At 70.5% G+C, this 51500-nt stretch carries 54 protein-coding genes, 1 pseudogene and 1 riboswitch (1 of these 56 cut by a window edge); of the genes and pseudogenes, 24 read left to right on the top strand and 31 right to left on the bottom strand.

Going from position 1 to position 51500, the window contains the following annotated elements:
- Positions 1 to 109: 109 nt before the first annotated feature.
- Positions 110 to 556 (bottom strand): cupin domain-containing protein, encoded by a 447-nt coding sequence (locus ACFYWY_RS17985; RefSeq protein WP_389186918.1) that lies wholly within the window; start codon positions 554 to 556, stop codon positions 110 to 112.
- Positions 557 to 585: 29 nt separating this feature from the next.
- Positions 586 to 1124 (bottom strand): annotated as a pseudogene (locus tag ACFYWY_RS17980) (SDR family oxidoreductase); the annotation flags it as partial.
- A 367-nt stretch (positions 1125 to 1491) separates the two neighbouring features.
- Between ACFYWY_RS17980 and ACFYWY_RS17975 the strand changes: the two are divergent.
- On the top strand, positions 1492 to 1992 hold the full coding sequence (locus ACFYWY_RS17975) for a DUF6083 domain-containing protein (protein ID WP_389186915.1): 501 nt from the start codon (positions 1492 to 1494) through the stop codon (positions 1990 to 1992).
- Positions 1993 to 2491: 499 nt separating this feature from the next.
- Here the strand turns inward: ACFYWY_RS17975 and ACFYWY_RS17970 are convergent, their stop codons facing one another.
- Together ACFYWY_RS17970 and ACFYWY_RS17965 are read right to left on the bottom strand one after the other, a co-directional pair.
- The gene (locus ACFYWY_RS17970; RefSeq protein ID WP_389186913.1) at positions 2492 to 2974 is read right to left on the bottom strand and encodes a hypothetical protein; all 483 of its coding nucleotides are present in this window, start codon (positions 2972 to 2974) and stop codon (positions 2492 to 2494) included.
- A 438-nt stretch (positions 2975 to 3412) separates the two neighbouring features.
- Entirely contained in the window at positions 3413 to 4255 is an 843-nt protein-coding gene (locus ACFYWY_RS17965) for a nuclease-related domain-containing protein (RefSeq protein ID WP_389186910.1), read from the bottom strand.
- A 130-nt stretch (positions 4256 to 4385) separates the two neighbouring features.
- Here ACFYWY_RS17965 and ACFYWY_RS17960 point away from each other — a divergent pair, with 130 nt between their 5' ends.
- The gene (locus tag ACFYWY_RS17960; protein WP_389186907.1) at positions 4386 to 4628 is read left to right on the top strand and encodes a hypothetical protein; all 243 of its coding nucleotides are present in this window, start codon (positions 4386 to 4388) and stop codon (positions 4626 to 4628) included.
- A 249-nt stretch (positions 4629 to 4877) separates the two neighbouring features.
- Here ACFYWY_RS17960 and ACFYWY_RS17955 read toward each other — a convergent pair whose 3' ends face one another.
- Entirely contained in the window at positions 4878 to 6275 is a 1398-nt protein-coding gene (locus ACFYWY_RS17955) for an NAD(P)/FAD-dependent oxidoreductase (protein ID WP_389186904.1), read from the bottom strand.
- A 239-nt stretch (positions 6276 to 6514) separates the two neighbouring features.
- Between ACFYWY_RS17955 and ACFYWY_RS17950 the strand changes: the two genes are divergently transcribed.
- Positions 6515 to 6988: a GNAT family N-acetyltransferase gene (locus tag ACFYWY_RS17950; RefSeq protein WP_389186967.1), complete on the top strand. Its 474-nt coding sequence runs from the start codon at positions 6515 to 6517 to the stop codon at positions 6986 to 6988.
- On the opposite strand, the gene ACFYWY_RS17945 is transcribed toward ACFYWY_RS17950, so the two are convergent.
- Positions 6985 to 7983: a zinc-binding dehydrogenase gene (locus tag ACFYWY_RS17945; protein ID WP_389186901.1), complete on the bottom strand. Its 999-nt coding sequence runs from the start codon at positions 7981 to 7983 to the stop codon at positions 6985 to 6987. The two genes, ACFYWY_RS17950 and ACFYWY_RS17945, sit on opposite strands and share 4 nt — an antisense overlap.
- A 140-nt stretch (positions 7984 to 8123) precedes the next feature.
- On the bottom strand, positions 8124 to 8621 hold the full coding sequence (locus ACFYWY_RS17940) for a hypothetical protein (protein WP_389186898.1): 498 nt from the start codon (positions 8619 to 8621) through the stop codon (positions 8124 to 8126).
- Between the two features lie 143 nt (positions 8622 to 8764).
- Between ACFYWY_RS17940 and ACFYWY_RS17935 the strand changes: the two genes are divergently transcribed.
- On the top strand, positions 8765 to 10186 hold the full coding sequence (locus ACFYWY_RS17935) for a M1 family metallopeptidase (RefSeq protein ID WP_389186895.1): 1422 nt from the start codon (positions 8765 to 8767) through the stop codon (positions 10184 to 10186).
- 154 nt (positions 10187 to 10340) lie between these two features.
- Here ACFYWY_RS17935 and ACFYWY_RS17930 read toward each other — a convergent pair whose 3' ends face one another.
- Positions 10341 to 10916, bottom strand: a complete 576-nt coding sequence (locus tag ACFYWY_RS17930; RefSeq protein ID WP_215094963.1) for a TerD family protein — start codon at positions 10914 to 10916, stop codon at positions 10341 to 10343.
- Positions 10917 to 11101: 185 nt separating this feature from the next.
- On the opposite strand from ACFYWY_RS17930, the gene arfB reads away from it, so the two are divergent.
- Complete coding sequence (gene arfB, locus ACFYWY_RS17925) at positions 11102 to 11530, top strand: alternative ribosome rescue aminoacyl-tRNA hydrolase ArfB (RefSeq protein WP_307662655.1); 429 nt, start codon at positions 11102 to 11104, stop codon at positions 11528 to 11530.
- A gap of 93 nt (positions 11531 to 11623) precedes the next feature.
- Here the strand turns inward: arfB and ACFYWY_RS17920 are convergent, their stop codons facing one another.
- On the bottom strand, positions 11624 to 12178 hold the full coding sequence (locus ACFYWY_RS17920; RefSeq protein ID WP_389186891.1) for a flavin reductase family protein: 555 nt from the start codon (positions 12176 to 12178) through the stop codon (positions 11624 to 11626).
- 317 nt (positions 12179 to 12495) lie between these two features.
- On the opposite strand from ACFYWY_RS17920, the gene cdgB reads away from it, so the two are divergent.
- Together cdgB and ACFYWY_RS17910 are read left to right on the top strand one after the other, a co-directional pair.
- Positions 12496 to 14136 (top strand): diguanylate cyclase CdgB, encoded by a 1641-nt coding sequence (cdgB, locus tag ACFYWY_RS17915; RefSeq protein WP_389186889.1) that lies wholly within the window; start codon positions 12496 to 12498, stop codon positions 14134 to 14136.
- Between the two features lie 88 nt (positions 14137 to 14224).
- Positions 14225 to 15187: a CBM35 domain-containing protein gene (locus ACFYWY_RS17910; RefSeq protein WP_389186886.1), complete on the top strand. Its 963-nt coding sequence runs from the start codon at positions 14225 to 14227 to the stop codon at positions 15185 to 15187.
- Here ACFYWY_RS17910 and ACFYWY_RS17905 read toward each other — a convergent pair whose 3' ends face one another.
- The 5 genes from ACFYWY_RS17905 to ACFYWY_RS17885 all read right to left on the bottom strand — a co-directional run bounded on the left by ACFYWY_RS17905 (position 15188) and on the right by ACFYWY_RS17885 (position 20359).
- Positions 15188 to 16039 carry a ketose-bisphosphate aldolase gene (locus ACFYWY_RS17905; protein WP_389186883.1) on the bottom strand — a complete coding sequence of 284 codons (852 nt, stop codon included), beginning with the start codon at positions 16037 to 16039 and terminating at the stop codon, positions 15188 to 15190.
- Positions 16040 to 16093: 54 nt separating this feature from the next.
- Positions 16094 to 17020, bottom strand: a complete 927-nt coding sequence (locus ACFYWY_RS17900; RefSeq protein ID WP_389186880.1) for a 1-phosphofructokinase family hexose kinase — start codon at positions 17018 to 17020, stop codon at positions 16094 to 16096.
- 115 nt (positions 17021 to 17135) lie between these two features.
- Positions 17136 to 18326: an N-acetylglucosamine-6-phosphate deacetylase gene (gene nagA, locus ACFYWY_RS17895; RefSeq protein ID WP_389186877.1), complete on the bottom strand. Its 1191-nt coding sequence runs from the start codon at positions 18324 to 18326 to the stop codon at positions 17136 to 17138.
- A complete protein-coding gene (locus ACFYWY_RS17890) occupies positions 18326 to 19264 on the bottom strand; it encodes an ROK family protein (RefSeq protein ID WP_389186874.1) in 939 nt (312 codons plus the stop codon). Before ACFYWY_RS17890 ends, nagA begins: the two co-directional genes overlap by 1 nt.
- A gap of 201 nt (positions 19265 to 19465) precedes the next feature.
- Positions 19466 to 20359, bottom strand: a complete 894-nt coding sequence (locus tag ACFYWY_RS17885; protein ID WP_389186871.1) for an SIS domain-containing protein — start codon at positions 20357 to 20359, stop codon at positions 19466 to 19468.
- Positions 20360 to 20659: 300 nt separating this feature from the next.
- Between ACFYWY_RS17885 and ACFYWY_RS17880 the strand changes: the two genes are divergently transcribed.
- The 3 genes from ACFYWY_RS17880 to otsB all read left to right on the top strand — a co-directional run bounded on the left by ACFYWY_RS17880 (position 20660) and on the right by otsB (position 23059).
- Positions 20660 to 21883: an extracellular solute-binding protein gene (locus tag ACFYWY_RS17880; protein WP_389186964.1), complete on the top strand. Its 1224-nt coding sequence runs from the start codon at positions 20660 to 20662 to the stop codon at positions 21881 to 21883.
- Between the two features lie 81 nt (positions 21884 to 21964).
- Entirely contained in the window at positions 21965 to 22201 is a 237-nt protein-coding gene (locus ACFYWY_RS17875) for a DUF3263 domain-containing protein (protein ID WP_389186868.1), read from the top strand.
- Between the two features lie 9 nt (positions 22202 to 22210).
- A complete protein-coding gene (otsB, locus tag ACFYWY_RS17870; protein ID WP_389186865.1) occupies positions 22211 to 23059 on the top strand; it encodes a trehalose-phosphatase in 849 nt (282 codons plus the stop codon).
- 45 nt (positions 23060 to 23104) lie between these two features.
- On the opposite strand, the gene ACFYWY_RS17865 is transcribed toward otsB, so the two are convergent.
- Together ACFYWY_RS17865 and ACFYWY_RS17860 are read right to left on the bottom strand one after the other, a co-directional pair.
- Positions 23105 to 24499, bottom strand: a complete 1395-nt coding sequence (locus tag ACFYWY_RS17865) for a trehalose-6-phosphate synthase (RefSeq protein WP_389186862.1) — start codon at positions 24497 to 24499, stop codon at positions 23105 to 23107.
- Between the two features lie 141 nt (positions 24500 to 24640).
- Positions 24641 to 25579, bottom strand: a complete 939-nt coding sequence (locus ACFYWY_RS17860) for a glucosyl-3-phosphoglycerate synthase (RefSeq protein WP_389186859.1) — start codon at positions 25577 to 25579, stop codon at positions 24641 to 24643.
- A 143-nt stretch (positions 25580 to 25722) separates the two neighbouring features.
- Positions 25723 to 25850: riboswitch (SAM riboswitch) on the top strand.
- A gap of 17 nt (positions 25851 to 25867) precedes the next feature.
- On the opposite strand from ACFYWY_RS17860, the gene thrC reads away from it, so the two are divergent.
- The 4 genes from thrC (at position 25868) to groL (ending at position 30066) form a co-directional block, all read left to right on the top strand.
- Positions 25868 to 27157 carry a threonine synthase gene (gene thrC, locus ACFYWY_RS17855; RefSeq protein ID WP_389186857.1) on the top strand — a complete coding sequence of 430 codons (1290 nt, stop codon included), beginning with the start codon at positions 25868 to 25870 and terminating at the stop codon, positions 27155 to 27157.
- A gap of 34 nt (positions 27158 to 27191) precedes the next feature.
- The gene (locus tag ACFYWY_RS17850) at positions 27192 to 27470 is read left to right on the top strand and encodes a MoaD/ThiS family protein (protein ID WP_389186854.1); all 279 of its coding nucleotides are present in this window, start codon (positions 27192 to 27194) and stop codon (positions 27468 to 27470) included.
- 409 nt (positions 27471 to 27879) lie between these two features.
- Positions 27880 to 28083: a cold-shock protein gene (locus ACFYWY_RS17845; RefSeq protein ID WP_005315736.1), complete on the top strand. Its 204-nt coding sequence runs from the start codon at positions 27880 to 27882 to the stop codon at positions 28081 to 28083.
- 360 nt (positions 28084 to 28443) lie between these two features.
- The gene (groL, locus tag ACFYWY_RS17840; RefSeq protein ID WP_389186851.1) at positions 28444 to 30066 is read left to right on the top strand and encodes a chaperonin GroEL; all 1623 of its coding nucleotides are present in this window, start codon (positions 28444 to 28446) and stop codon (positions 30064 to 30066) included.
- Between the two features lie 19 nt (positions 30067 to 30085).
- Here groL and ACFYWY_RS17835 read toward each other — a convergent pair whose 3' ends face one another.
- From ACFYWY_RS17835 to ACFYWY_RS17805, 7 genes are all read right to left on the bottom strand, one after another.
- A complete protein-coding gene (locus ACFYWY_RS17835) occupies positions 30086 to 30232 on the bottom strand; it encodes a hypothetical protein (protein WP_389186848.1) in 147 nt (48 codons plus the stop codon).
- 30 nt (positions 30233 to 30262) lie between these two features.
- Positions 30263 to 30355 (bottom strand): DUF397 domain-containing protein, encoded by a 93-nt coding sequence (locus tag ACFYWY_RS17830; RefSeq protein WP_389186845.1) that lies wholly within the window; start codon positions 30353 to 30355, stop codon positions 30263 to 30265.
- Positions 30356 to 30467: 112 nt separating this feature from the next.
- Positions 30468 to 30803, bottom strand: a complete 336-nt coding sequence (locus ACFYWY_RS17825) for a helix-turn-helix domain-containing protein (RefSeq protein ID WP_389186842.1) — start codon at positions 30801 to 30803, stop codon at positions 30468 to 30470.
- The gene (locus tag ACFYWY_RS17820; protein ID WP_389186839.1) at positions 30800 to 31159 is read right to left on the bottom strand and encodes a type II toxin-antitoxin system RelE/ParE family toxin; all 360 of its coding nucleotides are present in this window, start codon (positions 31157 to 31159) and stop codon (positions 30800 to 30802) included. The genes ACFYWY_RS17825 and ACFYWY_RS17820 overlap by 4 nt, the downstream gene beginning before the upstream one ends.
- Complete coding sequence (locus tag ACFYWY_RS17815; RefSeq protein WP_389186836.1) at positions 31131 to 32780, bottom strand: PTS transporter subunit EIIC; 1650 nt, start codon at positions 32778 to 32780, stop codon at positions 31131 to 31133. Before ACFYWY_RS17815 ends, ACFYWY_RS17820 begins: the two co-directional genes overlap by 29 nt.
- A gap of 31 nt (positions 32781 to 32811) precedes the next feature.
- Positions 32812 to 33750, bottom strand: a complete 939-nt coding sequence (murQ, locus tag ACFYWY_RS17810) for an N-acetylmuramic acid 6-phosphate etherase (RefSeq protein ID WP_389186833.1) — start codon at positions 33748 to 33750, stop codon at positions 32812 to 32814.
- A gap of 43 nt (positions 33751 to 33793) precedes the next feature.
- Positions 33794 to 34711 (bottom strand): MurR/RpiR family transcriptional regulator, encoded by a 918-nt coding sequence (locus ACFYWY_RS17805; RefSeq protein WP_389186830.1) that lies wholly within the window; start codon positions 34709 to 34711, stop codon positions 33794 to 33796.
- A gap of 79 nt (positions 34712 to 34790) precedes the next feature.
- Between ACFYWY_RS17805 and ACFYWY_RS17800 the strand changes: the two genes are divergently transcribed.
- The gene (locus ACFYWY_RS17800; protein WP_389186827.1) at positions 34791 to 35144 is read left to right on the top strand and encodes a hypothetical protein; all 354 of its coding nucleotides are present in this window, start codon (positions 34791 to 34793) and stop codon (positions 35142 to 35144) included.
- Positions 35141 to 35416, top strand: a complete 276-nt coding sequence (locus tag ACFYWY_RS17795) for a DUF4031 domain-containing protein (protein ID WP_389186824.1) — start codon at positions 35141 to 35143, stop codon at positions 35414 to 35416. Before ACFYWY_RS17800 ends, ACFYWY_RS17795 begins: the two co-directional genes overlap by 4 nt.
- Positions 35417 to 35560: 144 nt before the next feature.
- Here ACFYWY_RS17795 and ACFYWY_RS17790 read toward each other — a convergent pair whose 3' ends face one another.
- Positions 35561 to 36208, bottom strand: a complete 648-nt coding sequence (locus tag ACFYWY_RS17790; protein WP_389186820.1) for a hypothetical protein — start codon at positions 36206 to 36208, stop codon at positions 35561 to 35563.
- Between the two features lie 145 nt (positions 36209 to 36353).
- Here ACFYWY_RS17790 and ACFYWY_RS17785 point away from each other — a divergent pair, with 145 nt between their 5' ends.
- Both ACFYWY_RS17785 and ACFYWY_RS17780 read left to right on the top strand, forming a co-directional pair.
- Positions 36354 to 37040, top strand: coding sequence for a copper homeostasis protein CutC (locus tag ACFYWY_RS17785; protein WP_389186817.1), 687 nt, complete (start codon positions 36354 to 36356; stop codon positions 37038 to 37040).
- Between the two features lie 336 nt (positions 37041 to 37376).
- Complete coding sequence (locus tag ACFYWY_RS17780) at positions 37377 to 38012, top strand: hypothetical protein (RefSeq protein ID WP_389186814.1); 636 nt, start codon at positions 37377 to 37379, stop codon at positions 38010 to 38012.
- A gap of 159 nt (positions 38013 to 38171) precedes the next feature.
- On the opposite strand, the gene ACFYWY_RS17775 is transcribed toward ACFYWY_RS17780, so the two are convergent.
- Entirely contained in the window at positions 38172 to 40127 is a 1956-nt protein-coding gene (locus ACFYWY_RS17775; protein WP_389186811.1) for a HelD family protein, read from the bottom strand.
- Positions 40128 to 40511: 384 nt separating this feature from the next.
- Here ACFYWY_RS17775 and ACFYWY_RS17770 point away from each other — a divergent pair, with 384 nt between their 5' ends.
- Entirely contained in the window at positions 40512 to 40706 is a 195-nt protein-coding gene (locus ACFYWY_RS17770; RefSeq protein WP_389186808.1) for a hypothetical protein, read from the top strand.
- 36 nt (positions 40707 to 40742) lie between these two features.
- Positions 40743 to 41957 (top strand): glycosyltransferase 87 family protein, encoded by a 1215-nt coding sequence (locus tag ACFYWY_RS17765; protein ID WP_389186805.1) that lies wholly within the window; start codon positions 40743 to 40745, stop codon positions 41955 to 41957.
- Positions 41958 to 42025: 68 nt separating this feature from the next.
- On the opposite strand, the gene ACFYWY_RS17760 is transcribed toward ACFYWY_RS17765, so the two are convergent.
- Positions 42026 to 43669 (bottom strand): DNA repair helicase XPB, encoded by a 1644-nt coding sequence (locus tag ACFYWY_RS17760; RefSeq protein WP_389186802.1) that lies wholly within the window; start codon positions 43667 to 43669, stop codon positions 42026 to 42028.
- A 94-nt stretch (positions 43670 to 43763) separates the two neighbouring features.
- On the opposite strand from ACFYWY_RS17760, the gene ACFYWY_RS17755 reads away from it, so the two are divergent.
- Positions 43764 to 44285, top strand: coding sequence for a VanZ family protein (locus tag ACFYWY_RS17755; RefSeq protein ID WP_389186799.1), 522 nt, complete (start codon positions 43764 to 43766; stop codon positions 44283 to 44285).
- Here the strand turns inward: ACFYWY_RS17755 and ACFYWY_RS17750 are convergent.
- Positions 44248 to 46938: a helicase-associated domain-containing protein gene (locus tag ACFYWY_RS17750; RefSeq protein WP_389186961.1), complete on the bottom strand. Its 2691-nt coding sequence runs from the start codon at positions 46936 to 46938 to the stop codon at positions 44248 to 44250. The genes ACFYWY_RS17755 and ACFYWY_RS17750 overlap by 38 nt on opposite strands.
- 102 nt (positions 46939 to 47040) lie before the next feature.
- On the opposite strand from ACFYWY_RS17750, the gene ACFYWY_RS17745 reads away from it, so the two are divergent.
- Positions 47041 to 48039, top strand: a complete 999-nt coding sequence (locus tag ACFYWY_RS17745) for a hypothetical protein (protein ID WP_389186796.1) — start codon at positions 47041 to 47043, stop codon at positions 48037 to 48039.
- A gap of 142 nt (positions 48040 to 48181) precedes the next feature.
- Entirely contained in the window at positions 48182 to 48814 is a 633-nt protein-coding gene (locus ACFYWY_RS17740) for an HAD family hydrolase (RefSeq protein ID WP_389186793.1), read from the top strand.
- Here the strand turns inward: ACFYWY_RS17740 and ACFYWY_RS17735 are convergent.
- On the bottom strand, positions 48793 to 49029 hold the full coding sequence (locus tag ACFYWY_RS17735; RefSeq protein ID WP_389186790.1) for a hypothetical protein: 237 nt from the start codon (positions 49027 to 49029) through the stop codon (positions 48793 to 48795). The two genes, ACFYWY_RS17740 and ACFYWY_RS17735, sit on opposite strands and share 22 nt — an antisense overlap.
- Positions 49030 to 49209: 180 nt before the next feature.
- Here ACFYWY_RS17735 and ACFYWY_RS17730 point away from each other — a divergent pair, with 180 nt between their 5' ends.
- Positions 49210 to 49593 (top strand): cold-shock protein, encoded by a 384-nt coding sequence (locus ACFYWY_RS17730; RefSeq protein ID WP_215094878.1) that lies wholly within the window; start codon positions 49210 to 49212, stop codon positions 49591 to 49593.
- A gap of 99 nt (positions 49594 to 49692) precedes the next feature.
- Here ACFYWY_RS17730 and ACFYWY_RS17725 read toward each other — a convergent pair whose 3' ends face one another.
- The 3 genes in view from ACFYWY_RS17725 to ACFYWY_RS17715 are tightly spaced (at most 16 nt apart) and all read right to left on the bottom strand, a layout consistent with a single transcriptional unit that may run on beyond the window.
- Positions 49693 to 50550 carry a 1,4-dihydroxy-6-naphthoate synthase gene (locus ACFYWY_RS17725; RefSeq protein WP_389186787.1) on the bottom strand — a complete coding sequence of 286 codons (858 nt, stop codon included), beginning with the start codon at positions 50548 to 50550 and terminating at the stop codon, positions 49693 to 49695.
- Positions 50531 to 51235: a futalosine hydrolase gene (locus tag ACFYWY_RS17720; RefSeq protein ID WP_389186785.1), complete on the bottom strand. Its 705-nt coding sequence runs from the start codon at positions 51233 to 51235 to the stop codon at positions 50531 to 50533. The genes ACFYWY_RS17725 and ACFYWY_RS17720 overlap by 20 nt, the downstream gene beginning before the upstream one ends.
- Positions 51236 to 51251: 16 nt before the next feature.
- On the bottom strand, positions 51252 to 51500 hold the 3' portion of the coding sequence (locus tag ACFYWY_RS17715; protein WP_389186782.1) for a DUF2771 domain-containing protein. 231 nt of this gene lie beyond the right edge of the window; 249 of the gene's 480 nt are visible here — the last part of the coding sequence; the start codon falls outside the window, past its right edge; it ends in the stop codon at positions 51252 to 51254.

Below are 51500 nucleotides of genomic sequence, written 5' to 3'. Positions count from 1 at the left end.
CACCCCGATCGGGTGGGTCACGAACCACCACCGCCCTGATGCAGCGTCAGCCCACTAGACTCGAAACAGGCACGCTGACCAGGACAAATGGAGAAACGCAACTGGAGTACTAGGTGCCCGGACGGGGAGCTCGCAGGTGTTGACGCTGTGCCAGCTCTTCCTCGTCGACCAGGGTGAGCATGGGCTGACCCGGCGCACACATCATGGTGACGAGGAAGCGGCTCCAGGAGTCCGTCCGGTTGTTGCCGTCCTGGTAGTGGATGACATCGCCGCCCGGCTCCCAGAACGTCTCCCCGGCCTTGACCACACGCTCGGGCTCGCCTTCCAGCTCGAAGAGCATCTCCCCCTCCAGCATGTAGCCGAAGGCGGGTCCCGAGTGCCGGTGCGGAGGGGTACCGGGGTCGCCGGGAGGGAACTCGATGAGGACCGTCATCGCCTCTGCCCCACCCGGAATGGACGGCGGTTTCACCGACTGCAGCAAAGTTAGCGCCGTCTTCCATGCTTCTGAGCGCGGTTGGCTCTCAGCGCTGTCTGCTGCCGGCTCATTGTTCGACATTGTGAGGCCTCCGGTGATGGGCTGGGTGGTTCAGGAGAGCCAGTCGCTTTCAAGGGGGGACCGGCGGCGACTTCGGCGACGGTGTCGGAGATGTCCTGGGCGGCGATCGGCTGGAGCGGGGTGGTGGGCAGGCGGACGGTGTCGCCCTCGGTGGTCCAGGACATGCCGGCGTCGATGAACTCCATGAACTGGGTGGCGTGGACGATCGAGTAGGGGACCGGCCCGGCCTTGAGGATGTCTTCCTGCAGGACCTTGGCCCGGTAGTAGACGAGGTCGGGCACCTGGTCCGCGCCGACGATCGAGAGAATGACGGCGTGCCCCACCCCGCCTTTGTGGCTGGCGACCAGGAGGTTGTCCATCGAGGTCTGGAAGAACGCCGGGGACGCGTCGTCGAAGGTCGGGGAATTCGTCAGGTTGACGACCACGTCGGCGCCGGCCACCGCCTCCGCCAGGCCCTGGCCCGTGATCACGTCGACACCTGTGGCACGGCCTCGTGCCCGGCCGCGTTCAGCTTCTTCACGACCTGCGACCCGATCAGGCCGGTACCGCCGATGACTGCGATACTCATGGGGCACCTTTCGTCGCGAACCGATAGGTCATACGTCCAGATTGCGACTGTGCAGTGCGCGGCGCACGCGGACCGTGCGCTCCTGGGCATCTTGCTGGCGCTGCGTGCTGACGGCAATGCTGACAATGGGTGCATATAGGCGAAGATCGAGCGGGGAACAGCGGGGAACCACGGTCACAGCAATGGTCCCCGCCGGGCCCGCGCACCGGCCAAGCGCCCTTGTCAGCCGCAGAACAAGCCCTGGATCACCGCAGCTTCCCAAGCTGAGAGCGCAGCGCCGCCCGGCTCGGGCCCCACAACGGCCGCGCGCCGATGCGACCCGAACGCGCCCTTTCGACCCTGAACGTCCCTGCTCAATCTCGAACACATGGGGGCGACTGGGGCCAACGACGGGTTCGTATGTCAACGCTGCGGTGACGACGGGCCGACGGTAAGCGAGCGCGGCCGCATCAGTCTCATGGCCCTGCTTTGCGAACGCTGTTGGAAGGCGCACGCCGATGAGATAGCCATCCACGAGGGCGCCACAGACACGCCCAGGCCCGAACCCGATCCGGATGACGTGGCTCCGTACGAGCCACCTCGCTGCCCTCACTGCAAGGCTGAGGTCAGCCCCTGCCTGACCAACTATGACCGGTGGATTCATCTCGCCACCAGGGACTACCCGGCAAAGGACGTACCTGCTCGCTACCGCTGGCGTCTTATGGCCGTCGTGGCTCGCCACTCCAGCGTCCCTACTGGTTTTGTGGCCGTGCGGGTCCGCGGTATCGAACCACTTCCCAGCGACCTGGTACGCCCCGCCCATCGGGCCGTGTGCCTCAGCCCGGACGCCATGGACGAAGTCGAGCAGGAGCCAGTCTCTGACCTGTAGTGCGCCACACACGTGCCACATGCCCGCCAGGACTCGGCCGCTTCTGCACCGCCTGCGCCAGTTGATCGGCGACCGTCCCCCAAGTCCAGGGCGGCTGCTTCGGCCCGGTCGTGGTAGAAGGCCTTCCACGCCAGGTAGGCGAGGGGCAGGCCCATTAGCCACGTAGCTGCGGTCTCGGCCATCCCAGAGGCAAAATACCGGACCAGTGCCAATGCCCCGGCCGTCCCCAGCACCATCAACAGCAGAAACCAGACGGCGAGTCATCCTGCCGTGTCTCGGAGAGCTCCGTCAGGGGCTCTGTCGTGTCGTACAGCAGAGCTGACGGTGCGTCGCCTCCGAGACATGGAATGGCCACGCGTACGGTGCCCCTGCCTGATGCGATCCGCAGGCGGGTGCGTACGCCTGCAGCGCCCCTTGGCCGCCATGACGCCGGCCGAAGGGCGCTGCTCCTCGTACGGCTGACGAGTCACAGGAGCCGTCCGTCAGCCTTACAGCGTGCTCAGGCGTCGGACTTCCCGCCGCACTTTCCGTTGTCGCACGTAGCCGCGGCCTGCAGCACGTCGACCGACAGGACCAGGTGATCCAGGGCTTCCCGCGTCGCCGGCACGTCCACCGGGGTGGCGTTGAGGAGGGCGACCACGGCGGCCAGCAGGTCCCTCAGCAGGTCGACTTCCGCCGCGCACAGGCACTTGCTGTCCTCCAGCTGCGTCAGCGTCTGGTCGGCCTGCGTGAGAGCGGTGCGTGCGGCGTCGAGGTCCGGCTCCGTGCTGTCGAGCGCATCGACCGCCGACTGCAGCCGGGTGTCCAGCTGGGTGAGAAACGGCACGCAGTTCCTCTTTTTGTCGTCGCCGCCCTCCGTGACAACCGCGCTGGACGGGGTGGTCTTCGTGTCGGCCGAGACTGTGGGGGCCATGAACACGGTGGCGGCGGCAACCGCCGCGGTGACGGCCATGATGGAGCCGCGGATCTTGACAGATATCATCTCGTGCTTCTCCTCAATGCACTCGGATGCGAGATGAGACGAGCCGCCCCGGGTGGGGCACGCTCGAGATCCAAAGAACCCACCCTGACTCCGTGTGCAACCGTGACTACAGTCCGTATCGCCCGGCCATCGAGGCCCCACACCGCGAGAGCCGCAGGTCAACAGCCCAGAAAACCCCTTTGGACCTCATGGCCTCCAGGTCGTACAGATCAGTGACGCACCGACCGCTGGGGACCGACGGCTGAGCGCTCAGACGTACGTCGCGGTGCGGTCCGGTCGGATCCGGCGAAACGGCACGGCTCTGATCACTCACAGCGTCGGGCGGCGCTTGAGCAGCCCGTCCATGTGACCGATGGCCTCGCGCCGTCGTGCACCACCTGCGTATCGACGTCCATGCTTCGAGCGCACCTCCGACGAGTCGACCGCGGTTACCTTGGGTCAGGCATCCAGCCAAGCCCGTCGATCGCGGGCAACGCTGTACACCCGCTCCACTTGTTGGGCATCCAGTACGCCCGACAGCGGCCCCAGAGCCGCCACCTGCCGCTCCTGGTAGACACGGACCTCAAGCTGTGTGGCGACCACATCCAGCTTGGTGACGCCGACGAAGACGAGCATGGACTGGACCGGCACCTCGAAGCCGCAGTGGGCCTCCAGCATCGTGCGCACGCGCTCGGCTTCGGCCCGGCTCTTGAGAGCATGCGGTTGCGGCGTGCCGTGGTTGATCCTCACCATGTCGTCCCCGACCCACACCGTCTTGTCACGGTGATGCTTGGTGTTGATGCTGAACACTCCGCCGGGTCCGATCAACAGGTGATCAATGTCCACGTCGCGAGGCAGCGGAACCGAGTGCAGGACGTGCCACCCCTGCCGGGACAACCGGTTCAGCTCGGCTCCCACACGTCGCTCGCCGGCCAGCCCCGTACGCCACGAATCCCATTCGGTTCGACGACGAAGCATCCGGGCGAGAACCCGCTCCAGCGGACCGGGGCCCGACTGGTCGAGCAGAGCACGCAGCGCGGCGCCGGGCCGGTTGGAAGACAGATCATTCTCCGGCGTCAACGGGGGTAAGCACGGCCGACTGGGAGCCGTGGACTCGTCTTGCGCCATCGCGGGTTCACGCCTTGCGAGCGCGTCCATCACGGCATCGCCATAGCTGGGATGCACGAGTGTGATCTCCCCGGTCCTGCGATCGGCCCAGGCGACCGCGCTGCCGTCCGGCAAGTTCACGTAGAGACGGTCGTGCCCGAAGCGCTTCCACGAAGTGACCTGTAGCTCGTCCACCGAACCCCCTGCGGTCGTAGCGGCGTAGTCGCCATGGCAGCAGCGCAGCGGGGGGCACACAAGTGCGCATATAGCGCGGCCATGTGCGCCGTGGACGTCGGGGCATCCAGGTTAGGAGGACACTGATCGTATGGCCCTACCCAAAACGCACCATTGCTCGGCCTGCTCGGACAGTGCCGCGCCGGACACAGTCCACGAGGACCTCGTCGTCGGAGCACCGCTGTCCATGGAGGATCTCACTGACGCGCAGCGTCTCGACCGGTTCGCCCGCAAGTATGCCCACGACGGCTGCCAGGTCAGAGAAGTCCGGCGGGTCCCGCACGACTGCTTGAGCGGCTACGCCTGGTCCGTCCGTTTCACGGAGAATCCGTGACAAGTTGATCAACGTTTGTCGGTTCGAATCCGACAGGTGGCTCGGCTCACGGAAGGTCCCGGTGCGAACCTCGCTCCGGGGCTTTCGCTCATACGTTTACATTCATATGTGCGCGGGGGCACACCTGGTGCGGGAGCGGCCCACCGCTCAAGCGAGCTGGTGGCCCGCAGTCGGTGGTGCACGGGCCCCGGGCGCGGATCGCCGGGGGCCTTGTGCCGCACGTTCCGGGAACGCCGCTCGGGCAGCTCCCTAGTGTCGGCCCGCGATCCTGTCCGCCACCCGGGCGATGCGATCGGTCTCCGCCGTGCGCGCCCCCGACTCGCGGCGGTCCGCCGTGCGGTAGGCCGCGTACATGCCATGCACGCCAAGCCAGCGCAGCGGCTCCGGTTCCCATTTGCGGACCTTGTGGTTCACCCAGGGCAGCGAGGTGAGTTCGGTGCCGCCCGCCTGGCCCGAGTCCTGCTGGATCAGGTCGCGCAGGGTGCGGGCCGCGAGGTTGGCGGTGGCCACGCCGGAGCCGACGTAGCCGCCCGCCCAGCCCAGGCCCGTGGAGCGGTCAAGGGTGACGGTGGCGCACCAGTCGCGGGGGACGCCGAGGACGCCCGACCAGGCGTGGTCGATGCGGACGCCCGCGGTGGTCGGGAAGAAGCGGACCAGGATCTCGCGGAGGGCCTCGATGGTGGCGGGCTGGGTGCGGCCGTCGTTGTCGGTCTTCGAGCCGAAGCGGTACGGGACGCCCCGGCCGCCCAGGGCGATGCGGTCGTCCGCGGTGCGCTGCGCGTACATGTATGCGTGGGCCATGTCGCCGAGGGCTTCGCGGCCGTCCCAGCCGATGGTGTCCCAGACGGACCGCGGGAGGGGTTCCGTCGCGATCATGGAGGAGTTCATGGGGAGCCAGTCGCGCCTTTGGCCCTTGAGGTTCGCGGTGAAGCCCTCGGTGCAGCGCAGGATGTACGGGGCGCGGACCGTGCCGTACGGCGTGATGGCGTGCTTGGGCCTGATCTCCGTGACGGGCGTCGACTCGTGGATGGTGACGCCCAGTGCTTCGACGGCCGCCGCGAGGCCCTTGACGAGCTTCACGGGGTGCAGTCGGGCGCCGTACGGGGTCCAGGTGGAGGCGACGGCTCCGGTGACGCGCACGCGTTCGGCGGTCTCGCGGGCGCCGAGCAGTACGCGGTCCTTCTCGCCGAAGGCGATCTCGACGGCGTGGAAGGCTTTGAGGCGGGTCAGCTGAGCGGGGGTGCAGGCGACTTCGAGTACACCGCCCTGGTGGATGTCGGCGTCGATGCCCTCTTCCGCGGCGACGCGTACCACCTCGTCGACGGTGTCGTTCATGGCCTGCTGAAGGCGCACGGCGGCGTCGTGGCCGTGGAGCCTGGCGTAGCGGTCGCGGCCGGCGATGCCGTTGTAGAGCCAGCCGCCGTTGCGGCCGGAGGCGCCGTAGCCGCAGAACCTGCCCTCAAGGACCGTGATGTTCAAGAAGGGCACGGCCTTCTTGAGGTAGTAGGCCGTCCACAGACCGGTGTATCCGCCGCCGACGATGCAGACGTCCGCGGTGGCGTCGCCGGGGAGGGGCTCCCGGGGGACGGGGGTGCCCTCCTGCGCGTACCAGAACGATATGCCGCCGTTGACGGTGTTCCTGCTCATGGGCGGGAGGGTACCGGCAGTGCCGCGAGCCGACGACCGACGGCCCCGGCAGTCGGCATCGAGAACACCGGGACCGGCCGAGCCGCGCGTCCGGGCCTGGACGCGCGGGCGCGTACTGCAGAACGCCCTGTGGAGCGCGTAGGACGGCCAGACCCGTCTCCAGGAGCGACAGGTGTCCATCGGCCGGACACTGCTCGCACGGCACGCGGGGCGGCAGGCAGGCTGACCGCATGAACCGCATGATTCGTCGCGCCACCTCCGCCGATGTCCCCGAGATCCACCGCATGATCCGCGAACTCGCCGAGTACGAGAAGGCCCTGGAAGAAGCCAGGGCCAGCGAGGAGCAGCTGCGCGAGGCGCTGTTCGGCGAGCGGCCCGCCGCCTTCGCGCATATCGCGGAGACGGCGGACGGGGAGATCGCGGGCTTCTCGCTCTGGTTCCTCAACTTCTCGACGTGGCGCGGGGTGCACGGCATCTATCTGGAGGATCTGTACGTACGGCCGGGGCTGCGCGGCGGCGGATACGGCAAGGCGCTGCTGGCCGAGCTGGCGCGGATCTGTGTGGAGCGCGGTTACGAGCGCCTGGAGTGGTCCGTACTGAACTGGAACACCCCGTCGATCGACTTCTACCGCGCACTCGGTGCGGAGCCGCAGGACGAGTGGACCGTGTACCGGCTGACCGACGGGGCGCTGAAGTCGCTGGGCTCGCGCTAGGGCACGAGGACGACCTTGCCCATCGTGCCGCGGGTCTCCAGCGCGCGGTGGGCCGCGGCCGCCTCCGCGAGCGGGAAGCGCTGTACGGCGGGGCGCAGCCGGCCCGACGCGGCCTCGGCGAGGGACCGCTCTTCCAGGGCGCGTATGTCGCCGCCGGCCTTCCGGATCATCACGGGGCCGAGCACGCCCTGTGAGGTGATGCCGCGCTCCGCCAGCTCCTCGTCCGTGAAGGTCAGCGGCGCACCGTCGTGCAGGCCCTCGCCGGACCAGCCGAAGACGATGTGCTCGCCGCCCTTGCCGAGGAGGTCGACGGCGGCGCGGGCGGTCGCCCCGCCCACCGAGTCGAACACGACGGTCGCGCGCCGCTCGCCGAGGTAGTCCCGGACATGGTCGGCCCAGTGGGCCTCGTTGTAGTCGACGGCCAGGTCGGCGCCGTTCTCGAAGACCCGGGAGACCTTGGCGGGGCCGCCCGCGAGGCCGATGGCAAGGGCGCCGGCGTTCTTCGCGTACTGCACGAGGAGCGTGCCGATGCCGCCGGCCGCGGCCGGGACGATCACGATGTCGTCGGGGCCGAGGTCGGTGAACTGCAGGATGCCCATCGTCGTACGCCCCGTCCCGATCATCGCGACGGCCTCGGCCGCGTCGAGGTTGTCCGGGATCTCGTGCAGCCTGGCGGCGTCGGCGACGGCGAGCTCCGCGTAGCCTCCGGGAGCCATGCCGAGGTGGACGACGACCCGCTTGCCGAGCCGGCCCGGGTCGGTGCCGTCACCGAGCGACTCGACCACGCCCGCGACCTCGCGGCCGGGGATGGTGGGCAGCGCGACGGGGGCGGGGTAGGGGCCGGTCATGCCCTCGCGCAGGGCGGTGTCGAGGAGATGGACGCCGGCCGCGGCGACGGCGATCCGCACCTGGCCGGGGCCGGGGACGGGGTCTTCGGTCCGCTCGTACTGAAGGTTCTCTGCGGGGCCGAAGGCATGGAGGCGGATGGCGTGCATGGCGGGCTCCTCTGAGCTGACTCGTGAGCAGACACGATGGCTACGGGGAACACCCTTCAACCTCAAGTCCGCTTGAGGTCAAGGGTCTTTGTCGTCCGCCAGGGCTGCACGGGCTACGAGGGCCACAGGAGCAACAAGGCCTACAGGCGCGGGAAACGGGCCTGGAGGTCCCAGACGACGGGGTTGTCGGCGAGCCCCTCGTGCATGTCGGACAGATCCGCGATCAGATCGTGCAGGAAGTCGCGGGCCTCGCGGCGCAGCTCGGCGTGGCTGAAGGTGAGGGGCGGCTCGTCGCCCGGCATCCAGTCGGCCTCCACATCGACCCAGCCGAAGCGCCGCTCGAAGAGCATCCGGTCGGCGGACTCGGTGAAGTCCAGCTCGGCGTGCTGGGGTTTCGAGGCGCGGCTGCCGAGCGGGTCGCGGTCGAGCCGCTCGACGATGTCGCACAACGCCCAGGCGAAGTCGAGCACCGGCACCCATCCCCAGGCTGTGGAGACCTCGCGGTCCTCCTTGGTGTCGGCGAGATAGACGTCCCCGCAGAACAGGTCGTGCCGCAGGGCCTGGACGTCCGCGCGGCGGTAGTCGGTCTGCGGGGGGTCGGGGAAGCGACGTGAGAGGGAGTAGCCGATGTCGAGCACGGGGTGATGGTGTCATGGGGGCGGCCCCACCCCGGCCCCGCCCGCCCCACCGGGCTACGCCAGCAACCGCTGGTCCCGTACTCCGCGGAGGCGGCCGGGTGCTGACCCGCGCCTCCGATACCCGCCCCCATAGGATCAACTGTGTGGATCAGCGAACGCACTTACGCAATCTGACGCTGCGCAATCTGACGCCCGCCGTCGCCCTGCTCCTCCTCGCGGGATGCACCGACAGCGGCGCGGCCGTGCACGGCAAGCCGGGCGCACCAGGCGTACGCGACCCGCTCTTCCGCGGTCTCGGCAACGGCGGCTACGACGTCCAGCGCTACGCCCTGACCCTCGACTACGAGCCGGAGACCGGCCGCCTCAAAGGCACCGCCGAGATCACCGCCCGCGCCACCCAGGACCTGAGCTCCTTCAATCTCGACCTCCACAAGCTGACCGTCGACAGCGCAACCGTCGACGGCAAGAAGGCCGCCGCCAACCAGGCGGGCGACGAGCTGACGCTGCGCCCGCACCGCGACATCGACAAGGGCAAGACCTTCCGTGCCGTCGTCCGCTACTCCGGTGAGCCGCAGAAGGTCATCAACAAGGGCAGCGACGGGAAGGCCGGCGACGAGGAAGGGTGGCTGGAGACCGCGGATGGCACGCTCGCCGTCGGGCAGCCCACCGGGTCGATGGCCTGGTTCCCGAGCAACAACCACCCGAGCGACAAGGCCTCGTACGACATCAAGGTCACCGTCCCAAAGCGGCTGAAGGCCATCTCCAACGGGGAGTTGATGAGCCAGCGCACGACCGGCGGCCGAACCACCTTCGCCTGGAAGTCGAAGGACCCGATGGCCAGCTACCTCGTCACGCTCGCCATCGGCGAGTACGACGTGAAGGAGTCCCGCACCTCCTCGGGACTGCGCGTCCTCACCGCCGTCGACCCGGCCGTGGCCGGCGAGAGCGCGGAGCTGCTCGCCCGCATCCCCGAGATCACGGAGTGGGCGACGGGCAACTTCGGCCGGTACCCCTTCTCCTCCATCGGCGCGATCGTCGTCCCGACGGACGAGGTGGACTACGCCCTGGAGACCCAGACCAGGCCCGTCTTCCCGGTGGAACAATTCGACGTCGAGACGCTCGTCCATGAGATCGCGCACCAGTGGTACGGCAACTCCGTGACGCCGGAGTCCTGGAAGGACATGTGGCTCAACGAGGGTCTCGCCACGTACGCGGAGTGGATCTGGGCGGAGGACTTCGAGGACACCCCGGCCCAGGAGAGCTTCGAGGAGGCCTTCGCCGACGAGGAGAACTGGGCTTTCCCGCCTGCCGATCCGCCGTCCGCGGCCGAGGTGTCCGATCGCCCGGTGTACGGGCGGGGCGCGATGGTCATCCACAAGATCCGCCAGGCCGTCGGCGACGACACGTTTTACGACATCGTGGAGGGCTGGGCGAAGGCGAACCGGCACGGCAACGCCTCGACCGCCGACTTCACCGCGTACGTGGAGAAGATGTCCGGCAAGGACCTGGGCAAGGAGGTATGGGACACCTGGCTGTACGGCCCGGACAAGCCGGCGCAGCCGTAGCGGAGAGCGCGTGGGGATGGCCGGGAACGCGGGAAGGGCCGGGAGCTCAGGGAACGCCGGAAGGGCCGGGGAGCTCAGGGAACGCGGGGAGGGCCGGGAGCGCGGGGAGCCCCCGGCCGCGCGGCCGGGGGCTCCCTGAACACTGCGGCGAACGTCAGAGGTTGACGCCGAAGTCGCGGGCGATGCCCTCGAGACCCGAGGCGTAACCCTGGCCGACCGCGCGGAACTTCCACTCGGCGCCGTTGCGGTAGAGCTCGCCGAAGACCATCGCGGTCTCGGTCGCAGCGTCCTCGCTCAGGTCGTAGCGCGCGAGCTCGGCGCCGCCGGCCTGGTTGACGATGCGGATGTAGGCGTTGCGCACCTGGCCGAAGTTCTGGCTGCGGTTGACGGCGTCGTAGATCGAGACCGGGAAGACGATCTTGTCGACGTCGGCCGGCAGACCCGCCAGGTTGACGTTGATCTGCTCGTCGTCGCCGCCGCCCTCGCCGGTGCGGTTGTCACCGGTGTGGACGATGGTCTGGTCGGGCGTCGCCTTGTTGTTGAAGAAGACGAAGTGGGCGTCGGAGGCGACCTTGCCACCGGGGTTGACACCGATCGCGGAGGCGTCGAGGTCGAAGTCGGTGCCGGTGGTGGTGCGGACGTCCCAGCCAAGGCCGACCGTGACGGCGGTCAGGCCCGGTGCTTCCTTGGTGAGCGAGACGTTGCCGCCCTTGGACAGGCTTACTGCCATTGGGAAGTCCCCTTCGTGGTGGAGAGTGTGCGGGCTTCGAGTGCTCCCGAAGCTACCGTCACCCGTCATAACGCGGGCAGGGGACCGTCAGGTTCCACCCGCCCTTCCTTACTTTCCGTGCCCGTCCTTGCCGACTCGTGGAAAAGCGGGTGACGCGAACGGCGCGGGCACGCGACCATGGGGGCATGTCCGGTCCCTACATCATCCGCGGTTCGGTCTCCCTGCCGGAGGCCGAGCTCATGTGGCGTTTCTCGCGGTCGTCGGGGCCGGGTGGCCAGCACGTCAACACCAGCGACTCGCAGGTGGAGCTCCGCTTCGACCTCGCGAAGACCGAGGCGCTGCCGCAGGTCTGGAAGGACCGCGCGCTGGAGCGGCTCGCGGGCCGGCTGGTCGGCGGTGTGATCGCCGTACGCGCGTCGGAGCACCGCTCGCAGTGGCGCAACCGCGAGACGGCGGCGGTCCGCCTGGCGACGCTGCTCGCAGAGGCGACGGCGCCGCCACCGCGGCCCCGACGGGCGACCAAGATCCCGCGCGGCATCAATGAGCGCCGCCTGCGCGAGAAGAAGCAACGCGCGGAAACGAAACGGGGCCGCACGGGCCGCGCCTGGGACTAGCTTCTCGCCCCAGAACCCATCTGCGCACGGGCCGCGCCTGGGACCAGCTTCCCGCCCAGAACCTACCTACGCACGGACCTTTGCCTGCCTGCCTCAGCCCAACTGGCGGTACCGGCCACGGAAATACAGCAGCGGGCCCCCTTCCCCGCTCGGCAGCCCCACCGTCAGCACCCGGCCGATCACCAGCGTGTGGTCGCCCGCCTCGATCCGTTGCTCCGTACGGCATTCCAGCGTCGACAGCGCGCCCTGGACCAGCAGCGCCCCGCTCACCTCGCCCCGTGTGTACGGGATGTCCTCGAACAGCAGCCGGTCGCTGACCCGCCCCTTCATCGCGAACCGCCCGGCGATGTGCCGCTGGCTCTCCGAGAGCACCGACACCCCCCACGGCGGCTGCTCAGCGAGCAGGTCGTCCATGCGCGAGCCGTTGCGCAGGCTCACCAGCACCAGCGGAGGGTCCAGCGACACCGACATGAACGCGGTCGCGGTCATACCGACGTCCTCGCCGCGCGGGCCGTCGTCGGGGTCGTGCGCGGTCACCAGCACCACACCCGCGGCCAGCCGGGACATGGCGGCGCGGAACTCCTCGTTGCTCACCCCCTCAGCATGGGGGATGGCATCAGTGGCTGAAGTGGGGGTCGTCTGCAACACACGAGAACGCTAACCTCGGCCGCCCGGCCCCGCATCGGGCCAAGGGACCAGCCAAGTCCTAGGACCGGCGCACGACTGGCGCACGACTGGGCGCGGAACCGGCGTACTCGGATTTGCGTTCAAGAAAGCCATCGAGCGCTTTCACCCCCCGCTCGCAACCATTCATCATCTGGTGTGACTTGAGTCACAGAGTGCAGTAATTGTTGACCCTGTGTACCGAGTGGACAGCTCGCTGTGATTCAGTGGCCGTGATACCGCATCAAGAATGCCGATGAGAACCCTGGAGTTTGCTGTCGAGGTCTCGGGGAGAGCGAGCGATGGAGACCGAGTCGGAGCCCTACGTCCGTCTTGCGACCCTGCGGCAGCTGCACCAGGTCGTCGCGGACCTCAACACGGCCCGGAGCCTGGCCGACACACTGCAGACCGTCGCCGACGGCATCGTCGCCGGACTCAACTACGAACTGGCCTGCGTCAATCTCGTACGCCCCGACGGTGACCTCGTCGTCGCCGCGTTCGCCGGCAGCGCCGCCGCGGAAGCCCTGATCACCGGACGGGTCGGCTCGCGCCCCTCCTGGGAGCGGCGGCTGTCCATGGGCGAGGCCTGGGGTGAGCTCCGCTTCATACCGCACACCGAGGGCTGGGTGCTCATCGAGGACGACGTCCCGCAGTGGCACACCGAAGGCCCCGATCCCCGCTTCGAGGACGAGTGGCACCCGCAGGACCGGCTCTACGCCCCCATGTACGCATCGGGCGGCGGCCGTGAGCTCCTCGGCGTCATCTCCGTCGACCGGCCGCGCAATGGACGCCGCCCCGGACCCTGGGGCCAGGAAGCCCTCCAGATGTACGCGTCCCAGGCGGCGATTGCGATCAGCAACGCCCGGTTGCGAGCAAACATGCAGCGCGCCCTGGTCAGACTCGAGCGCGAGCAGCAGGCCCTGCGCGCCAGCGAGGAGTCCTTCCGCCAGGCCTTCGAGTACGCGCCGAGCGGCATGGCCATCGCCGAGATGGGCGGCGACCAGCACGGTCGGCTGCTGCGCACCAATGACGCCCTGTGCAGGCTGCTCGGCCGCCCGGCGTCCGCGATGCGCCGGTACTCCTTCGCCGATCTCGTCCACCCAGAGGACGTCGGAACCCTGCTGCGTACGTCCGCGGAGGGCGGCCGCGCCGAGCTGCGTCTCGGCCGCAGGGACGGGACGTACGTCTGGGTCTCGCTGCGTAACTCCGTCGTCGCCGACACCGCGGACGGGCCCCGTTTTCTGCTGACCCATGTCGAGGACATCGAGGAGCGCAAGCGCCACGAGCTGCAGCTCGCCCACCGCGCCTCGCACGACTCGCTCACCGGCCTGCCCAACAGCGCCGAGCTGCGCGCCCGGCTCAGCTCCCGGCTGTGCGAGCGGCCGTACTCGGCGCGGGAGACTGCCATCGAGGCGCTCGACGCCGCTTACGAGTCCGACACGGAGCACATCTTCGGCGGTGACGGCTTCGCCTTCGAGACGACGGGCGTGCCGTACGACCACCATGTGCACGCGGTCGCGCCCGACAGCGAGATCGACGACGGGACGAAGGGGCTCGCGGTCCTCTTCTGCGACCTGGACGGCTTCAAGTCCATCAATGACCGGTTCGGGCACCAGACGGGGGACGCGGTGCTGGTCGAGGTCGCGCGCCGGCTCACCACCCTCGTACGCGACAACGACACCGTCGCCCGGCTCGGCGGTGACGAGTTCGTCGTCCTCGCCGACGGCCTGGGCGCGGCGGACGCCGCCGACCTGGCCGTTCGTCTGCGCAACGCGATCATCCTGCCGATCCGGGTCGGCGGCAGAGGGGTCCGCGTCGGGGCGAGCTTCGGGATCGGCTGGGCGAGCTGCGGGATGTCCGTGGAAGAGGTCTTGCAATCGGCCGACCAGCGGATGTACATCGAGAAGCGGTCCCGGTCGAAGGTGCACCGGCGGGCCGGCTGAGGGCAATGACACCCTGTGGGTTACTCCGAACCGGGTAGGCTCGCCCGCGTCGGCGATGTGCTGACGACATGGTAAGGAGTGACTAGGGATGACGGCCGGTAACAACGGCGCGAGCAAGCCCGAGGACGACGATCCGTTCGGCTACCTGTACGAGGACGGACGGGCAGCGGGCGCTACACCGCCCAGCCAGGGCCGCGGTTACGGCTACCCGGGTCCCGCCGCGCAGCCCGGGGTCCCCAGAACCTCGTACAACCAGGTGCGGACGGTCGGCGAGCGCCAGTACGGCCAGGTGCCGCAGCAGGCGCAGGCACCGCAGGGCCAGCCGACCGCGCAGTACGCCGCGCCCGAGACCTACCCCGGCGGCGCCCCGACCCGCCAGAGCGCGCCCCAGCAGCACAGCAACGGCCACGGCGGCCACGGTGGCGGCCGCAGCGGCGGACCCAACACCAAGGGCTTGCTGATCGGCGCGATCGCGGTGGTCGCGGTCGTGGTGATCGGCATCGGTGCGGCGCTGATGACGGGCGGCGGCGAGGACGGCAAGGCGGGCAACCGGTCGGGCGGTAACGGCGGCGCGACGGCGGGCGAGTCCGTGAAGCCGAGCGGGGAGCCGTCCGCGCCGGAGAACCCGCAGGAGCCGCTGCCGAAGCAGGACGCGGCGACCTTGCAGCTCGGAGCGCCTGCCGCGCTCGGGAAGGACATCCAGGGCGCGGAGGGTTCGGGCGGTGCCTTTGTGACCGGCTTCAACGCCGTGGGGGCCTCGGTCACCTGGAAGGCGAAGGTCACGGAGCCCGGCGCGTACAAGCTCTATGTGCGCTACGCCATCCCGGCCCAGGACGCCAACGCCACGCTGACCGTCAACGGCAAGGCGAACAGCAACCCGCTCGGGCTGAAGAACTTCATCAAGTCCACGGACCCTGCCTGGGACAAGAACTGGCAGACCACCTGGGCGCCGGTCACCCTGAAGAAGGGCGAGAACGAGCTCAAGATTTCGTGCGAGCAGGGCAACCAGTGCAACGCCATTCTCGACTGGCTCGAGGTCAGGAACGGCTGATCACGCTCGGATCGTCCGCAGGAAACCCGCCACCGTCCCGGCCATCGCTTCGCGAGCCGGGACGAGGTATTTCCGGGGGTCCACCGTCGACGGGTCGGCGTCCAGGAACGCCCGGACCGCGCCCGTGAACGCCGTGTTGAGCGCCGTGCCGACGTTGATCTTGACCATGCCGGCGGCGACCGCACGGCGGATCTCCTCGTCCGGGACGCCGGAGGAACCGTGCAGGACCAGCGGGACCGGGACCGCGTCCCGCAGGTCGGTGATCAGGGTGTGGTCCAGGGACGCCGTGCGCCGCGTCATCGCGTGGGACGAGCCGACCGCTACGGCCAGCGCGTCCACGCCCGTGTCGGCGACGTAGGCCGCGGCCTCGGAAGGGACGGTGCGCACCCCCGGCGCGTGGGCGTCGAGCGGGGGCTCGCCCTCTTTGCCGCCGACCTTGCCGAGTTCCGCCTCGATCCAGATGCCGCGCTCGTGGCCCCAGCGAACCGCGTCCGCCGTGGCCTTGACGTTCTCGTCGTACGGCAGCTTCGAGGCGTCGAACATCACCGAGCTGAAGCCCTCGTCGGCCGCCGCGCGCAGCAGGTCCGCGGAGACGACGTGGTCGAGGTGGAGGGCGAGTGGGGCGGTGGACGCGCGGGCGACGGAGGCTGCGGCGGCGGCTATCGCGGAGAGCCTTCCGCCGTGGAACTTCACCGCGTTCTCGGATATCTGCAGGATCGCGGGCGCACCGGCCTCCTCGGCGCCTGCGGCGATCGCCTCCGCGTGCTCCAGGGTGATGACGTTGAAGGCGGCGATGCCGTGGCTCCCGGCCGCGGCGGCCGAGACGAGTTCACCGGTGCTGACGAGTGGCATGGTGCATCCCAATTCCCGGGCGGATGGGCCCGATTGTGCGCCCGCCGCGGGCTTTCACGCCGCGGCCGCGCGCTCGGTCACCGCTATGCGCGGCAGCAGGTCCTCGTACGCCACGGCGTCGAACTCGCCCGCCGCCGGGGCCAGTACGGTCGCCGCCGACAGGGCGACGGCACGGGCCAGCCGGTCCGGCCACGGCAGCCGGTCCACGAGCCCGGAGAGCAGCCCGGCGACCGCAGAGTCGCCCGCGCCCGTCGGGTTGCCCTTCACCGGAGTGGGCGGGGCCGCCTGCCAAACGCCTTCGGGGGTGACCGCGAGCACGCCGTCCGGGCCGAGCGAGGCGACCACCGTGTGCGCGCCGCGGCGGCGGGCGTCGCGGGCGGCGCGCAGCGGCTCGCGGGAGCCGGTGAGCTGGGCGAGCTCGTCGGCGTTCGGCTTGGCCAGGTCGGGGCGGGCGGCGATGCCGCGGCGCAGCGGTTCGCCGCTGGTGTCGAGGAGCACGGGAACGTCCGCGGCGCGGGCCAGGCGGACCAGTTGGGCGTACGCGCCCACATGGATGCCGGGCGGCAGGCTGCCGCACAGGGCGACGGCGTGGGCCTCTCGCAGGAGCGAGTCGTACGAGGAGAGGAACGCGGCCCATTCGGCGGGGCTGACCGTGGGGCCCGCCTCGTTCAGCTGGGTGGTGTCGCCGCTCGCGGCGTCCACGACGGCGAGCGTGCGGCGGGTGGTCCCGGCGATCGGGACGAGCGCGTCGTGCGGCGCGAGCGGGGCCAGCAGATCGCGCAGGACGGCTCCGACGGGGCCGCCCGCGAAGCCGGTGACGACGCTCTCGTGGCCCAACGCGGCCAGTACACGGGCGACGTTGAGGCCCTTGCCGCCGGGGCGTTCGCGGACCTCGCCGACACGGTGGCTGGCGTGCGGGGTCAGTGTGGGGACCGAGTACGTGATGTCCAGGGCGGTGTTGAGCGTGACCGTCAGGATCACCGTGTCACCCCCCACAGAACGCGCTTGCCTGTTCGTACGGGCCCTGATCATGCCAAACGGAAGGCGGTTGGCCCAGACCCCCTGGCCAACCGCCTTGCCATAACTTACGTAGAAATCACCCTACTTGGGGCTCAACCACCCATGCGCCCTTGCGCATCACGCCCTTGAGCGTGAACTCCGCGTCGAGCACCACCAGGTCGGCGTCCTTGCCCGGCTCCAGCGAGCCGACCTTGTCGTACACGCCGAGCAGCTTCGCCGGGTTGGCCGAGATGGCCTGGACGACCTCCTCCACCGGCAGTCTGTCGATGGTTGCCGCGCGCCTGAACGCGGTGTCCAGGGTGAGCGTCGAGCCGGCGATCGAGCCGCCGTCGACCAGCCTGGCGACCCCGTCCCTGACGTCGACCGCGAGCGGACCGAGCTGGTAGCGGCCGTCGCCGAAGCCCGCCGCGTCCATGGCGTCCGTGATGAAGGCGACGCGGCCCGCGCCCGCGCGGTGGAAGGCGAGCTCCAGGGCGGCGGGGTGCAGATGGGTGCCGTCGTTGATCAGCTCGACCGTGACCCGCTCGTCCTCCAGGAGCGCGGCGATCGGCCCCGGCGCGCGGTGGCCGAGGCCGGGCATCGCGTTGAACAGGTGGGTCGCCACGGTCGCGCCCGCCTCGATCGCCTCGACGGTCTGCTCGTACGTCGCGTCCGTGTGGCCGATCGCGGCGATCACGCCGTGCTCGGCGAGCAGCCGTACGGAGTCGATGCCACCGGGCAGCTCGGTGGCGAGCGTCATCATCCGCGCGGTGCCGCGTGCCGCGTCGATCAGCTTGCGCACCTCCGCCGGGTCGGGGTCGCGCAGCAGCTCCTCGCTGTGGGCGCCCTTGCGGCACGGCGAGATGAAGGGCCCCTCGAAATGGATGCCTGCGAGGTCGCCCTGCTGGACGAGCTCGGAGAGGAAGCCGGCGCGGTGGGCGAGGAAATCCGTCTCGCCGGTCACGGTGGACGCGACGAGTGTGGTCGTGCCGTGCTCGCGGTGGGTCCGCACGCCCTTCAGCACGTCCTCGGCGGTGCCGGAGGTGAACGAGGCGCCGCCGCCGCCGTGGTTGTGGATGTCCACGAAGCCGGGGACCACCCAGTGGCCGGTCAGGTCGCGGACGGGCGCGTCCGGGGGTGCGGCGCCGACGATCTTGGCGCCCTCGACGATGAGCCGTCCGTTCTCGACGGTTCCGGTCGGCAGGACCACCCGGGCGCCGGCCAGAACGGTGCTTTCTGCGTGTGCGGCCCGTGCGGCGCTTGCGGCTCGTGCGGCGCGTGTGGCCATTAGGCGGTTACCTCCGAGTCGGTGGTGAGCAGGTCCCAGGCGAGCAGCCCCGCGCCCAGGCATCCGGCGGTGTCTCCCAGGGCTGCGGGGACGATTTCGGGCAGCTTCTGGAACGTCACTCGCTCCTCGACGGCGGCCCTCAGTGGTGTGAACAAGGTTTCCCCCGCCTCGGCGAGACCGCCACCGATGATCAGTGTGCGGGGATCCAGCAGGGTGAGCGCGGTGACGAGGCCGGCGGCGAGGGCGTCGACGGCGTCGTGCCAGACGCGTACGGCCCGTTGGTCGCCGGACTCGACGGCCTTCGCGCAGTCGGCGGCGTCCGCGTCCGGGTCGCCGCTCGCCTCTGCCCAGGCGCGGGTCACCGCGGCGGCGGAGGCCAGCGTTTCGAGGCAGCCGCGCTGGCCGCAGCCGCAGTCGGGGCCGTCGGGGCGGACGACGATGTGCCCGATCTCGCCGGCGTATCCGTGGGCGCCGGCCTCGATCCGCCCGGCGATGCCGATGGCGCCGGCGATTCCGGTGCCGAGCGGCACGAACAGGAACCGGTCGGCGCCCTTGCCGGCCCCGATCCGTCCCTCGGCGAGCCCGCCGGTCCTGACGTCGTGCCCGAGCGCGACGGGGACGCCGCCGATGCGGTCGGCGACGAGGGCGCGCAGGGGTACGTCGCGCCAGCCGAGGTTGGCGGCGTAGACGGCGATGCCGCGGCCGGCGTCGACGATCCCGGGGACGGCGACGCCGGCGGCGAGCGCGCTCTGTCCGAGGTGCTCCTGGCCGTACGCGCGTAGCTCACCGGCGAAGCGGAGGATGGACTCGACGACGGCGTCCGCCCCGCGCTCGCGCCCGGTGGGGCGACGGGCCTCGTACAGGAGGGTGCCGTCCGCCCCGACCAGGGCGGCTTTCATGCCGGTGCCGCCCACATCGAGGGCGATGACGTGTCTCACGTGGACAGTCTGAAGGGTGGACGGGGGACAGGTCTAGTCCACTGCGCCGGATTGTTGCGCGCCCATACAAACGGCGGAGCGCTTCCCGTAAGCCGGGGCTCCGCCCCGGACCCCGCGCCTCAATCGCCGGCGAGGCTGCAAATGCAGCCCGTCCAGCCCCGCGCAGCGGCACCGCACCCGCGCCCGCACCCCGCGGATCCGTCAGGAAAGGATCACGCTTCGCGTCAGGTTCCTCGGCCGGTCCGGGTCGAAGCCCCGCGACTCCGCCAGCGTCACCGCAAGCCGCTGTGCGCGGATCAGGTCCGCCAGGGGGTCCGCCTCCTGGCGGGCCACCAGCGTGCCGCCGACCCGCGCGACGTCCAGGGACAGGCCTTCCGGGAGCCCGCCGAAGACCCATGTCACCCGGCCCGGGCCGGTGATCGAGATCGGGCCGTGGCGGTACTCCATCGCCGGGTACGACTCCGTCCACGCGCCCGCCGCCTCGCGCATCTTCAGGCCTGCCTCCAGCGCAAGCCCGTACGTCCAGCCGCGCCCCAGGAACGTCCACTGCTCCGCCCCCACCACCGCGTCGTCCAGTGGCTCCGTGAGCGCGAGCTCCGCGTCGACCGCCGCCTCGGCGACCGACTTCACCCCGGGGACGTCACCCAGGCCGGCCCGCAGGAAGGCCAGCGCGGTCGTGGCGAAACGGGTCTGGACCACTGATTCCTCGTCCGCCCAGTCCAGCACCGCGACCGCGTCCGCCGCGTCCATCACCGGCGTATTCGGGTCCGCGGTCAGAGCGAGCGTCGGCACCTTGCCGCGGAGTCCGGTCAGCAGGTCCAGGACCTCCGTCGTCGTCCCCGAGCGGGTGATCGCGACGACGCGGTCGTACCTGCGCCCCGACGGGAACTCCGACGAGGCGAAGGCGTCCGTCTCGCCCAGCCCCGCCGCCTCCCGCAGCGCCGCGTACGCGATCGCCATGAACCAGGACGTACCGCACCCGGTGACGGCGACCCGCTCACCCGGCTCCGGCAGCCCCTCGAAGGCAGCGGCGGCTTCGGCCGCTCGGCGCCAGCAGGCGGGCTGGGTGGCTATCTCTGCTGCTGTACGGGACATGCGGCAAGGCTCCTAGCGGCGTACGCGTAACTGGGGACCGGCACCGACCACTTCGTGCCGTCACGTGCTTAGCAGGCTGTGGCGCACCCGGGCAATGCCCGCCGGCCCAGGGGCAGGCGTTGTGGAAGTGATATGCAGTGGAGTAGACCTCATACCTCCGCATGGTGGAAAATCGCAGCTCTTCTCAGAGGACCTCACGGGGGACCGGCTGGGACGACACGGGCACACGACAACAGAGGGTGGGGAAGAGCTGTGCGGAGTCGCTTCTTGGGTCTGACCGCGGCGATCGCCGCACTTGGCATGACGGTGGCCCTCTCGGGCTGTGGCAGCTCCAGTGGTTCCGGCGACGTCACCCTCAAGCTGGTGGCGGCCGACTACGACGTGGCCGGCGGCCAGAGCAGCAAGAAGTACTGGGCCGACCTCGCCACCGCTTTCGAGTCCAAGAACCCCGGCATCAAGATCGACGTCCAGATCGAGTCCTGGAACGACGTCGACCGCAAGGTCGCCGAGATGGTCAAGGCGGGCAAGGCCCCCGACATCGCCCAGATAGGCGCGTACGCCGACTACGCCGCGGCCGGCAAGCTCTACTCCGCCGACCAGTTGCTCTCCATCCCCGTGCAGTCCAACTTCCTCACCCCGCTCACCGACGCCGGCGAGATGAAGCGCGTGCAGTACGGTCTGCCGTTCGTCGCCTCCACCAGGCTGCTCTTCTACAACAAGAAGCTCTTCAAAGAGGCCGGGATCAAGAAGGACCCGACGACCTGGGACGATCTCAAGGAAGACGCGGAGAAGCTGAAGGCGAACACGGACGCGAAGTACCCCTTCGCCCTGCCGCTGGGGCCCGAGGAGGCCCAGGCCGAGACCATGATGTGGCTGCTCAGCGGCGGCGACGGATACACCGACTCGGTCGGCAAGTACTCCATCGACTCCGCGCAGAACATAGCCACCTTCAAGTGGCTGAAGACGAACCTCGTCGACACCAAGCTCACCGGCCCGGTCGCCCCCGCCAAGCTGAACCGCAAGGACGCGTTCGCCGCCTTCACCCGAGGCGAGGTCGGCATGCTCAACGGCCACCCCTCCCTGATGCAGGAAGCGGAGAAGGCCAAGATCGAGGTCGGCAAGGTGGCCATGCCCGGCCGCAACGGCAAGCCGAAGGCCGCGATGGGCGTCGCCGACTGGATCATGGGCTTCAAGCAGAACGGCCACCGGGCCGAGGTCGGCAAGTTCCTGAACTTCGTCTTCAGCGACAAGAACGTCCTCGACTTCGCCGGCCAGAACGGCCTGCTGCCGGTGACGGTCTCCGCGTCCGAGGCGATGGAGCAGGACCCGGAGCACCAGGACCTCAAGGAGTTCCTGGAGGAGCTCCCCAGCTCGATGCTTCCGCCGGTCGGCAAGACGTCGTGGGCCGCGGTCAGCGAGAACATCAAGAAGAACATCGGCCAGGCCGTCGAGCCTGAAGGCGTCCCGGCATCCGTCCTCGGCAAGATCGGCCGGGACGCCACCCTCGCGGAGAACGCGGAGTAGGCGGAGAACGCGGAGTAGGCGGAGTAGAGCGCGGACAGGCAGCCCGCCACCGGGGTGCGCGGCGCCGATATGTTGGTTCGTATGACCGACGAGGAGCCGCTCTCCGAGCGCGACCGTGCCGTACTGGCCATGGAGCACACTTCCTGGCCGGGCCCCGGCGCGAAGGAGCGCGCCATCAGGGAGCAGCTCGGCATATCCCCGGTCCGCTACTACCAGCTGCTCAACGCCCTGATCGACGACGAGCGTGCTCTCGTCCATGACCCGGTGACCGTCAATCGGCTTCGCCGTGTCAGGGACGACAGACGCAGTCGCCGATAGGGTCGGGGCATGGGCAGCTCCTCGTACGCGCATCTCCTGCCGACGCCGTCCACCCCCGCCGGCCGCGACGGCCTCGCCGCGCTTCTCGCCCGGCCGCAGAAGGCAGTCGTCGGCCTCGACTTCGACGGCACGCTCGCCGAGATCGTGCCCGACCCCGAACAGGCCCGGGCCCACCCCGGCGCCGTCCCCGCGCTCGCCGCGCTCGCGCCACGGGTCGCCTCAGTCGCCGTGGTCACCGGACGGCCCGCGGCGGTAGCGGTTCGCTACGGCGGCTTCGCCGGAGTGTCCGGCCTGGACCACCTGGTCGTCCTCGGTCACTACGGCGCCGAGCGCTGGGACGCCGTCACCGGCACGGTCAAAACCCCCGCCCCGCACCCCGGGGTCGCGGCCGCCCGCGCCGAACTGCCCGGCGTCCTGGACAAGGCCGGATCCTGGCAGGGCACCTGGATCGAGGAGAAGGGCCAGGCGGTCGCGGTCCACACGCGCCGCGCGTCCGACCCGCAGGCGGCGTTCGAGGCGCTGCGGAACCCGCTCGCCGAGCTCGCCGCGCGCCACGGGCTGATCCTGGAACCGGGCCGTATGGTCCTGGAGCTGCGCCCGCCCGGCATGGACAAGGGCGTGGCCCTGGCGGAGTACGTACGCGAGGTGAAGGCCGAGGCCGTGCTGTACGCCGGTGACGACCTCGGCGATCTTCCCGCCTTCGCGGCCGTCGAGAAGCTCCGCTCGGACGGCGTGCCCGGCCTACTGGTGTGCAGCGGCAGCACGGAGGTTCCGGACCTCGCGGACCGCGCCGACCTGCTGCTGCCGGGCCCGGCGGCGGTGGTGGAGTTCTTGGCCTCGCTGGCCCACCACCTGTAGCCGACGCCCCGGCCGGCGCGCGCAAAGCGCCGCCGGGCCGGACTCCTACGCGCCCTCGCGCAGCGCCCGCAACTGGTCCAGGAACCACTTCTGCGGCGGCAGCGCGGTTGCCGCCGCCGCCAGGCGCTTGGTGTGCCGCGACCGTTCGTCGTCCGGCATCGTCAGTGCCACATGGAGCGCGTCCGCCGTGCCCGTCACGTCGTACGGATTCACCGTCACCGCGTCCTCGCGCAGTTCCTCGTACGCCCCCGCCTCCCGCGAAAGCACCAGCGCGCAGCCCGCTTCCGAGACGACCGGGATCTCCTTGGCGACCAGGTTCATGCCGTCCCGGATCGGGTTGACCAGAGCCACGTCCGCCAGCCGGTACGCGGCGAGCGAGCGCGCGAAGTCGTCCTTCACATGGAGCACGACCGGGCTCCAAGTCTCCGTCCCGTACGCCGAGTTGATCTCGTCCGCCACGCGCTGGACCTCCGCCGTGTAGTCGCGGTAGACCGCCAGGTCCTGCCGGGACGGGTAGGCGAAGGCGACATGGACGACGCGCTCGCGCCACTCGGGGCGGGTCTCCAGCAGCTGCCGGTACGCCAGCAGCCCGCGCACGATGTTCTTGGACAGCTCGGTGCGGTCGACGCGCACGATGGTCCTGCGCCCCGGGCCGATCTGCTCGCGCAGCGCGGCCAGCCGCTCGTCCACGTCCGGCCGGTGCGCCCGCTTCCGCAGGAAGTCCGCGTCCGCGCCCAGCCCGTGCACCCCGATCGCCGTGCCGCCGGTGCCGCCCAGCAGCTCCGTACAGCAGGAGACGAAGGCATCGGCCCACCGCCGGGTCAGAAAACAGGCGCGGTCCGCGCCGAGCAGGCCGCGCAACAGCTGCTCTGCGATGTCGTCGGGCAGCATCCGGAAGTAGTCGACGGGCGCCCACGGCGTGTGCGAGAAGTGCCCGATCCGCAGATCGGGACGGAGCTCGCGGAGCATGCCGGGCACCAGCGCCAGGTGGTAGTCCTGCACCAGGACGGCCGCTCCCTCGGCCGCCTGTGCCGCCAGCGCGTCCGCGAAGGCCCGGTTGTAGGTCTCGTACGACGCCCACTGCCGACGGAACTCCTGGTCGAAGACCGGCTCCAGCGGCGTCTGGTACAGCATGTGGTGGACGAACCACAGCACGGAGTTGGCGATGCCGTTGTACGCGTCGGAGTGGACGGCCTCGTCGATGTCGAGCATCAGCACCCCGGGCTCGCCGACCCCGCGCCGCACCGCCTCGCGGTCGCCGTCGCCGAGCGCGGCGCACACCCACAGCGCCTCCGCCTCGGAGCCGATGGCCGACAGGCCGGAGACCAGCCCGCCCCCGCCGCGGCGCGCGTCGAGCGAACCGTCCTCGCTCAGCGTGTATGTGACCGGGCCGCGGTTCGACGCGACGAGGACCTGGGCAGCAGCGTGCTCGGAGACCATGTCGCGAAACCTAGCCCGTCCCACAAACGCTCAAACGTGCGTACGTCATTGGTCGTCGCGTCCTTGTGTGTCGTACGTCTCTCAAGTCCATTCTCAGTCCCATAACTGGAAAATGTAGACAAAGCGACCGGCGATCCACGCTTATGCCGCGCGACGCGCCGCGTACTCACCGATCTCGCGCATCGGCGGCCGCTCCTCCGTGTCCACCGCGTACGTCCGCGCCTCGAAGCCGCCCTCGCCCCGCTCGAACTGCGTGAGCGCAGGACGCACCAAGTGGCTGCGGGAGAGCCGGAGTTGGGCCGTCCGGTAGATCGCCGCGGCCATCCGGCCCAGCGCCTGCCCGTCCTGGTGGCGGTGTTTGCGCGAGCCGACATCCACCTGCGCCAGCGCGTCCAGGCCCACCGTGTGCAGCGCGTCGACGAGCAGGCCGAGCTCCACTCCGTAACCGACGGGGAAGGGCAGCCGCTCCAGCAGCGAGCGCCGCGCCGCGTACTCCCCGCCCAGCGGCTGGACGAACCCGGCCAGCTGCGGCCAGTGCAGATTCAGCAGCGGACGCGCCACCAGCTCGGTCACCCGGCCGCCCTGACCTGCGCGGTCGCCGAGCGGCCGGTCGTACATCGCCTTGACGAAGTGCACATCGGGGTCGGTCAGCAGGGGGCCCACGACCCCGGAGACGAAGTCCGCGGAGAACTCCCGCAGATCCGCGTCGACGAAGCACACTATGTCGCCGCTGGTCGCCAGCAGTGAGCGCCACAGCACCTCGCCCTTGCCGGGGACGGCGGGTATCCGGGGCAGGATCGCGTCTCGGTGCACCACGCGCGCGCCCGCCGCCGCGGCCACCTCGGTCGTACGGTCGCTCGAGCCCGAGTCGACGACGACCAGCTCGTCGACGAGCGGCACGGCCTCCATCAGCTCGCGGCGGATCACGGTGACGATCTCGCCGACCGTCGCCTCCTCGTTCAGGGCGGGGAGCACCACGCTGACCGTCGTACCGCGTTTGGCGGTAAGCAGCAGGTCAAGTGGGCGGTCGGCGGCTGCCCAGGACCGCCGGGCCAGCCAGCGCTCCACCTCATCGAGCACGTGCGCGTCTCCCTCGGCTTCCGATTCTGTGATCCGTCTCGCGGTTCGGACGACTATCTCAACCATCCGGGCCTTCGGTTACAGTCTTGAACAACGCGGATGACCGTCGCATGTCGGGGGTCGTCACGCTGACAATCGAATACCGCTCATCCAGAGGGGCAGAGGGAACGGCCCGTTGAAGCCCCGGCAACCCTCCCGCCGACCGCGAGGTCACGGTGGGGAAGGTGCCAATTCCGTCTCGTGGCGAAATGCGTCACGGGGAAGATGAGGAGAAAGGGCCTCGCCTCCATGGCTGTGCAGACTGTCGCAAGCAACACCACCAGCCCCGTAGACCTGGGACCCGCCGCGGCGCTCTCGTGCCGCGAGTGCGGAGAGCGTTTCGGACTCGGTCCGATCTTCGCCTGTGCTTCCTGTTTCGGGCCGCTCGAAGTCGCGTACGACCTCCCCGACGAAGGCCCCGAGGCGCTGAAGAAGCGGATCGCAGCCGGTCCGGACAACATCTGGCGGTACGCCCCGCTGCTGCCCGTCCCCGCCGACGTGGCCGACAAGCCGAACATCAACCCCGGCTTCACCAAGCTCGTCAAGGCCGACAACCTCGCCCGTGAGCTGGGCGTCACCGGCGGCCTGTACATCAAGGACGACTCCGGCAACCCGACGCACTCCTTCAAGGACCGCGTCGTCGCGATCGCCGTCGAGGCCGCGCGTGCCTTCGGTTTCACCACCCTGTCCTGCTCGTCCACCGGCAACCTGGCGGGCGCGGTCGGCGCTGCCGCCGCGCGGGCCGGCTTCCGCTCCTGCGTGTTCATCCCGCACGACCTGGAGCAGGGCAAGGTCGTCATGGCCGCGGTGTACGGCGGCGAACTGGTCGGCATCGAGGGCAATTACGACGACGTCAACCGCTTCTGCTCCGAGCTCATCGGCGACCCGCTGGGCGAGGGCTGGGGCTTCGTCAACGTCAACCTCCGCCCGTACTACGGCGAGGGCTCCAAGACGCTGGCGTACGAGATCTGCGAGCAGCTCGGCTGGCGGCTGCCCGACCAGATCGTGGTCCCGATCGCCTCCGGCTCGCAGCTCACGAAGATCGACAAGGGGCTGCAGGAACTGATCAAGCTCGGTCTGGTCGAGGACAAGCCGTACAAGATCTTCGGCGCCCAGGCCGAAGGCTGCTCGCCGGTGTCGGCGGCCTTCAAGGCCGGGCACGACGTCGTACGCCCGCAGAAGCCGAACACCATCGCCAAGTCGCTGGCGATCGGCAACCCGGCGGACGGCCCGTACGTGCTGGACATCGCGCGCCGCACCGGCGGGGCGGTCGAGGACGTCAACGACGAGCAGATCGTGGACGCCATCAAGCTGCTCGCCCGTACGGAAGGCATCTTCGCGGAGACTGCGGGTGGCGTGACCGTGGGTGTCGCGCAGAAGCTGATTGAGGCGGGCGTGCTCGACCCGGCGCTCACCACCGTCGTCCTCAACACGGGTGACGGTCTCAAGACGCTGGACGCGGTGGCGCCGACGACCGGCCCGACCGCGACGATCCGCCCGAGCCTGGACGCGTTCCGCGACGCCGGCCTGGCCGGCTGACCGACCACCCGAGACTCAAGGAAGGCACGCACCCATGAGCGTCAACGTCCGCATTCCCACCATTCTCCGTACGTATACGGGCGGCCAGGCCGAGGTTTCGGCTCAGGGCGCGACTCTCTCCGAGGTGATCGCCGACCTGGAGAAGAACCACACGGGCATCGCCGCGCGCGTCCTGGACGACCAGGGCAAGCTGCGCCGGTTCGTCAACGTGTACGTGAACGACGACGACGTCCGTTTCGAGCAGGGTCTTCAGACTGCGACACCGGACGGCGCGGGCGTCTCGATCATCCCGGCTGTCGCCGGCGGCTGCTGACTTCGCAGAGTTACCTCTATTGCCCCCTCCGCAAGAGAAGCGGAGGGGGTAATTCCTTAGGGTTGAGCGCGGTAGAGTTGGGAAGCCCCCTCCGCTGCTCATGCCGAGCGCATATGAGAATGCGTCGCCGCGCGACAAGAAGCAGCCAAAGTGCAGGGCCGAATTGTCGCGTAGGCGCCTTTCGTCGGGCCCGACTTGCCCCGGAATTCACAGAATTCACATGAATTATCCGTTCGGGCTTGCGCAGATTTCTCGTCCGACTGACCTGTTGCAGACGGCAGTTGGACAGATACATTCAGCCGCGGTCGACGCGTTCCGGCGCACACCCTCCTCCTGTCGGGTGGGTGAGGTCTGACCCGGGTCCGCGAAGTGCGGTCCTGCGCAAGGGCCAGTAATAGGGGAGTTAGGCATGGCTCAGGGCACCGTCAAGTGGTTCAACGCGGAGAAGGGGTACGGCTTCATCGCGGTCGACGGTGGTGCGGATGTTTTCGTCCACTACAGCGCGATCCAGATGGACGGGTACCGCACCCTTGAAGAGGGTCAGCGAGTTGAATTCGAGATCTCGCAGGGCCAGAAGGGTCCGCAGGCGGACATGGTCAAGCTCGCCGTCTGATCTCGGCGCGATCGGCCACCGACGCACTCACGCCGAGGGGCCCGCATCCCACGAGGGATGCGGGCCCCTCGTGCGTCTGCGCCCGACCGCCGCCCCTCGTCCAGGCTTCTTCGAAGCCGCTTGCGCCCACCCGTCGCCCGACCGCCGCCCCTCATCGAGGCTTCTTCGAAGCCGCTTGCACTCTAGGGGGTCGAGTGCTAATCATTGCGTTAGCACTCTGACAGTGAGAGTGACAACGAGGACCGAGTCGGTGAGGTCCGCAGGCCAGGTGGGGCAAGGAACCACAAGGTTTGCAGGCCGTCCGTCGCGGGCGCCAGCGCGGTCCGGAGAATCCACCCCAGTCCGGGAGGACCACTTCACATGGCCAAGATCATCGCGTTCGACGAGGAGGCACGGCGCGGTCTCGAGCGCGGGATGAACCAGCTCGCCGACGCCGTCAAGGTCACCCTTGGCCCCAAGGGCCGGAACGTCGTCCTCGAGAAGAAGTGGGGCGCCCCCACGATCACCAACGATGGTGTTTCCATCGCCAAGGAGATCGAGCTCGAGGACCCGTACGAGAAGATCGGCGCCGAGCTGGTCAAGGAAGTCGCCAAGAAGACGGACGACGTCGCCGGTGACGGAACGACCACCGCGACCGTCCTCGCCCAGGCGCTCGTCCGCGAGGGCCTGCGCAACGTGGCGGCCGGCGCCAACCCCATGGCACTCAAGCGTGGCATCGAGAAGGCCGTCGAGGCCGTCTCCGGCGCCCTGCTCGAGCAGGCCAAGGACGTGGAGACCAAGGAGCAGATCGCTTCGACGGCCTCCATCTCCGCCGCCGACACCCAGATCGGCGAGCTCATCGCCGAGGCGATGGACAAGGTCGGCAAGGAAGGCGTCATCACCGTCGAGGAGTCCCAGACCTTCGGTCTGGAGCTGGAGCTCACCGAGGGTATGCGCTTCGACAAGGGCTACATCTCGGCGTACTTCGCCACCGACATGGAGCGTATGGAGGCGTCGCTCGACGACCCGTACATCCTGATCGTCAACTCCAAGGTCAGCAACGTGAAGGACCTCCTTCCGCTGCTGGAGAAGGTCATGCAGTCGGGTAAGCCGCTGCTGATCATCGCCGAGGACGTCGAGGGCGAGGCGCTGTCGACCCTGGTCGTCAACAAGATCCGCGGCACCTTCAAGTCCGTTGCCGTCAAGGCTCCGGGCTTCGGCGACCGCCGCAAGGCGATGCTGAACGACATCGCCATCCTCACCGGCGGCACGGTCATCTCCGAGGAGGTCGGTCTCAAGCTTGAGAACGCCGGCCTGGACCTGCTGGGCCGCGCCCGCAAGGTCGTTATCACCAAGGACGAGACCACGATCGTCGACGGTGCCGGTGAGAGCGACCAGGTTGCCGGTCGCGTGAACCAGATCCGTGCCGAGATCGAGAACAGCGACTCGGACTACGACCGCGAGAAGCTCCAGGAGCGCCTCGCGAAGCTGGCCGGCGGCGTGGCCGTCATCAAGGCCGGCGCCGCGACCGAGGTCGAGCTCAAGGAGCGCAAGCACCGCATCGAGGACGCGGTGCGCAACGCCAAGGCCGCTGTCGAGGAGGGCATCGTCGCCGGTGGTGGCGTGGCTCTCATTCAGGCTTCCTCGGTCTTCGAGAAGCTCGAGCTCGAGGGTGACGAGGCGACCGGCGCCAACGCCGTGAAGCTGGCGCTGGAGGCCCCGCTGAAGCAGATCGCCATCAACGGTGGTCTCGAGGGCGGCGTCATCGTCGAGAAGGTGCGCAACCTGCCCATCGGTCACGGTCTGAACGCCGCGACCGGCGAGTACGTCGACATGATCGCCGAGGGCATCATCGACCCGGCGAAGGTCACGCGTTCCGCGCTGCAGAACGCCGCGTCGATCGCCGCGCTGTTCCTCACCACCGAGGCCGTCATCGCCGACAAGCCGGAGAAGGCCTCTGCGGCCGCTCCGGGCGGCATGCCGGGCGGTGACATGGACTTCTGATCCTGCGCGGATCGGCAGTTCACGCTGTACGGACCGAGGGCGGCACCCCCACTCCCAGGGGGGTGCCGCCCTCGGGCTTTTGCCCGGCGCGGCGGACCCACAGCAGGGCACCGGCCAGCCAGGAGTGCGGCGCCGGGCACACCTGGCCGAGTGCGTTCCTGTTCACCGGCGAGCGCCCGGCTCGTGACACGTCCTGCTAGTCGTGCTTCAGGCCGGTGACGAAGGCGGACCAGGCGGCGGCCCGGAACAGGAGCTTCGGGCCGTCGGTGGCGAAGGTGCGGGAGATCAACGCGGAGGGGCGGCTGCGGTGACGTGCGTCAGCTGTTGCTGATGGCCGGCGAGGGCGGACCTCGGCTGGGTACAGCGTGGCCGATCCGGTGCGGTTTGTGTGCGTACCGGCGTCACGCCGCCGGGTGGGCGGTGAAGGTGACCTCTTCGTGGTCGCTGTCGAGGGCGATGTTCAGCGAGGCGTCGAGCGCCTGAGCCAGGCGGCGCAACAGGGGGAGCGTAGGGATAGTGTCGGCGCCTTCGATGCGGGAGACTTTCGCCTGGGTGAGACCGGTGCGCTCTGCGACCTCGGCCTGGGACAGCCCGAGCTCTTTGCGGCGGTCGTACACGGCTTTGGCGAAGGCCATCGCCAGCCGGGCCTCCGCGCGCTCCGTCGTAACCTCCGGCGATTCGGCGTCCCCCTCAGTGAGCGTCCGCTCGCGGGCCAGCCTCGAACGCGTGTGGCTCATTGTGCATCCCCTTTCTCGCAGCGGCTGTACGTGGTGTGGGCCGGTTTGTGCTCGATGTCGCACACCATACGGGCGCTCACCGCGCGGGCGACCTGAGCTGTCTCCCGCATCCTGGTCTTGCGGAAGACCGTCAGGAGCACGATGCGACCCTCTGGTGCGAACCAGTACGTGATCCTCGTGTCGTCTCCGTCCAGAGTGGGGCGGAGCTCGTACACCCCGTCCCTCAGGGGGCGGGCGAAGGGCATGGGCGTTTGGGTGCCCCAGTCCGCCAGCAGCTTCGTCGTGGTGCGCCTCTTCGAGTGAAGTCGACCTGCCGGGTTGACCGCCTCACACTCGGACCGCGTCGGGGTTCTCATCCGGCTCGGCCTCTGGCCGTGTCCTCAATCGCCGGACAGGCTCTTTTGGAGCCCCTGGGGGTCCCTCCCGGACGAAGTCTGGGGGAGATTGAGGCGCGGGGTCCTGGGCGGAGCCCCGGTTGTCCTGCGCGGCCGCCGCGCCGTTGAGCTCATCCAGCATCGGCTTCGTAAAGCCGAACCAGTACGTCGCGAGGAACCCCACCGCGTAGCCGACCAGCAGCCCGCCCGCGTACACCGCGATCGTCTCGCCCAGCCCCCTGTTGCCGTTGAGCAGCGGGAACAGGGCCCAGCCCGAAGGGCCGATGGCCGTGGAGCCGACCTTGTCGCCCAGCATGTTGAACAGGCCGACGAAGCCGCCCCCGAACGCCCCGCCGACGCAGGCCGTCACGAACGGGCGGCCCAGCGGGAGCGAGACGCCGTAGATCAGCGGCTCGCCCACGCCCAGGAAACCGGCCGGGAGCGCCGACTTGATGGTGCTGCGGATCGAGGTGTTGCGGGGGAGCCGCAGATAGACCGCGGCCGCCGCGCCGACCTGGCCCGCGCCCGCCATCGCGAGGATCGGCAGCAGGACCGTGAACCCCTGCTGCTCGATCAGCGTGGTGTGGATCGGGATCAGCGCCTGGTGCAGGCCGAGCATGACCAGCGGGAGGAAGAGGCCGCCGAGTACGAAGCCCGCGCCCGCGCCGCCGTTGGCCAGCAGCCAGTCGGCGAAGTCGCCGATCGCTGTGGAGACCTCACCGGCGACGAACATCAGGCCGAAGACGGTGACCAGGCCGGAGACGAGGACCGTGAGGGTCGGGGTGAGAAGGACGTCCAGGGACTGAGGCACCAGACGTCGGCACCACTTCTCCACGTACACCACCAGCACCGCCGCGCCCAGCGCGCCGAGCACACCGCCCTGGCCCGGGGAGAGTTTCTGGCCGAAGGCCTCGATGTTCGCGACGCCCGGGAACACGATGATGGCGGCGACCGCGCCACCCAGGATCGGCGTACCGCCGAACTCCTTCGCCGTGTTGTAGCCGACGAAGACCGCGATCAGCGACATGAAGCCGGACGCCATCGCGGCGAGCGCGGGGACCACTGTCGGCAGCAGACCGAGGTTGGTCAGCAGCCCGGCCAGACCGGCGATGATGCCGCAGCCGATGAGGGCCGGGATCAGCGGCACGAAGATGTTCCCGATACGGCGCAGGAAGAGCTTGAAGGGCGTTGAGTTCTTCGCCTTCCGGGCCGCCTTGATGGCGGCGCCCTGGGCGGCCAGGTCCTCGGCGGTCCCGGGCGCGGTCACGTCCCGGGCCGCGCGGGCGGTGCCGGGCGCGGTCACGGTGGCCGCCGCCACCAGCGCCTCGAACTCCGGGGTGACCCGGGCGACCGTGCCCGGGCCGAGCACGATCTGGTACGTGTCGTCGTCGACTACGCCCATGACGGCCGGGAGGGCCCTGAGAGCCTCGTCCTGTACGAGGGAACGGTCGTGCAGGCCGAGGCGGAGGCGGGTCATGCAGTGGGCGACCGAGGAGACGTTCCCGGCGCCGCCGACGAGGGGGAGGATCGCGGCGGCGGTGGCGCCGTACTTGTCTGAGCTGTATCTGTCTGCGCTGTGCTTGTCTGCGGAGTCTGCTGCCATGGGTGGGGGGCGCCTTGCTGTGGGGGGACGTTCAATGCGTACGGGCTGACTGCAGTGCCGCGCGGAGGTGGCCGTGCGACTTGGCGAGGAGGTCGGCTGCCGTGGGGCCGTCGACCGAGCCGAGGATGGTCAGGATCGCGTTCTTCACCTCGCCGTCGGTGGCGGCGAGCGCCGCTTCGATCTCCTCGTCCGACGCGCCGGTGGCGAGGGCGACGATCCGCCGCGAACGGGCGCGCAGCTTCTCGTTGGAGGCGCGGACGTCGACCATCAGGTTTCCGTACGTCTTGCCGAGCCGGATCATCGTGATCGTCGAGATCATGTTGAGGACCAGCTTCTGTGCCGTACCGGCCTTCAACCGCGTTGATCCGGTGAGCAGTTCCGGTCCGACGACGACCTCGATGCCGTGGTCGGCGGCCGCGCCGAGCGCGCTGTCCGCGTTGCAGGACAGGCCTATGGTGAGCGCGCCGCAGGCGCGGGCATGCTCGACCGCGCCTATGGCGTACGGCGTGCGGCCCGACGCGGAGACCCCGACCACCGTGTCGTCCGCGGTCAGTTCCAGCGCGTCCAGGTCGGCGGCGGCCAGCTCCTTGCTGTCCTCCGCGCCCTCGACCGCCTCGACCATGGCGGAGGGGCCGCCCGCGATCAGGCCCACGACCTCGTCCGGATCGGTGTTGAAGGTGGGCGGGCACTCGCTCGCGTCCAGTACGCCGAGCCGCCCCGCCGTGCCCGCGCCCGCGTAGATCAGCCGGCCGCCGCGGGACATCCGCTCGGCGGTGCCGTCGATCGCGGCGGCGATCCGCGGCAACTGCGCTGCGACCGCGGCCGGGACGGTCTCGTCCTCGCCGTTCATGATCCGGGCGATCTCGAGGGTGGGGAACTGGTCGATCTCGGCGAGCTCGGGCCGGAACGCCTCGGTGGTGAGGGCGGCCAGCTGAGCGCGCAGCTTGGAATAGTCCTGGGTGGAGGTCATGAGGAGCGGCTCTGCTTTCTCGGTCCGTGGGGGGTTGGGGCGCCTAGCGGGTGCGGGGGCTGTGCCGGTGGGCGAGGGCCTCGTACGAAGCGGCGAGGGCAGGGGCCGCCGTCTCGTACGTACGCTGCGCGACGCCTATGAACAGGCAGTCGACGACGAGGAGTTGGCTGGTGCGGGACGACATCGCGGCCGGGCGCAGCTCGCTCTCCCGCGCGGTGGACGTGGTCAGCACATGGTCGGCGTACTGCGACACCGGCCCGTCCGGGCGGCCGGTGATCGCTATCGTCGTCGCGCCGCGGTCGAAGGCGACGCGCAGTGGCTCGATCACGTCGCCCGTCGAGCCGGAGTGGGTGATGGCGATGGCCACGTCGCCGGAGCGGAGTTGCACGGCGTTGGTGACGGCGAGGTGGGGGTCGGCATGGGCGTGCGCGATCAGGCCGATGCGCAGCAGCTTCTGGGCGAGGTCCATGCCGACGAGACAGGACGCGCCGACGCCGTAGATGTCGATACGGCGGGCGGTCGAGGCGGCGGCGACGGCCGCGCCCAGCTGTACGGTGTCGAGCCCCGCGGCCGTGTCGGCGAGGGTCTGCTGCTCGTCGTACGCGAGCTTGGCGACCACGTCGGCTATGGGGTCGTCGACGGCGATGTCGGCGGTGACGGCGGGGGCCCGGCCGGACTGCTGGTGGGCGGCGAGCCCGGCGAGCGCGAGGCGCAGATCGCGGTAGCCGGGGTAGCCGAGGAGGCGGGCAGTGCGGACCACGGTGGCCTCGCTGGTGCCGGTGAGCTCGGCGAGACCGGTGACCGTGAGGGCCGCGCAGCCGGCCGGATCGTCGGCGACGGCTTCGGCGACCCGCTGCATGGAGCGGGTCATGGACGGCGCGAGGGTGCGCACCTTGGCCGCGAGGGCTGCGGGAGCGGGTGGGGCCTCGCCGCTGAAAATTTCCTTCACTGGATTGGTCACTCTTGAAAGATATTTTCGCCCGTCGTTCATCGTCAACCCCCGCGGTCCCAGCTGCGCCGCATTGGGTGACAATTGCTCCATGGACGCGAACCCCCTGGAGCAGGCTCTGCACGCGGCGCGCGCCCTGGTCCTCGCCGACCTGGCCGCCCGCGATGTGGCGGACGCCGGGGTCGTGTCGCTGGTGGAGGAGGCGGTGACGCACCGCCGCTGGTGGGTCGAGCAGTGGCCGGAGGGCCTCGAGTACGTCGCGGGGCTGGTCGCCCAGGACGTCCAGGACGCGCTGCTGGAGCGCTACGGCCGCTGGCCGCTGTGCCCGGTCTGCGACGCCGGCGACCCGCACGCCCTGGACGTCGAGCCGGAGCTGGGCCCGGACCCGCACTGGGTCTGTTCGAAGGCAGGCGTCGTGGTGGCCCGGGTGGGCGGCCTTTCGTGACTGTCTACATCGACCCGCCGACCTGGCCGGGCCATGGCCGGATGTGGTCGCACCTCGTCAGCGATGTCTCGTACGAGGAACTGCACGCGTTCGCGGCGTTGATCGGCTGCCCGCCGCGCGCCTTCGAGCGGGACCACTACGACGTGCCGTCGCACCGGTACGGGGACGCGGTGGCGGCGGGCGCGGTGCAGGTGTCGAGCCGCGAGGTGGTCGAGCTGCTGACGAAGGCGGGGCTGCGCAGGCGCAAGGGGCGACCGGAGTACGGCGCGTAGGGCCCGCTGACCGGGCCGCTGACCCGGCCCGCTCATCCGGGCCCGCTGACCGGCCTGCTGACACCGGGCGGCCCGCTGATCCCGGCCCGCTGATCCGCCCGACGGGCGCATCACGCCCAGCAGCATCCACGTCTCCGCGCTCGGTCAGCGGGTGAGCAGCTCCAGTTCCAGCGAAAGGTTCCGGCGGGCGGCGGACTCCCACTCCCGCGCCCCGTACGGCGTGTGGAACAGCCGTGGCAGGTCGAGCAGTTGGCGCAGCACGGCCGCGCGGCCCTCGCGGAACGCATCGTCCGGGACGAAGCCGTACTCCTCCCGTACCGCCGCCGCGTACGCCGCATACCCCTCCGGCCCCGACGCCAGGATCGCGAGGTCCGCGTCGCACAGGACCTGGCCGTTGGCGTCGCCCGGATCGGGCGCGTGGGTGGTCGTCAGACGGACCAGGCGGGCCACTTCCTCGGTACGCGCGGGAGACACGCCCGCCTCGGGTAGGGCGCGTTCGGCCAGGTGGGCCGAGCGTTCCTCGTTCTCCGAGCGGTGGGGGAGGTAGACCGCGTCGTGGAACCAGGCCGCGAGGCGGACCAGTTCAGGGGCGGTGGCGTACTCCTCCAGTACGTCGATGTGGCGCAGGACCGCCGCCAGGTGGTCGACCGTGTGGTACCGGCGCTGCGGCTCCGACCAGCGGGCCAGCAGATTCTCGGCGTACGGCAGCGGGTCCGGCCCGCTCGCGCCTTCGCGAGCGGCGAGCAGCGTCTGGGACCAGCGGGCGCGCAGGTCCACGGAGTCGTCGGTCATGCAGCCGACTTTATGAGCTGCTCCGTGCAGAGGAGGCGGGTGGGCGGGGGTTGCACTGATGCCTTCGCGGTACATGCGCATTAGGCTGGGCTATTGGACTAGACCTGTAAGGCCTGTAGTCGTCTTCCTGAAGGAATGGGGTCACATGAGCAACCGTGCAGTCCTGGAGGTGATCGCTCTCGACGCGGAGGACGCGGTCGCGGCCCAGTCCGGAGGGGCGGACCGACTCGAGCTGGTCACCGACATGGCGGCGGACGGGCTGACGCCGCCGAGGGAGACGTTCGCCCGGATCCGGGCGGCCGTCGACATCCCGCTGCGCGTGATGCTGCGCCAGTCCGACGGGTTCGCGGCGGGGGACGTCGACGCGCTCGTACGGGACGCCCAGGCACTGCGTGCCGAGGGGGCCGAGGAGTTCGTCCTGGGATTCCTGGACGAGGACGGGAACCCGGATCTGGTGACGGTGGAACGGGTCGTGGCGGTGCTCGGGGGATGCCGGTGGACGTTCCACCGGGCGATCGACCGGGCGGCGGACCGCGATGCGCTGCGCAAGGGGCTCGCGGACCTGCCGGGCCTGGACACCTATCTGACCGCCGGTTCCGCACAGGGTGTGGACGACGGCCTGCCCACGCTGCTGGCTGAGGTTGCGCGGCGGGACGAGCCGGGTTACGGCCCGCGGATTCTGGTGGGTGGCGGCCTCCGGCTCGACCACCTGCCCGTGCTCCGGGCCGCGGGCATCGAGGGTTTCCATATCGGCGGGGCGGCCCGCCCGGGCGGCTGGGAGGGCCCGGTGGACCCGGCGGCGGTGGCGCAGTGGCGCGAGGCGCTCGCCTGAGGCAGCTGGTTCTCAGGCGGTCGGTTCGACCGCCTCGGCGGCGGAGGCGGACGCCGAACTGCTCCCCGGAGGCCGCGGCGCCGGATCACGAGTGTGCTCACGCCGATCCCCCATCCGGCCGCAATTTTGGCGCAAGTACATGGGCCGACCAGGTGATAAACCGAGATGAAAGTTCAAGGTTTATGCCTACCTGCCCGATTTGCCAGGGTGTAGCGGATCGACCTCAACATGTCTCCGCCAAGGACTAAGGAGAGTTGCATGATTCCTGGTAACAGGAGCTCGCGCGCGTTTCTTCGTAACAGGCGCGGGTTGGTGACGGGCAGCATGCTTGCGCTGATGACCGCCACGCTGGGAGGGATCTCGTTCCCCGTCCACGCCGCCTCGCACAGTGCCACCGACGTTCCGCAGACCCAGGTCATTTCTATGACGGGCGCGCTCGGGCCTCAGGGCCTGGACGGCGTGGACGGCCTGAACGGCCGGGACGGTCGGGACGGCCATGACGGAAGGGACGGAAAGGACGGCAAGAACGGCAAGACCGGCAAGACCGGTGCGACGGGTGCGACCGGCGCGACGGGTGCGACCGGCGCGACGGGTGCGACGGGTGCGACCGGCGCGACGGGTGCGACCGGCGCGACCGGTGCCGCGACGTGCAACAGCATCCACTCCGCGATCATGGGAGATCTGCAGCTCTTCGCAGTGGTCGACGCCGGGCAAATCTTCTCTGGTATCAGGGACCTCGACCCCGCGCCTCCCGGCGCCACTGACTGGGACAACATCACCACACTCGGTACTCCCCCGGTCACGATCACGGGCGCCTGCGATGCCACGATCGAGACGATGGGGGAAGAGGCATTCATCGAGGTCACGACCACGACTGGGGATGTGTGGCAGACGATCTGTGACGTAGACGTAGCAACCCCAGACATCGACTGCAACGATCCTTGGACCTTGATCGTCCCGCAGCCCGCCTGAGGCGCGAGATGACCCGACGGCCGGGAAACCCTCCGTCGGAAGCCTGAAGTCAAGTGTCGTGCCCGGTACCTGCCAGGTGCCGGGCACGACACTCGTGCGCCGCGTAACAGCACGCAGCGGCCTGCCCGCACAGCCCCGCCGCCCGTGGAACGAGTCGCCCTACCGGCCCAGTTGGGCGGGCAGCGGGGCAGCGTGCAGCAGGATCAGTCCTGATACGGCTCGGGTGAGGGCGACATACAGCCGGCGCAGACCGGTCCGCTCGTCGGGCTCGCCGTCGACGACCGCCGCGGGCTCGTCCAGCACTACGTAGTCGTATTCCAGGCCCTTGGCGAGCGACGCCGGGACCAGGGTGAGGCGGGACTCGGCCGTTGTTTCCTCGCCGGGGGCGAGATACGAGTGGCCCGCCGACGTCAGGGCCTCGGCCAGCGACGGGATGCGGGCGTCCGCCGCGATCAGGCCGATGGAGCCCTCGTTGTCCAGCGACTCGGCGCACGCGGCGAGGACCGCCGCGTTCAGGTCCGTGGCCTCGACCTCGCGGACCGACAGCGAGCCCGGCGACTCGCGGACCGACTTCACCTCCGCCAGGCCCGGTGACATGTGCGGCAACAGCCGCGACGCATACGCGATCACCTCGCGGGGGACTCGGAAGCCTGCTGTGAGCTCCTCGACCGTCGCGTCCGGCTTGCCCAGGTGGGACAGGGCCTCCGGCCAACTCGCCGTCGCCCACGGGGTTGTGCCCTGCGCCAGGTCGCCCAGGACCGTCGCCGAGCCGGTCGTGCAGCGGCGGCCCACCGCGCGGTACTGCATCGGGGACAGGTCCTGCGCCTCGTCGATCACGACATGGCCCAGCGAGTGCGTGCGCTGCACCAGGTCGTTCGCCTCGTCGATCAACACCGCGTCCGCCGAGGACCACTTGGCCGACCGGACACCGCGCGCCGGCTTCGTCCACAGGATCGTCTTCTGCTCGTCCGGGCTCAGGACGCCCTCGGCGTGTGTGGCGAGAAAATCGGGGTCGGACAGCAATCGGAGCACCAGCTTCGGCGGGTCCACCGGTGGCCAGATGGCCTTCACCGCCGTCTTCACCGCGGGGTTGCGCGCCACCGCGTCCTGCACCCGGTCGTCCGGCGCCTCGCCCGCCTGTTCCATCCGGACCAGCACCGAGTGCGCGATACGCTGCGGAAGGGCGTCGCGGGCCGCGCCGTAGCGGATGTCCCGGTCGAGCAACTCCCGTACGATCTCTTCGAGTTCGTACGCCGGAACCCGCCAGCGCCGCGAGCCCCGCACCACCATCAGCGGCTCCGCAGGCATCGTCACATGCGAACGAACCGCCCGCCGGAGCACCTCCGCCATCCTTGCGTCGCCCTTGACGACCGCCGTCGCTGCCTCGTCCGCGCCCCGGACCTCCACATGCGCGACCAGGTCGTCGACCGTGGCCTGCTTCACCTCCAACTCGCCCAGCGCGGGCAGCACTTGCTCGATGTAGTGCAGGAAAGACTTGTTCGGGCCGATGACCAGCGTGCCCGTCCTGGCCAGCCGCTCCCGGTGCGCGTACAGCAGATACGCGACCCGGTGCAGGCCCACCGCCGTCTTTCCGGTGCCCGGGCCGCCCTGCACGCACACCGTCCCGGACAGGCCCGACCGTACGATCTCGTCCTGATCCGGCTGGATGGTGGCGACGATGTCCCGCATCGGGCCCACACGCGGGCGTTCGATCTCCGCCTGGAGCAGCCTGCTCGTCCGGTCCTGCTCCGCGGGGTCGGTCAGATGCTCGTCCTCGTACGCCGTGAGGTCGCCGCCCGTGTAGCCGAAGCGCCGGCGCAGACCGACGTCCAGCGGGTCCTTCCTGGACGCCCGGTAGAAGGGCTGCGAGACGGGTGCGCGCCAGTCGATGACCATCGGGTCGCCGTCCGCGTCATGGACGTGCCGGCGGCCGATGTAGAAGCGCTGCCCTTCCTGGGTGGAGTGCAGATAGTCGAGGCGGCCGAAGAAGAGCGGGGTGTGGGAGAGGTCGGCCAGCGCCTTGATGCGCCCCTCGATCTGCCCCTGCAGGACGGCGGCGTTGACCCAGTTCGCCGTGACGTCGCGGATGTCGAGGGCCTCGGCGTCCTCGCGCATCGCGCGGAGCGCGGCACGCGAGGCGCTGAGATGGGCACGCTCACGCGTGAGCGGATCCGTGAGCGGATCAGGGACGGGTGGGACGGGTGGGACAGGCTCTGGGGCGTGCGCGGGCACGGGTTGCCTCCGGCGGATGCTGCGTGGATCACGACATGGCGGACCGGCCGGTTTCCGTCCGGGCGGCGGCGCTCCTCGGGGAGGAGGCGGGCAAGAGCGGCGATTCTAGTCAGCGGGCCCGTCGCAGGCGAATGATTTTTTTACGACGGTCCCGCCCCCGCGTCCTCCCCGTAGGGGACGTCCTATGCCTGGAGTCGTACGCGCGCCGCCGTCCGGTTCAGTCCGCAGATCGATGTGCTCATCGGGCCCGGAGCCCATCATGGAGACATGAGTACAGCAACCTTCACCCCAGGCGCCCACATCCCCCACCCACACCACGGGGCGACCGCCACCGGCTCCTCCCCGCACTCCCCGCACCGCCTCGGCAACGCACTGCGCGCGGTCAAGGTCTTCGCAAGCGCCGTGTTCAGCGTCGCCGTCCTGGGGGAGTACGCCGAAGAGGCGGGCGTCCGCCGCCGCTGACACCGGATCCACCGACCCCCTAGTAGGGTCGCGGCCGTGAAGTACCGGAACGTGACCCCTCGTTTACTCACCGCAGCAACCGCCCTCGCTCTCGCCCTCTCGTTCACCGCGCTCGCCGCACTCTGCATCGACCAGCGCATCCCGATGGCCGACACCCTCGTGTACCGGGCCGAGGGGGCAGCCGTCGCGAACGGCACCGATCTCTACGGATTCACCGTCACCGAGTGGCAACTGCCCGCCACGTATCCGCCCTTCGCCGCCATCCTGTTCGTGCCGACCACCTGGCTGCCCGTCCCGGCGCTCAAGGTGGTCTTCGTCGTCGGGAACGTGGCGCTGCTCGCCCTGCTGGTGCGGCTCTCCTGCCGGTTCGCAGGACTGCCCGCGCGCCCGCCGCTGGTGATCGCCGCCGTCGCCGCGGGCCTCTGGCTCGAACCGGTCTTCCAGACGCTCCTCTTCGGGCAGATCAACCTCGCCCTCGTCTGCCTGGTCCTGTGGGACCTGTCCCGGGACGAGGAAGCCATCGGCAAGGGCTTCGCGCTCGGCGTCGCGGCCGGCGTCAAGCTCACGCCCGCCGTGTTCATCCTCTATCTGCTGATCACCGGGCGGGTACGGGCCGGGCTCACCGCCATCGCCTCCTTCACCGGCACCGTGCTGCTGGGCGCGCTCGTACTCCCGCACGCCAGTGTCGACTTCTGGACCCGGCGCATCTTCGAGACCGACCGGGTGGGCAAGGCGTGGATCGTCGACAACCAGTCGCTGCAAGGACTGTTCGCCCGCGCGCTGCACACCCCTGAGCCGGGGCCGGTCTGGGCACTGGCCGCCGCCCTGACCGCCGTCGCGGGGCTGTGGATCGCCCGCCGCGCCGCGAGCGGGGCCCGGGGCGTTCTGGTCACCGCGCTGACGGCGCTGCTCGTCTCGCCGATCAGCTGGTCGCACCACTGGGTGTGGTGCGTACCGCTGCTGGCGGTGCTGATCGCTGAGGGCCGGCACCGCACTGCGGCCGCCGTCGCCGCGGTCTTCCTGGCCCGCACGCTGTGGCTGGTTCCGCACCAGGGCGCCCTCGACCTCCAACTCCCCTGGTGGCAGCAGGCGTGGGCGTCGCCGTATCCGCTGCTCGGGCTGGCGCTGCTGGCACTGGCGGTGCGGCACGAGCGGGCGTCGGTGGAGCCGGTCCTGGTGCCGGGCCCGCGCGTTACCGCCGCGAAGGAGTCGAGCAAGCGCGACGTGAGCACGCACCCGGGCGCGGCCTGAGTACGTCCAACCGGGCCCCGGCCGACCCCGCCCTCAGGAACTCGTCACTTCCGGCGTCACTTCCGGCGTCACGTCGGGCTCAGGAACTCGTCCGCGTCCACGATCCGGTACGCGTACCCCTGCTCCGCCAGGAACCGCTGGCGGTGCGCCGCGAAGTCCTGGTCGATCGTGTCGCGCGCCACCACCGAGTAGAAGTGGGCCTGGTGGCCGTCCGCCTTCGGGCGGAGCACCCGGCCGAGACGCTGGGCCTCCTCCTGCCGGGAGCCGAAGGTGCCCGACACCTGGATGGCGACCGTCGCCTCCGGCAGGTCGATCGAGAAGTTCGCGACCTTGGAGACGACCAGAACGGAGATCTCGCCCTGCCGGAACGCCTCGAAGAGCTTCTCGCGCTGGGCGTTGGACGTCTCGCCCTTGATGACCGGCGCGTTCAGATGCTCGCCCAGCTCGTCGAGCTGGTCGATGTACTGGCCGATGACCAGGATCTGCTGGCCCGCGAACCTTTCTACCAGCGCCTCCGTCACCTTCCGCTTGGTCTCGGTCGTCGCGCAGTAGCGGTACTTCTCCTCCGTCTCGGCCGTCGCGTACGCGAGCCGCTCCGCGTCGGTGAGGTTGACCCGCACCTCCACACAGTCCGCGGGCGCGATGTAGCCCTGCGCCTCGATCTCCTTCCAGGGCGCGTCGAAACGCTTCGGCCCGATGAGCGAGAAGACGTCCGACTCGCGGCCGTCCTCCCGTACGAGCGTGGCGGTGAGCCCCAGGCGCCGCCGGGCCTGCAGGTCCGCGGTGAACTTGAAGACCGGCGCGGGAAGCAGATGCACCTCGTCGTAGACGACCAGGCCCCAGTCTCGCGAGTCGAAGAGCTCAAGGTGGGGATAGATCCCCTTCCGCTTCGTCGTCAGCACCTGGTAGGTCGCGATGGTGACGGGGCGGATCTCCTTCCTCGTACCGCTGTACTCGCCGATCTCGTCCTCGGTCAGTGACGTCCGCTTCACCAGTTCGTGCTTCCACTGGCGGGCCGAGACGGTGTTGGTGACCAGGATCAGGGTCGTGGCCTTCGCCTGCGCCATCGCACCGGCCCCGACGAGCGTCTTGCCGGCGCCGCAGGGCAGCACGACCACGCCGGAGCCGCCGTGCCAGAAGCCCTCGACGGCCTGCTTCTGGTACGGGCGCAGGGCCCAGCCGGTCTCGTCGAGCTCGATAGCGTGCGCCTCGCCGTCGACGTACCCGGCGAGGTCCTCGGCGGGCCAGCCGAGCTTCAGCAGCGTCTGCTTGATCTGCCCGCGCTCGGAGGGGTGCACGGCGACCGTGTCCTGGTCGATCCGGGCCCCGACCAGCGGCTGGACCTTCCTGGACCGGAGGATCTCCTCCAGGACGGGACGGTCGGTGCTGGTGAGCACGAGTCCGTGGGTGGGGTGCTTGCTCAGGGTCAGCCGGCCGTAGCGGGCCATCGTCTCGGCGACGTCTACGAGGAGGGCGTGTGGGACGGGGTAACGGGAGTACGCCACGAGCGCGTCGACGACCTGCTCGGCGTCGTGCCCGGCGGCCCGGGCGTTCCACAGACCGAGCGGGGTGACCCGGTAGGTGTGGATGTGCTCCGGGGCACGCTCCAGCTCCGCGAAGGGCGCGATGGCGCGACGGCAGGCGTCCGCCTGCTCGTGGTCGACTTCGAGGAGAAGAGTCTTGTCGCTCTGAACGATGAGGGGTCCGTTCACACCTGAGCCCTTTCGGTGAGGCCAAACCTCCAGTGTGCCGCACTCAGCACGACACGGGGGCCTGTCCGGGGGCGGCGGGGGTACCAGCCCTTCCATGACTACGGGAGCACAGCCCCGAACGTCGTGGGGCAGAACTGCGTTGCGGGTGTGCGCCATGGTGGTGGCGTTTGTGGCTCTGGTCGTCTTCTCGGCCGTACTGGCCAGACTGACCCTCGCCCCTTCGCACGCCTCTGCGGACATCGCCGCGGCCAACCTCCGTCCGGGCTCGTCGCTGCGGCAGTATGCCGAGGACTACACCTTCCTCGCGGCGTGCAAGCAGGTCGGCGGCAATCTGCTGCTCGGTGTGCCCTTCGGGGTGCTGCTGCCCGTCTTCGTACCGCGGTCGATGCGCATGGTGCGGGTGATCGCGCTCACCGTGGTGGTGATGGCGCTGGTGGAGCTGGCGCAGGGTGCGGTGGTGGAGGGGCGGGCCTTCGACGTGGACGACGTGATCCTCAACACCACGGGTGCGCTGCTGGGCTATCTGCTGCTGGGGCGCCGGTTCGCGCATGCGACGGCCGTCAGGCCCGTGAAGGCCGTCAGGCGGGGTCGTCTGCGAGTTCGGCGACGCCGGTGATGCGGTGCAGGGGGTAGGTGCGGACCTCGTCCGCCGTGTGGTCGTACGCCGTGACGAAGCCGCCTTCCACACGCACCGGCGCGATGACCCGCTGGCTGGCCGCGCCGTCCGCGTTGACGTAGCCGATCCAGACGGCGGCGCCGGTCATTGCCGCGGCCTGCACGGTGGCCAGGGTCTCGGCGGACGTGGTGCGGGGTAGCCGGCCGTTCTTCGCGGGTTCGGGAACGGGCTTGCGTACGACCGTGGCGGCGAGGTCGCCCGCGCGGATCGCCTTCACCGCCGCGCCGAGCAGCGTCCCGTCCGGCACCGGCGGGCCCTCGGGGACCGGGACGGGCGCGGTACGGGGCGGGGTGCGGCGGGCGTGGGCGCGGGTGATCAGGACGTCGCCCTCCGCGGACTCGGCGGCGGGCGCGTACCCCATGGTGCGCAGCCCCTCCAGCAGCGTGGCGGGGTCGGCCTGGGCGGCCAGGACGGTGGGGGCGATACGGCGCAGCCGCAGGCCCTGGGACCGCTTGTCGGCGACGATCTCGCCGAGCAGCGCGTCGTCGTCGCAGCGTACGTAGGCGGACGCGGAGCCGATACGCAGATGGCCGTGGCGTCGGGCCACGTCGTCGACGAGATAGCTCAGCGGCTGCGGTACGGGTGTGCGGGAGTGCGTGGCCAGGAAGGTGTGCAGGTCGGAGGCGGACTTCCCGGCGTCGAGCGCGCGGCGTACGGAGGCGGGCGTGAAGCGGTAGACGGTGGCGCCGCCCTTGGACTCGATGTCGGCGAGGACGGCGAGGGTCTCGGCGAGCGGCCGCTGGAGGGGGCCGGGGGCGACGGCGGTGAGGTCGGCCTGGAGCAGGATGTGGTCGAGGGGCTCGGGGAGAAGCGGCGCGAGCGCGGCGGCGGAGGCGGCCCGGGCGTCCGGACCGCCCGGTTCCGGCACGGTCGAGCGGGCTGCGCCCGGCACGGCCGAGCGGGCCGCGCCCAGCCCGGGCGCAGCCGTGAGCCCGGCGGCTGCTTCGGTCACGCTCGGCACCGTGGTGGAGCCCCCGGCGACTTCACCGTGGCCTGCGGTCGCCGCAGCGGAGCCCGCGGAGAGTTCTCCGTTGCCCGCGGTGCCATCGCCGTACCGCGCGTGCCCCAGCAGCGCACGCCCGTGCGTCGACAGTGCCCGGCGGCCGGTCACGCCCAGGACCTCCGCCTCGGTGAGGGTCCAGGCCGCGACGCGGGAGCGCAGGTCTGTCGGGGCGCCCGTCGCCGCGTTGCGTGCCGCGTTCGCGTCGAGGTCCGGTGTGCCGCGCAGGGGGCGTTCCCAGCACAGGCGGGCCAGGACCGATTCCGGGTCGGGGGCCGTGCCCGCAGGGAGCGCGGCGAGCAGGTCGAGGACGCGGCGGCGGACCTCTACGGCGGCTGAGCGGTCCAGCTCGGGGCCGAGGGCCGAGAGCGTCCTGCCCTTCGTGTCCTGGCCGCCGACCAGGCCCGCCGTACGCGTCGCGGTGAGCCAGGCCGCGGCGAGCCGCGCCCACCGCTCGGCCGCCGGAAGCGTCAGCCAGTCGTCGTACGCCGGCGTCGGCGCGTAACGTTCGTCCGCCTCGCCGTCCGCCGCCACCAGGCCCGCCGCGTAAGAGAGTTCGAGCCAGAACGCGGCCATCTGCTCGGTCGTGTCCAGCGCGGCCGCGGTGCGCTTGAGGTCACGTACAGAAAGTCCGCCCGAGCGCAGCACCGCCGGCCCGCCCTCGTGCCAGTCCTTCAGCAGGTCCTCGACCGTCGAGAGCGCGGTGAAGGCCTGGCCCGCCGCCGTACTGTCCACAACCTGTGGACGGCCCTCGGTCATCGACGTCGTCACGGCCGGCCTGACCGCGGGCGGCACCGGCTCCGGCGTGCGGTGGGCGCGGCCGCCGCGCAGATGCAGCGCCGCCTCGCGTGGCAGCACGACCGTCCGCGGCGACGTGGGCAGCAGCAGCCCGCGGTCGCGCAGCCACTGCACGGGCGGCGTGGGGTTCGCCGTGACCTCTCCGTACGGAGGGCCCCAGACCAGCCGGTCGAGCACCGTCAGCGCCTCGGACGGGGCGGTGTCGAGCAGCGCCGCCATCCGCGAGCGGTCGGTGAACAGCGAGGCCAGCGCGGCGACCGCGGAGACCGGATCGTGCGTGGTCGGCAGCCCGGCCGCCGCGAGGATCTCCTGCAGTCGGCCGGGCGACATCCCGGCTGTGGCCTCGGCGACGGTCGGGCCGAGGCCGGTCGGTGAGGGCCGGGTCGGCGACGGGGCCAGGAGCTCGCGCGCGGTACGCACCAGCCGCAGCCGGTCGTCGCCGCCCCACACCAGCGCCTGCCCGCGCAGCACGCCCACCGCCCGCGGCAGGGCCGCCTCGATCTCCGGGTCTTCCTCCTCGCCGGTCAGCAGTGCGAGGAGCGTCGCGTACGGGGCGGGGTCGGGGGCCACCGCCAGCGCCTCTGCGGTCTGCAGCGTGAACCGGTCGAGCCGCTCCAGCGCGCGTACGACGGAGGCACGCGTGCCGGCCCGCGTGGCGAGCTGCGTCAGATCGTTCGGCACGGGGCTCAGCAGGTCGGGGCGGGCGCGCAGCAGTGCGGCCAGATCCTCGTCACCGCGGGCGCGCAGCGCTTCGGCGAGCGTGCGCGGGCTGCTCGGACTGCTTCCTTCGGGCATGGTCCCCATCCGCCCCACGGTAGTCCCTGGAGCGCTACGGTCGGGGACAGGGCGGGCCCGGGGAGACAGGGCGGCCGGGCAGGAACGTCAGGGGAAGCGCCGGTGGGGATCGAGAGCGATCAGCTCGTCTACGACTATCTGAGCCGGGTCGGCGACCTGGCCCAGCAGCAACAGCTGCCGTCCAACAGCCGGATGCGGCTGGTGTCCTCGCTGCGGAACGAGATCGACCGGCAGCGGGGGAAGTTCGGCTCGGACAGTCCGGCGGCGGTACGCCGGATTCTCGGGCGGCTCGGTACGCCGGACGAGGTTGTGGCGGCCGCGTCGCAGGACGGGCCCCCGGCAGGATCACAGGCGCCGCCGCCGCGGACCGCCGTGCCGGAGCAGCGCGTACGCCGCCGGATCCCGCGGCCGCGCAAGTCCGCGGCTCCCGAGCGGCCCGAGGCCCCACGAGCGGCGACCGGCGCGTCGCCCCCGCACCTCGCGGGGATGGACGAGCTCGGCCCCTCCGGCAGCGAGCCCGACTGGTGGCGGATCGAGCCGGGGCCGTTCGGGGCGGGCGAGAGCGTGGCCGGGTTCGTCGGCGGCGTGGAGATCCCAGAAATACTCAAACCCCCGCCGTCCAAGGAGGACTTGGCCGCGGCCGCAGAGGGGGAGGACCCGGACGAGGAGTACCCGGACGAGAGCGAGGACGCGGTGGAGGCGGACGCCGCACCGCGCCGTTGGCGTCCGCGGTTCGGCCGCCGTACCGAAGCGGCCGGACCGAGGCCCGCCCTCGCCAATCCCTTCCTGCTGCTCGCCGCCGCCCTGCTGGTCGGCGGCGCCGTGCTCGGCTCCTGGCTCGCCCTCGGCGGCGGCTGGCTGCTCGCCTACGCCTCGCGCCGGCTGTCCCGGGCCGAGGCGAAGTGGGCGGTCGTCGGCCTGCCCGGGGCGGTCGTGGCCGGCGGGCTCGTCTGGCTGTGGGGCCGGGTCAACGGGCGCTGGGGCGAGCCGATTGCCGAGGACGGGATGCGCGACGCGCTGGCCGGCACTTGGCCGTGGGTGGTGAAGGGGGCGGCCGTCGCCTCCGCGCTCTATCTGGTGTGGCGGGCGCGGAGGCGCTGAAGGCGTCTACTTCGTGAGGTCGGCCAGTAGCTCGTCGAGGATCTTGCCGGCCGCGGTGGGACAAGACGGACAAACTGGGGCCCCGGGTTGGTAAGGCCTGGCTGAGTCCGAGCATCGGGGCCGTCGAGCCCCGATGGGCACAATGGCCCCTATGGCTAAACACCCGCTCACCATCGGCTTCGACCTGGACATGACGCTCATCGACTCCCGCCCCGGCATCCACGCCGCCTACCTGGCGCTCTCCGCGGAGACGGGTGTCTGGATCGATGCCGATCTGGCTGTCACCAGGCTCGGGCCACCGCTGGAGCAGGAGTTGGCGCACTGGTTCCCGGACGAGCGCATTCAGGAGTTGGGTGACCGGTACCGCGAGATCTATCCCGCATACGCCATCGAGCCGACCCTCGCCCTGCCCGGCGCCCGCGAGGCTGTGAGTGCCGTACAGGAGCTCGGCGGCCGCGCGATCGTCGTCACGGCCAAGCACGAGCCGAACGCCAAGCTGCATCTCGACCATCTCGGGATAGCCCCGGACGAGGTCATCGGCTGGCTGTGGGCGGAGGCCAAGGCGGAGGCCCTGCGTGAGCACGGCGCGAGTGTGTACGTCGGCGACCACATCGGAGACGTACGGGGCGCGCACACGGCACAGGCGCTCTCGGTCGCCGTGCCGACCGGGCCGTGCGACGCGGCGGAGCTGCGCGCGGCCGGCGCGGACGTGATCATCGACGACCTGACCGAGTTCCCCGCCTGGCTACGCGCCTACGGTGCGGATTTGGCCTGACGGCGCTGCGCCGCGATCGAGCGCAGTACGCCTGCCGCGGCGATCAGGAACCCGACGCCCATCAGCATGCACACCGCGTACGCGACCGACGGGAACGGATCGGTCCCCAGGAACAGTGGGGCCACGGTGACCAGAGTGGCCACGGCGCCGACGATGAAGACGATCACGCCGGCGCGCACCAGCCCGTCACCAGGGGCGGGAGGAGTAGCAGTCATTCGGCCAGGGTAGTTCCTTGCGCGTAGGAACCGTTCGGCGACGTCTTGTCACCAGCCCCTGGACCATTAGCCTTGGGGGTGGCGGGTCAGGCGACCCGCTGTAGTGCTATCCAGGACCGTTTTTCGGTGCCCAAGTTCCGGTGCCCCAGCGCCCCAACGAGTACGAGGACGAGGACAGACGTGCCTACCGGCAAGGTCAAATGGTTCAACAGCGAGAAGGGCTTCGGCTTTCTCTCCCGCGACGACGGCGGCGACGTCTTCGTTCACTCGTCGGTGCTCCCCGAAGGGGTCGAGTCGCTAAAGCCGGGCCAGCGCGTCGAGTTCGGCGTAGTAGCGGGTCAGCGCGGTGACCAGGCGCTTTCGGTGACGGTTCTCGACCCCACGCCTTCGGTGGCGGCGGCCCAGCGGCGCAAGCCGGACGAGCTGGCGTCCATCGTGCAGGACTTGACGACCCTGCTGGAGAACATCACGCCGATGCTGGAGCGCGGCCGGTACCCCGACAAGGTGCAGGGCGCGAAGATCGCGGGCCTGTTGCGGGCGGTGGCGGACCAGCTGGACGTCTGACGGTTACCCGGCTGTGCCTTTCTGCCGCCCTCGCACTGCTTCGCAGGCTTCGGGGCGGCTGCGCCGGACTGCGTCCGTCGGGCGGGGTGGCTGGTTGAGTCAGTTGAAGCTGAGCGCGTCCGGGCCGAGGGGCGGTACGAGCCCCTCGGCCGCGGCGCGGGTCAGCAGGCCCCGGACCGCCTCGTATCCGTCGGTGCCGAGGTCCGCGGTGAACTCATTGACGTAGAGCTTGATGTGCTGGTCGGCCACGGCCGGGTCCATCTCCTGGGCGTGCTCGAGTACGTACGGGCGGGAGGCCTCCGGGTCGTCCCACGCCATGCGCACCGACGTTCGGGCCGATTCGGCCAGCAGCTTCAGTGTCCCGGCGCCCAGCGACCGCTTCGCGATGATTGCGCCGAGCGGGATCGGGAGCCCGGTCGTCGACTCCCAGTGCTCGCCCATGTCGGCGAGGCGGTGCAGCCCGTACCGCTGGTAGGTGAACCGCGCCTCGTGGATGACCAGTCCGGCGTCGACCTTGCCGTCCCGTACGGCCGGCATGATCTCGTGGAACGGCATCACGACGACCTCGCCGACACCACCCGGGACGACGTCCGCGGCCCAGAGCCGGAACAGCAGATACGCCGTCGAGCGCTCACTCGGCACGGCGACGGTCAGCCCCGTCAGGTCCGTCCCCGGCTCCTTCGTCAGTACGAGCGGACCGCAACCGCGGCCCAGCGCGCCGCCGCAGGGCAGCAGCGTGTACTCGTCGAGGACCCAGGGCAGTACGGCGTACGACACCTTCAGCACGTCGAACTCGCCGCGTTCCGCCATGCCGTTGGTGATGTCGATGTCCGCGAACTTCACGTCGATGGCGGGCGCGCCGGGCACCCGGCCGTGCGCCCACGCGTCGAAGACGAAGGTGTCGTTCGGGCAGGGCGAGTACGCGATCTGCAGGGCGTCACTCATGGGTCGGCTCATGGGTCGGCTCCTCATCGAGGACGGGGGCGAGCTGTTGGAAGGCGTACCGCAGCGAGTCCAGCGCCTGGCCGATGCGCCAGGCGGCACGGTCGCGCGGGCCGACGGGGTTGGAGATCGCGCGGATCTCGACGACCGGTACGGCGTGCGCGGCGGCGGCCTCCGCGACCCCGAAGCCTTCCATCGCCTCGGCGGCGGCCCGCGGATGACGGCGGGTCAGTTCGGCGGCGCGGGCGGCGGTGCCGGTGACGGTGGAGACGGTGAGAACGGGCGCGTGCACGGCGTCGAGGGTCTTGGCGATGCGGGCCGCGAGCTCGGGGGGCGGCAGGTGCGCCGAGCGGCCGAAGCCGAGTTCGTCCACGGGGAGATAGCCGTCGGGCGTCTCGGCGCCGAGGTCGGCGGCGATGATCGCGTCCGCGACGACGAGGGTGCCGACGGCGGCGTGGGCGGGGAAGCCGCCGCCGATCCCGGCGGAGACGACGAGGTCGTACGCGCCGGTGGCGAGGGCGGTTGCGGTGCCCGCGGCGGCGGCCGCGGGTCCGACGCCGGCGGTGAGCACATCGACGCCGGCGCTGCGGGAGAGCGGGTACCGGCCGGGCAGCTGCCCGGCCTCACGTACGGGACCGGCGAGTCCCGCGGCGACGGAGTCGGCCTCCGCCGCCACTGCGGTCACCACCAGTACGCGCACGGCACGACCCTCCGGGTCAGGAGGCCTTCTCGAACTCGAAGTGCCAGATACCGATGACCTTCTTGCCCTTGGTCTCCATGATGCTGACCGCGGTCTTGCTGGTGGGCTCGCCGGTCTGCGAGGAGAAGAAGGCGTTGCCGGGGATGGTCCGGTACGTGTTCTTGTACGGCTCCTGCTCGACGGGCTGGCCACCGAAGAGCAGGGTCCAGCCGTTGTCCGCGATCTCCGGGTCGACGCCCATGCGGACCTTGTCGTCCAGTGCGAC

This window comes from Streptomyces sp. NPDC002870 (assembly GCF_042888505.1).
In the GTDB taxonomy this organism is placed as follows: domain Bacteria; phylum Actinomycetota; class Actinomycetes; order Streptomycetales; family Streptomycetaceae; genus Streptomyces.
The sequence above is the reverse complement of the archived record's forward strand: the minus strand, read 5'-3'. Positions and strand labels throughout refer to the sequence as shown.

What these genes read in the sequence shown, in the direction of transcription:
- ACFYWY_RS17985 (WP_389186918.1), bottom strand. Translation starts at nt 556, where the DNA reads ATGTCGAACAATGAGCCGGCAGCAGACAGCGCTGAGAGCCAACCGCGC.
- ACFYWY_RS17975 (WP_389186915.1), top strand. Translation starts at nt 1,492, where the DNA reads ATGGGGGCGACTGGGGCCAACGACGGGTTCGTATGTCAACGCTGCGGT.
- ACFYWY_RS17970 (WP_389186913.1), bottom strand. Translation starts at nt 2,974, where the DNA reads ATGATATCTGTCAAGATCCGCGGCTCCATCATGGCCGTCACCGCGGCG.
- ACFYWY_RS17960 (WP_389186907.1), top strand. Translation starts at nt 4,386, where the DNA reads ATGGCCCTACCCAAAACGCACCATTGCTCGGCCTGCTCGGACAGTGCC.
- ACFYWY_RS17955 (WP_389186904.1), bottom strand. Translation starts at nt 6,275, where the DNA reads ATGAGCAGGAACACCGTCAACGGCGGCATATCGTTCTGGTACGCGCAG.
- ACFYWY_RS17950 (WP_389186967.1), top strand. Translation starts at nt 6,515, where the DNA reads ATGATTCGTCGCGCCACCTCCGCCGATGTCCCCGAGATCCACCGCATG.
- ACFYWY_RS17945 (WP_389186901.1), bottom strand. Translation starts at nt 7,983, where the DNA reads ATGCACGCCATCCGCCTCCATGCCTTCGGCCCCGCAGAGAACCTTCAG.
- ACFYWY_RS17930 (WP_215094963.1), bottom strand. Translation starts at nt 10,916, where the DNA reads ATGGCAGTAAGCCTGTCCAAGGGCGGCAACGTCTCGCTCACCAAGGAA.
- arfB (WP_307662655.1), top strand. Translation starts at nt 11,102, where the DNA reads ATGTCCGGTCCCTACATCATCCGCGGTTCGGTCTCCCTGCCGGAGGCC.
- cdgB (WP_389186889.1), top strand. Translation starts at nt 12,496, where the DNA reads ATGGAGACCGAGTCGGAGCCCTACGTCCGTCTTGCGACCCTGCGGCAG.
- ACFYWY_RS17910 (WP_389186886.1), top strand. Translation starts at nt 14,225, where the DNA reads ATGACGGCCGGTAACAACGGCGCGAGCAAGCCCGAGGACGACGATCCG.
- ACFYWY_RS17905 (WP_389186883.1), bottom strand. Translation starts at nt 16,039, where the DNA reads ATGCCACTCGTCAGCACCGGTGAACTCGTCTCGGCCGCCGCGGCCGGG.
- nagA (WP_389186877.1), bottom strand. Translation starts at nt 18,326, where the DNA reads ATGGCCACACGCGCCGCACGAGCCGCAAGCGCCGCACGGGCCGCACAC.
- ACFYWY_RS17885 (WP_389186871.1), bottom strand. Translation starts at nt 20,359, where the DNA reads ATGTCCCGTACAGCAGCAGAGATAGCCACCCAGCCCGCCTGCTGGCGC.
- ACFYWY_RS17880 (WP_389186964.1), top strand. Translation starts at nt 20,660, where the DNA reads ATGACGGTGGCCCTCTCGGGCTGTGGCAGCTCCAGTGGTTCCGGCGAC.
- ACFYWY_RS17875 (WP_389186868.1), top strand. Translation starts at nt 21,965, where the DNA reads ATGACCGACGAGGAGCCGCTCTCCGAGCGCGACCGTGCCGTACTGGCC.
- otsB (WP_389186865.1), top strand. Translation starts at nt 22,211, where the DNA reads ATGGGCAGCTCCTCGTACGCGCATCTCCTGCCGACGCCGTCCACCCCC.
- ACFYWY_RS17865 (WP_389186862.1), bottom strand. Translation starts at nt 24,499, where the DNA reads ATGGTCTCCGAGCACGCTGCTGCCCAGGTCCTCGTCGCGTCGAACCGC.
- thrC (WP_389186857.1), top strand. Translation starts at nt 25,868, where the DNA reads ATGGCTGTGCAGACTGTCGCAAGCAACACCACCAGCCCCGTAGACCTG.
- ACFYWY_RS17850 (WP_389186854.1), top strand. Translation starts at nt 27,192, where the DNA reads ATGAGCGTCAACGTCCGCATTCCCACCATTCTCCGTACGTATACGGGC.
- ACFYWY_RS17845 (WP_005315736.1), top strand. Translation starts at nt 27,880, where the DNA reads ATGGCTCAGGGCACCGTCAAGTGGTTCAACGCGGAGAAGGGGTACGGC.
- groL (WP_389186851.1), top strand. Translation starts at nt 28,444, where the DNA reads ATGGCCAAGATCATCGCGTTCGACGAGGAGGCACGGCGCGGTCTCGAG.
- ACFYWY_RS17825 (WP_389186842.1), bottom strand. Translation starts at nt 30,803, where the DNA reads ATGAGCCACACGCGTTCGAGGCTGGCCCGCGAGCGGACGCTCACTGAG.
- ACFYWY_RS17820 (WP_389186839.1), bottom strand. Translation starts at nt 31,159, where the DNA reads ATGAGAACCCCGACGCGGTCCGAGTGTGAGGCGGTCAACCCGGCAGGT.
- ACFYWY_RS17815 (WP_389186836.1), bottom strand. Translation starts at nt 32,780, where the DNA reads ATGGCAGCAGACTCCGCAGACAAGCACAGCGCAGACAGATACAGCTCA.
- murQ (WP_389186833.1), bottom strand. Translation starts at nt 33,750, where the DNA reads ATGACCTCCACCCAGGACTATTCCAAGCTGCGCGCTCAGCTGGCCGCC.
- ACFYWY_RS17800 (WP_389186827.1), top strand. Translation starts at nt 34,791, where the DNA reads ATGGACGCGAACCCCCTGGAGCAGGCTCTGCACGCGGCGCGCGCCCTG.
- ACFYWY_RS17790 (WP_389186820.1), bottom strand. Translation starts at nt 36,208, where the DNA reads ATGACCGACGACTCCGTGGACCTGCGCGCCCGCTGGTCCCAGACGCTG.
- ACFYWY_RS17785 (WP_389186817.1), top strand. Translation starts at nt 36,354, where the DNA reads ATGAGCAACCGTGCAGTCCTGGAGGTGATCGCTCTCGACGCGGAGGAC.
- ACFYWY_RS17780 (WP_389186814.1), top strand. Translation starts at nt 37,377, where the DNA reads ATGACCGCCACGCTGGGAGGGATCTCGTTCCCCGTCCACGCCGCCTCG.
- ACFYWY_RS17775 (WP_389186811.1), bottom strand. Translation starts at nt 40,127, where the DNA reads ATGCGCGAGGACGCCGAGGCCCTCGACATCCGCGACGTCACGGCGAAC.
- ACFYWY_RS17770 (WP_389186808.1), top strand. Translation starts at nt 40,512, where the DNA reads ATGAGTACAGCAACCTTCACCCCAGGCGCCCACATCCCCCACCCACAC.
- ACFYWY_RS17755 (WP_389186799.1), top strand. Translation starts at nt 43,764, where the DNA reads ATGACTACGGGAGCACAGCCCCGAACGTCGTGGGGCAGAACTGCGTTG.
- ACFYWY_RS17750 (WP_389186961.1), bottom strand. Translation starts at nt 46,938, where the DNA reads ATGCCCGAAGGAAGCAGTCCGAGCAGCCCGCGCACGCTCGCCGAAGCG.
- ACFYWY_RS17740 (WP_389186793.1), top strand. Translation starts at nt 48,182, where the DNA reads ATGGCCCCTATGGCTAAACACCCGCTCACCATCGGCTTCGACCTGGAC.
- ACFYWY_RS17735 (WP_389186790.1), bottom strand. Translation starts at nt 49,029, where the DNA reads ATGACTGCTACTCCTCCCGCCCCTGGTGACGGGCTGGTGCGCGCCGGC.
- ACFYWY_RS17725 (WP_389186787.1), bottom strand. Translation starts at nt 50,550, where the DNA reads ATGAGCCGACCCATGAGTGACGCCCTGCAGATCGCGTACTCGCCCTGC.